This is a genomic window from Clostridium sp. KLE 1755, from assembly GCF_000466465.2.
In the GTDB taxonomy this organism is placed as follows: domain Bacteria; phylum Bacillota; class Clostridia; order Lachnospirales; family Lachnospiraceae; genus Eisenbergiella; species Eisenbergiella porci.
Map to the genome: position 1 here is coordinate 6,419 of NZ_KE992719.1, position 50,503 is coordinate 56,921.

Annotated in this window: 47 protein-coding genes and 1 pseudogene; 43 read left to right on the forward strand and 5 right to left on the reverse strand. The window is 49.7% G+C overall.

Annotated elements, in window-relative coordinates:
- Nucleotides 1-204: 204 nt before the first annotated feature.
- The gene (locus tag HMPREF1548_RS15400) at nt 205-1,467 is read right to left on the reverse strand and encodes a nucleotidyltransferase (protein ID WP_021637211.1); all 1,263 of its coding nucleotides are present in this window, start codon (nt 1,465-1,467) and stop codon (nt 205-207) included.
- 479 nt (nt 1,468-1,946) lie between these two features.
- Here HMPREF1548_RS15400 and pta point away from each other — a divergent pair, with 479 nt between their 5' ends.
- The 14 genes from pta to HMPREF1548_RS15465 all read left to right on the forward strand — a co-directional run bounded on the left by pta (nt 1,947) and on the right by HMPREF1548_RS15465 (nt 16,149).
- Nucleotides 1,947-2,948, forward strand: a complete 1,002-nt coding sequence (gene pta / locus HMPREF1548_RS15405) for a phosphate acetyltransferase (RefSeq protein WP_021637213.1) — start codon at nt 1,947-1,949, stop codon at nt 2,946-2,948.
- A 73-nt stretch (nt 2,949-3,021) separates the two neighbouring features.
- Nucleotides 3,022-4,221 carry an acetate/propionate family kinase gene (locus HMPREF1548_RS15410; RefSeq protein ID WP_021637214.1) on the forward strand — a complete coding sequence of 400 codons (1,200 nt, stop codon included), beginning with the start codon at nt 3,022-3,024 and terminating at the stop codon, nt 4,219-4,221.
- Between the two features lie 430 nt (nt 4,222-4,651).
- Nucleotides 4,652-6,127, forward strand: coding sequence for an anthranilate synthase component I (gene trpE, locus HMPREF1548_RS15415; RefSeq protein ID WP_021637215.1), 1,476 nt, complete (start codon nt 4,652-4,654; stop codon nt 6,125-6,127).
- Nucleotides 6,124-6,693 (forward strand): anthranilate synthase component II, encoded by a 570-nt coding sequence (locus tag HMPREF1548_RS15420; RefSeq protein ID WP_021637216.1) that lies wholly within the window; start codon nt 6,124-6,126, stop codon nt 6,691-6,693. Before trpE ends, HMPREF1548_RS15420 begins: the two co-directional genes overlap by 4 nt.
- Before the next feature lie 56 nt (nt 6,694-6,749).
- The gene (trpD, locus tag HMPREF1548_RS15425; RefSeq protein ID WP_021637217.1) at nt 6,750-7,757 is read left to right on the forward strand and encodes an anthranilate phosphoribosyltransferase; all 1,008 of its coding nucleotides are present in this window, start codon (nt 6,750-6,752) and stop codon (nt 7,755-7,757) included.
- A gap of 11 nt (nt 7,758-7,768) precedes the next feature.
- Nucleotides 7,769-8,551: an indole-3-glycerol phosphate synthase TrpC gene (gene trpC, locus HMPREF1548_RS15430; protein WP_021637218.1), complete on the forward strand. Its 783-nt coding sequence runs from the start codon at nt 7,769-7,771 to the stop codon at nt 8,549-8,551.
- Nucleotides 8,548-9,234 carry a phosphoribosylanthranilate isomerase gene (locus tag HMPREF1548_RS15435; protein WP_021637219.1) on the forward strand — a complete coding sequence of 229 codons (687 nt, stop codon included), beginning with the start codon at nt 8,548-8,550 and terminating at the stop codon, nt 9,232-9,234. The genes trpC and HMPREF1548_RS15435 overlap by 4 nt, the downstream gene beginning before the upstream one ends.
- Nucleotides 9,227-10,411 carry a tryptophan synthase subunit beta gene (gene trpB, locus HMPREF1548_RS15440; protein ID WP_021637220.1) on the forward strand — a complete coding sequence of 395 codons (1,185 nt, stop codon included), beginning with the start codon at nt 9,227-9,229 and terminating at the stop codon, nt 10,409-10,411. Before HMPREF1548_RS15435 ends, trpB begins: the two co-directional genes overlap by 8 nt.
- Nucleotides 10,404-11,201: a tryptophan synthase subunit alpha gene (trpA, locus tag HMPREF1548_RS15445; RefSeq protein ID WP_021637221.1), complete on the forward strand. Its 798-nt coding sequence runs from the start codon at nt 10,404-10,406 to the stop codon at nt 11,199-11,201. The genes trpB and trpA overlap by 8 nt, the downstream gene beginning before the upstream one ends.
- Nucleotides 11,202-11,470: 269 nt before the next feature.
- Nucleotides 11,471-12,862, forward strand: a complete 1,392-nt coding sequence (locus tag HMPREF1548_RS15450) for an MBOAT family O-acyltransferase (RefSeq protein ID WP_035322365.1) — start codon at nt 11,471-11,473, stop codon at nt 12,860-12,862.
- Nucleotides 12,863-12,874: 12 nt separating this feature from the next.
- On the forward strand, nt 12,875-14,173 hold the full coding sequence (locus HMPREF1548_RS15455; protein ID WP_021637223.1) for a GDSL-type esterase/lipase family protein: 1,299 nt from the start codon (nt 12,875-12,877) through the stop codon (nt 14,171-14,173).
- Nucleotides 14,174-14,269: 96 nt separating this feature from the next.
- On the forward strand, nt 14,270-14,794 hold the full coding sequence (locus HMPREF1548_RS15460; protein ID WP_021637224.1) for a YceD family protein: 525 nt from the start codon (nt 14,270-14,272) through the stop codon (nt 14,792-14,794).
- Between the two features lie 3 nt (nt 14,795-14,797).
- Nucleotides 14,798-14,980, forward strand: a complete 183-nt coding sequence (rpmF, locus tag HMPREF1548_RS29040; protein WP_081745460.1) for a 50S ribosomal protein L32 — start codon at nt 14,798-14,800, stop codon at nt 14,978-14,980.
- A 269-nt stretch (nt 14,981-15,249) separates the two neighbouring features.
- Nucleotides 15,250-16,149, forward strand: coding sequence for a hypothetical protein (locus HMPREF1548_RS15465; protein ID WP_021637226.1), 900 nt, complete (start codon nt 15,250-15,252; stop codon nt 16,147-16,149).
- A 136-nt stretch (nt 16,150-16,285) separates the two neighbouring features.
- Here the strand turns inward: HMPREF1548_RS15465 and HMPREF1548_RS15470 are convergent, their stop codons facing one another.
- Nucleotides 16,286-18,037 carry a sensor histidine kinase gene (locus HMPREF1548_RS15470; protein WP_021637227.1) on the reverse strand — a complete coding sequence of 584 codons (1,752 nt, stop codon included), beginning with the start codon at nt 18,035-18,037 and terminating at the stop codon, nt 16,286-16,288.
- Complete coding sequence (locus HMPREF1548_RS15475; protein ID WP_021637228.1) at nt 18,034-19,263, reverse strand: response regulator transcription factor; 1,230 nt, start codon at nt 19,261-19,263, stop codon at nt 18,034-18,036. Before HMPREF1548_RS15475 ends, HMPREF1548_RS15470 begins: the two co-directional genes overlap by 4 nt.
- Nucleotides 19,264-19,564: 301 nt before the next feature.
- Here HMPREF1548_RS15475 and HMPREF1548_RS15480 point away from each other — a divergent pair, with 301 nt between their 5' ends.
- The 29 genes and pseudogenes from HMPREF1548_RS15480 (at nt 19,565) to HMPREF1548_RS15615 (ending at nt 47,854) form a co-directional block, all read left to right on the forward strand.
- A complete protein-coding gene (locus HMPREF1548_RS15480) occupies nt 19,565-21,256 on the forward strand; it encodes an extracellular solute-binding protein (RefSeq protein WP_021637230.1) in 1,692 nt (563 codons plus the stop codon).
- 127 nt (nt 21,257-21,383) lie between these two features.
- On the forward strand, nt 21,384-22,304 hold the full coding sequence (locus tag HMPREF1548_RS15485) for an ABC transporter permease (protein ID WP_157065692.1): 921 nt from the start codon (nt 21,384-21,386) through the stop codon (nt 22,302-22,304).
- An 11-nt stretch (nt 22,305-22,315) separates the two neighbouring features.
- Nucleotides 22,316-23,197 (forward strand): carbohydrate ABC transporter permease, encoded by an 882-nt coding sequence (locus tag HMPREF1548_RS15490; protein WP_021637232.1) that lies wholly within the window; start codon nt 22,316-22,318, stop codon nt 23,195-23,197.
- 19 nt (nt 23,198-23,216) lie between these two features.
- Nucleotides 23,217-24,137 (forward strand): family 43 glycosylhydrolase, encoded by a 921-nt coding sequence (locus HMPREF1548_RS15495; protein ID WP_286138060.1) that lies wholly within the window; start codon nt 23,217-23,219, stop codon nt 24,135-24,137.
- Between the two features lie 397 nt (nt 24,138-24,534).
- The gene (gene plsX / locus HMPREF1548_RS15500; RefSeq protein WP_025490194.1) at nt 24,535-25,548 is read left to right on the forward strand and encodes a phosphate acyltransferase PlsX; all 1,014 of its coding nucleotides are present in this window, start codon (nt 24,535-24,537) and stop codon (nt 25,546-25,548) included.
- Between the two features lie 19 nt (nt 25,549-25,567).
- Entirely contained in the window at nt 25,568-25,795 is a 228-nt protein-coding gene (acpP, locus tag HMPREF1548_RS15505; protein WP_021637236.1) for an acyl carrier protein, read from the forward strand.
- Between the two features lie 132 nt (nt 25,796-25,927).
- A complete protein-coding gene (rnc, locus tag HMPREF1548_RS15510; protein ID WP_021637238.1) occupies nt 25,928-26,620 on the forward strand; it encodes a ribonuclease III in 693 nt (230 codons plus the stop codon).
- An 11-nt stretch (nt 26,621-26,631) separates the two neighbouring features.
- Complete coding sequence (gene smc / locus HMPREF1548_RS15515) at nt 26,632-30,192, forward strand: chromosome segregation protein SMC (protein WP_021637239.1); 3,561 nt, start codon at nt 26,632-26,634, stop codon at nt 30,190-30,192.
- Between the two features lie 52 nt (nt 30,193-30,244).
- Nucleotides 30,245-31,186, forward strand: coding sequence for a signal recognition particle-docking protein FtsY (gene ftsY, locus HMPREF1548_RS15520; protein WP_021637240.1), 942 nt, complete (start codon nt 30,245-30,247; stop codon nt 31,184-31,186).
- Between the two features lie 94 nt (nt 31,187-31,280).
- Entirely contained in the window at nt 31,281-32,492 is a 1,212-nt protein-coding gene (gene ilvA, locus HMPREF1548_RS15525; RefSeq protein ID WP_025490192.1) for a threonine ammonia-lyase, read from the forward strand.
- A 337-nt stretch (nt 32,493-32,829) separates the two neighbouring features.
- Nucleotides 32,830-33,711, forward strand: coding sequence for a YitT family protein (locus HMPREF1548_RS15530; RefSeq protein ID WP_276945865.1), 882 nt, complete (start codon nt 32,830-32,832; stop codon nt 33,709-33,711).
- 18 nt (nt 33,712-33,729) lie between these two features.
- Nucleotides 33,730-34,350 carry a M48 family metallopeptidase gene (locus HMPREF1548_RS15535; RefSeq protein ID WP_044915597.1) on the forward strand — a complete coding sequence of 207 codons (621 nt, stop codon included), beginning with the start codon at nt 33,730-33,732 and terminating at the stop codon, nt 34,348-34,350.
- Between the two features lie 214 nt (nt 34,351-34,564).
- The gene (gene ylxM, locus HMPREF1548_RS15540; protein WP_021637245.1) at nt 34,565-34,879 is read left to right on the forward strand and encodes a YlxM family DNA-binding protein; all 315 of its coding nucleotides are present in this window, start codon (nt 34,565-34,567) and stop codon (nt 34,877-34,879) included.
- A 59-nt stretch (nt 34,880-34,938) separates the two neighbouring features.
- The gene (gene ffh / locus HMPREF1548_RS15545) at nt 34,939-36,291 is read left to right on the forward strand and encodes a signal recognition particle protein (RefSeq protein ID WP_021637246.1); all 1,353 of its coding nucleotides are present in this window, start codon (nt 34,939-34,941) and stop codon (nt 36,289-36,291) included.
- 45 nt (nt 36,292-36,336) lie between these two features.
- Nucleotides 36,337-36,582, forward strand: coding sequence for a 30S ribosomal protein S16 (rpsP, locus tag HMPREF1548_RS15550; RefSeq protein ID WP_021637247.1), 246 nt, complete (start codon nt 36,337-36,339; stop codon nt 36,580-36,582).
- 80 nt (nt 36,583-36,662) lie between these two features.
- Nucleotides 36,663-36,890 (forward strand): KH domain-containing protein, encoded by a 228-nt coding sequence (locus HMPREF1548_RS15555; protein ID WP_021637248.1) that lies wholly within the window; start codon nt 36,663-36,665, stop codon nt 36,888-36,890.
- A 112-nt stretch (nt 36,891-37,002) separates the two neighbouring features.
- Complete coding sequence (rimM, locus tag HMPREF1548_RS15560) at nt 37,003-37,518, forward strand: ribosome maturation factor RimM (protein ID WP_021637249.1); 516 nt, start codon at nt 37,003-37,005, stop codon at nt 37,516-37,518.
- 35 nt (nt 37,519-37,553) lie between these two features.
- A pseudogene (gene trmD, locus HMPREF1548_RS30560) lies at nt 37,554-38,234 on the forward strand (tRNA (guanosine(37)-N1)-methyltransferase TrmD); the annotation flags it as partial.
- A gap of 183 nt (nt 38,235-38,417) precedes the next feature.
- Nucleotides 38,418-38,954: a GNAT family N-acetyltransferase gene (locus HMPREF1548_RS30565; protein ID WP_276945869.1), complete on the forward strand. Its 537-nt coding sequence runs from the start codon at nt 38,418-38,420 to the stop codon at nt 38,952-38,954.
- A gap of 115 nt (nt 38,955-39,069) precedes the next feature.
- A complete protein-coding gene (gene rplS, locus HMPREF1548_RS15570) occupies nt 39,070-39,417 on the forward strand; it encodes a 50S ribosomal protein L19 (RefSeq protein ID WP_021637252.1) in 348 nt (115 codons plus the stop codon).
- 266 nt (nt 39,418-39,683) lie between these two features.
- On the forward strand, nt 39,684-40,265 hold the full coding sequence (gene lepB, locus HMPREF1548_RS15575; protein WP_021637253.1) for a signal peptidase I: 582 nt from the start codon (nt 39,684-39,686) through the stop codon (nt 40,263-40,265).
- Between the two features lie 139 nt (nt 40,266-40,404).
- Nucleotides 40,405-41,259: a ribosome biogenesis GTPase YlqF gene (ylqF, locus tag HMPREF1548_RS15580; protein ID WP_021637254.1), complete on the forward strand. Its 855-nt coding sequence runs from the start codon at nt 40,405-40,407 to the stop codon at nt 41,257-41,259.
- A 49-nt stretch (nt 41,260-41,308) separates the two neighbouring features.
- Nucleotides 41,309-41,848 (forward strand): signal peptidase I, encoded by a 540-nt coding sequence (lepB, locus tag HMPREF1548_RS15585; protein ID WP_021637255.1) that lies wholly within the window; start codon nt 41,309-41,311, stop codon nt 41,846-41,848.
- Between the two features lie 28 nt (nt 41,849-41,876).
- Entirely contained in the window at nt 41,877-42,644 is a 768-nt protein-coding gene (gene rnhB, locus HMPREF1548_RS15590) for a ribonuclease HII (protein WP_021637256.1), read from the forward strand.
- On the forward strand, nt 42,637-42,996 hold the full coding sequence (locus tag HMPREF1548_RS15595) for a YraN family protein (RefSeq protein ID WP_021637257.1): 360 nt from the start codon (nt 42,637-42,639) through the stop codon (nt 42,994-42,996). Before rnhB ends, HMPREF1548_RS15595 begins: the two co-directional genes overlap by 8 nt.
- Entirely contained in the window at nt 42,968-43,942 is a 975-nt protein-coding gene (pgeF, locus tag HMPREF1548_RS15600) for a peptidoglycan editing factor PgeF (RefSeq protein ID WP_021637258.1), read from the forward strand. Before HMPREF1548_RS15595 ends, pgeF begins: the two co-directional genes overlap by 29 nt.
- 14 nt (nt 43,943-43,956) lie before the next feature.
- Complete coding sequence (locus HMPREF1548_RS15605; protein ID WP_021637259.1) at nt 43,957-46,119, forward strand: serine hydrolase domain-containing protein; 2,163 nt, start codon at nt 43,957-43,959, stop codon at nt 46,117-46,119.
- Nucleotides 46,094-46,510 (forward strand): VOC family protein, encoded by a 417-nt coding sequence (locus HMPREF1548_RS15610; protein WP_021637260.1) that lies wholly within the window; start codon nt 46,094-46,096, stop codon nt 46,508-46,510. Before HMPREF1548_RS15605 ends, HMPREF1548_RS15610 begins: the two co-directional genes overlap by 26 nt.
- 570 nt (nt 46,511-47,080) lie before the next feature.
- The gene (locus HMPREF1548_RS15615) at nt 47,081-47,854 is read left to right on the forward strand and encodes a DUF2087 domain-containing protein (RefSeq protein WP_021637263.1); all 774 of its coding nucleotides are present in this window, start codon (nt 47,081-47,083) and stop codon (nt 47,852-47,854) included.
- A 121-nt stretch (nt 47,855-47,975) separates the two neighbouring features.
- Here the strand turns inward: HMPREF1548_RS15615 and HMPREF1548_RS15620 are convergent, their stop codons facing one another.
- Together HMPREF1548_RS15620 and HMPREF1548_RS15625 are read right to left on the reverse strand one after the other, a co-directional pair.
- Complete coding sequence (locus HMPREF1548_RS15620; RefSeq protein ID WP_021637264.1) at nt 47,976-49,175, reverse strand: VWA domain-containing protein; 1,200 nt, start codon at nt 49,173-49,175, stop codon at nt 47,976-47,978.
- An 11-nt stretch (nt 49,176-49,186) separates the two neighbouring features.
- Nucleotides 49,187-50,008 carry an AAA family ATPase gene (locus HMPREF1548_RS15625; RefSeq protein WP_021637265.1) on the reverse strand — a complete coding sequence of 274 codons (822 nt, stop codon included), beginning with the start codon at nt 50,006-50,008 and terminating at the stop codon, nt 49,187-49,189.
- Between the last annotated feature and the right edge of the window lie 495 nt (nt 50,009-50,503).

Below are 50,503 nucleotides of genomic sequence, written 5' to 3' on the forward strand. Positions count from 1 at the left end.
GCCGGGAGGATAACTGCATCCGCCCCGGTTCCCGCCCCTGTCCGTCCGGAGTCCTGTTCCCTTCTCCGGGCTGTGGCAGGGGTATTTTTTGATCTAGTTTCAAAAACGGGGTGTTCCTGACTGTCCCGGACTGCCGGAATTCTGCCAACGCGGCCAAAACTCCTCACGCAGCAACTGCGTTGGCTGTGTTCGTCAGACAGGCCGTTAGGGAAGGGGGCAGGTTATGGGGAGTTGGCGTTGGTATTCGTTGGTGAAGGGAATGTGGTATTTTTGGCAGAGGACGGTTTGGTAAATGTGGGAGGCCTGGATGTCTTCCTGGAGCATTTGGGTGGTGAAGGGGGTGAGGAGGAATGAGGCGGCGGATAGTTTGGGCAGGTAGGGGATTTTGGCGTTGTTTTTTATGGCGTTCAGGAGAGGGGCGGCTTTTTTGGTGAAGGCCAGGGGGCGGGCGTAGGAGGGGAAGCGGGTGCTTTTTCCGGCGTCCTGGTTTTCCTGGGTGAGGTTCAGGAGTATGTGGGTGAGGCAGCGGCTGGCGCGGGCATAAGTGAGGTCTTTGGTGTTGAGGAGCTGGCAGAAGCTTTTCCAGTCGGTGTAGTTATTCAGGTTTTTCTTCAGCTTGTCGGAGAGGTCCGGGGTGATGTCTGCGTATTTCTGGTAGCCGTTTTGAGCCTCCATCAGAAGGCGGTAGTGGATGAGGAGGGAAAAATCCTGTTCTGAGAGAAGGCCTTGTTGGTTCAGGTGTGTTTCCCAGATTGGCCAGGTTTGTTCCGGGAGGGAGGCTTTGACGGTGTGGAAGCCGGTTCCTTCCAGAAGGGCTTTTCTGATGGCGGTGGCAGAGCTGAAGCTTTCCTGGCTGCAGTGGGCGGCCGAGAGGTTTTCTTCGTGGTAGGCGGAGCCCTGGCGGAGGATTGTGAGGGGGCGTATTTTGCTTTGGGAGAGGGTCAGGGCTTTGCAGTATTCAATTCCGAGGATATTGTTCGGGAGGGTCCAGTATTGGGTGTCGGTTTCGTCGCTTAAATTAAGGGCTTTGGCCCTGGCGGCGGGGTAGGAGAGGCCTTCTTTTTGGTTTTGTCTGATGCGTCGGCGGTATTCATCGTCTTTTTCGGCGGAGAGGAGGGCATGGGCGGATGCGGCGATTTTTTCAGTATCTCCGGATTCGCTTCCAAAGCACAGATAATCCACAACGCGCAGGCCGTCCAGGACGGAGACGGCTCCGCCTGCAAAAAATTCTGCGCTTGCACAGGCATATCGTACCGGAAGCTCCAGTACCAAATCCGCGCCGCAGGCCAGGGCCATTCTGGCTCTGGTGTATTTATCAAGTAAAGCCGGGGCGCCCCGTTGTGTGAAATCTCCGCTCATCACTACTATTACGTAATCGGCGTCTGTCAGTTCGCGGGCTTTTTTTATCTGGTATTCGTGTCCTTTGTGGAAGGGGTTATATTCGGCTATAATTCCTGTGACCTTCATATCGGTTATTTTTCCTCCATAGGTCTGATTGTTAATGCTGTTCGGGCTTTCCGCAGTTATTTTTTATTTCCCAAGCGTAACTGTGAGGGGCTGAACAGTTACTCCTAATCACAAAAAGCATATCATGTTTTGGCGGGCGGGACAATAGCGTGAGCTTCGGCTCTTGCTTTTGTACAAATTCATGGCTACTGTACACTCCGTGGCCAGTAACTGCATAAATCCATTTAAAATTGCCTGCGGCAATGGGATTTATGCACTCTTGAATCACTTTCTTACGTACTGTGCAGTAAAGGCACAGTACTGTGTGAACAGTAACAATTCACGAACAATTTATGCCCATTGGTGAAATGTGCAAGATTTTGTACAATAAAATCAGGAAAATAGCCTTGTATACAAAAAAAGAATTCTGTATAATTTAGCTAGACGAAAAGTGGACGACAAAAATTGGAAGAAGTGGAATAGAAAGGAGTTTTTTGGGTATGTCTTATATTGATACGATTAAAGAGAAGGCTAGGTCTGACAGAAAAACAATTGTAATGCCTGAAACAAATGACAAAAGAACGCTGATTGCAGCCGCGCATGTGCTGCAGGAGGGAATTGCCAACATTATTATGGTGGGCAATGAAGAGAAGATTATGGACGGCGCCGGCTGGCTGGAAGTGGATCTGACCGGGGTTACGGTGATTGATCCCAACAAGACAGACAAGCTGGATGAGTATGTGGAGATCCTTTACGAAACAAGAAAAGCAAAGGGAATGACCATGGAAAAGGCAAGGGAGATCCTTCTGAGCGATCCTCTGACCTTCGGTGTGGTTATGGTAAAGGCCAATGATGCGGATGGAATGGTTGCCGGTGCGTGCCATGCCACTGCGGACGTGCTCAGGCCCTCCCTGCAGATACTCCGTACAGCTCCCGGCGTGAAGCTGGTTTCCGCATTCTTTATCCTGGATGTGCCGGATTGTGAGTATGGCGAGCACGGCACCTTCCTTTTTGCAGACTGCGGTCTGAATCAGGATCCCACCTCGGAAGAACTGGCTGCCATCGCCGATACAAGCGCAAAGAGCTTTAAGCAGCTCATCGGCGCAAAGCCCATTATTGCCATGCTTTCTCATTCCACCAAGGGAAGCGCACACCATGCGCTGGTTGACAAGGTGGTTAAGGCAGTGGAAATTGCCCATGAGGAATATCCGAACCTGACGCTGGACGGAGAATTGCAGACAGATGCCGCGCTGGTTCCCAAGGTGGCCAAATCCAAGGCTCCCGACAGCGATGTGGCCGGCAAGGCAAATGTGCTTATTTTCCCCAACCTGGATGCGGGCAACATCGGCTATAAGCTGGTTCAGCGGCTGGGCAGGGCGGAAGCCTACGGCCCCATGCTTCAGGGAATTGCAAGACCCGTCAACGATCTGTCCAGAGGCTGTTCCTGGGAGGATATCGTAGGTGTTGTTGCGCTGACGGCGGTACAGGCACAGCTTGTTTAAAAAGGCATGGCAGCTGTAGAGCTCCTTATTAACCACGGCCTGTGATAAAAGAAAAGGGAAAAGGTGTTGTTCAATGAATATTTTAGTAATTAACTGCGGAAGTTCATCCCTGAAGTTCCAGCTGATAGATTCGGAAAGTGAAAAGCTGATTGCAAAGGGACTGTGTGAAAGAATTGCTATCGAAGGAAGCCGGCTGGTTTATACTCCTGCGGGAGGAGAAAAGCAGATTACGGAAGCTCCCATGAGGGATCATAAGGAAGCGGTCAGCCTTGTGCTGAAGGCCCTGACGGATGAAAAAACGGGCGTGGTAAAAAGCCTTGATGAAATTGGCGCCGTAGGACACCGCCTGGTACACGGCGGGGAGCATTTTTCAAAAGCTACCCTGATTACGGAGGAAGTAAAAAAAGCGATCCAGGACTGCTGTGAGCTTGCGCCGCTTCATAATCCGGCCAACTTAATCGGCATTGAGGCCTGTGAGGCGCTGATGCCGGGAACTCCCATGGTGGGCGTATTCGATACAGCCTTCCATCAGACGATGCCGGAAGAAGCCTATATGTATGCCATTCCTTACCGTTATTACCAGGATTACAAAATTAGGAGATATGGTTTCCACGGCACAAGCCACGCTTATGTTTCCAAAAGAGCGGCGGCTGTGCTGGGGCAGCCCGTTGAAAGCCTGAAAACCATCGTATGCCATCTGGGCAACGGCGCTTCCGTATCCGCAGTGAAATACGGAAAGTGCATCGATACCTCCATGGGCCTTACCCCTCTGGAAGGCCTGGTTATGGGCACCAGAAGCGGCGACATCGATCCCGCCATCATCGAATTCATCGCCCATAAAGAAGGCAAAAGCATCGATGAAATCATGAATATCCTGAACAAGGAATCGGGCGTGTACGGCCTTTCCAACGGCTTCTCCTCCGATTTCCGTGACCTGGAGGACGCTTACCTGGAAGGAAATGAAGACGCAGCCCGTGCTTTAAAAGCTTTTTCCCAGAGAGTTATCAAATACATCGGCGCGTATGTCGCGGAAATGGACGGCGCAGACGCCATCTGCTTTACCGCAGGGCTGGGAGAAAACAGCCCTATCATCCGGGATATGGTATGCGCAAGCCTGTCCTACCTGGGGATAACCCTAGACGAGGAAGCAAACCATAAACGAGGCGAGGAAATCATAATTTCCAGGCCCGGAAGCGGCACTAAGGTACTGGTAATCCCCACCAACGAAGAACTGGCGATTGCCAGGGAAACCGCTGAAATTGTAAAATCTTAAAATTTTTGCTTGCTTTTATGAAACTTTAGCGTTATAATGCAATAAAATAAAACATGAAACAACTTAATAATATTTTGAAAACCGATGATGTGGAGATAAAAACAGATCGTGCACTTACAGAGAGTCCGGAATGCTGAGAACGGACAGGACGCAGCCTGTTAAATGGACCACGGAGGGCATGGTGAAGGCAGCCGCAGAGGCTGGCCCAGTAGCCGTGACGTGAGGCATACGTCAGTTGCCGCGGATATGATAGTATCCGGCGAGAGCGCGCAGTTTATCTATTTGCGTGAATCAAGGTGGCACCGCGGGAGCAGTTTATTCACCCGTCCTTGACAGAAAACTTTTATGAGGATTCTGTCTTGGACGGGTTTTTTGTATTGCGAAGGCTTTGCCGGAGCGCACCGTCCGGGCAGGGAGCAGGAGGTATAAAATGGAACAGATGACCCTGGAACAGGCGAAAAGAATAGCGCAGGAGGGAGATTACGGGCTGGTGCCGCTGACCAGAGAGCTTTATGCGGATGCAATAACTCCCACAGAGGTGATGCGGATTCTGAAAAATATCAGCAGGCATTGCTACATGTTGGAAAGCGCAGAGGATAATAAGCGGTGGGGCAGATATACCTTCCTTGGATATGAACCGGCGCTGGAAATTACCTGCCGCAACGGTTCGGTACAGATAAAAAACGCACTCCACACCATCCGGGCGGAGGGAGGTCCCGGGGAGTGCATCCGTCAGCTGCTGTCGGAGAACGCAAGTCCGGCGGTGGAGGGGCTTCCTCCGTTTACAGGCGGCCTGGTGGGATATTTTTCCTACGATTACATTAAGTACAGTGAACCGGGCCTTGTGCTGGATGCCACGGATACGGAAGGATTCCAGGATGTGGATCTGATGCTTTTTGATAAAGTAATCGCTTTTGACAATTACCGGCAGAAAATCATTCTCATAGCCAATGCGAAAACAGATGATTTGGATCACACTTACAATAAAGCCATGGAGGAACTGAGGAACATGGAGGAGCTGATCCGAAGAGGACGGAAAGCACTGATCCCTCCGCTGAGGCTTCATTCCGGTTTCCGGCCGCTCTTTGAAAAGGAAGAATACTGCGGCATGGTGGAAAGGGCAAAGCATTATATCAGGGAGGGAGATATTTTCCAGGTGGTGCTCTCCAACCGGCTGGAGGCGGATATGGAAGGGAGCCTGTTTGATACCTACAGGATACTGCGTACTGTGAATCCTTCGCCGTATATGTTCTATTTTTCCGGAGACAGCATGGAAATAGCGGGCGCCTCCCCGGAGACTCTGGTAAAGCTGGAGGACGGGACGCTTTATACCTTCCCATTGGCCGGAACGAGGCCGAGAGGGGCGGACAGGGAAGAGGATGAACGGCTGGAAAGAGAGCTTCTGACAGATGAAAAGGAATGTGCGGAGCACAATATGCTGGTGGATTTGGGGAGAAATGATATCGGCAGGATCGCAGGCATAGGAACGGTTAAGGTAGAAAAATACATGAGCATCCAGCGTTATTCCCATGTGATGCACATCGGATCCACGGTTTCAGGAAGCCTTCGGGAGGATAAAGACGCGCTGGATGCAGTGGATGCCATCCTGCCTGCGGGAACGCTTTCCGGAGCGCCCAAGCTGCGGGCCTGTGAAATCATTAATGAACTGGAAGATAATAAGAGGGGGATCTACGGCGGCGCCATTGGTTATCTGGGCTTTACCGGGAATATGGATACCTGCATCGCCATCCGCCTGGCCTATGCAAAAAACGGAAAGGTATTCATCCGCTCTGGCGCCGGCATTGTGGCGGACAGCGAGCCGGAAAAGGAATATCAGGAATGCATTAACAAGGCAAAGGCAGTGATGACTGCGCTTGAGATGGCGGAAGGAGGGATTGACAGATGATACTGCTGATTGATAATTATGACAGCTTTTCCTATAACCTGTATCAGCTGATTGGCTCAGTAAATCCGGATATCCGGGTTATCCGCAATGATGAGAGGACCGTAGAGGAAATTGAGGCCATGGGGCCGGAACTGATTGTTCTCTCCCCCGGCCCTGGGAAGCCCTCCCGGGCCGGTGTGTGTGAAGAGGTGGTCAGAAAGCTTTCCGGCAGAATACCGCTGTTTGGGGTTTGCCTGGGCCATCAGGCCATCTGTGAGGCCTTTGGCGCGAAAATCGGATATGCAAAACAGCTGATGCACGGAAAGACCTCGGAAGCCTTTCTGGAAGAGGAAAGCCGCCTTTTCCGGGGGATGGGCGGCTCCATACAGGTTGCCAGGTATCATTCGCTGGGGGCGGAGCCGGAGAGCATACCGGAGGAGCTTCGGATAACTGCCAGAACGGCAGACGGGGAAGTGATGGCCGTGGAACACCGGGAATATCCTGTATATGGTGTCCAGTTTCATCCGGAATCGGTGCTGACGCCCGCCGGAATAACAATAATTAAAAATCTGCTGCAGGTCTTTTAAGGCCATCCGGGCGGAGGAAACCAGTAATATATAATATAACAGAAAGGAATACAGAAATGATTAGAGAAGCAATTGCCACACTGGCAAACGGAGAAGATATCGGATATGAAACAGCCAAAACGGTTATGAATGAGATCATGTGCGGAGAGGCCAGCGACATCCAGAAAAGCGCATATCTGACAGCGCTTTCCATGAAAGGGGAAACCATTGAGGAAATCACAGGCTCGGCGGAGGAGATGAGAAATCATTGTGTCCGGCTTCTGAATGATATGGATGTGCTGGAAATCGTGGGGACCGGAGGGGATCGTTCCAATTCCTTCAACATTTCCACCACCTCCGCCCTGGTGATCGCGGCCGGCGGCGTACCTGTGGCAAAGCATGGCAACCGGGCCGCTTCCAGCAAATGCGGCGCTGCGGATGTGCTGGAGGCGCTGGGCGTGGACATTACCATAGCCCCGGCCAAAAGCGCGGAGCTGCTGAAGGAAATCGGAATCTGTTTCCTGTTTGCCCAGAAATACCATACGGCCATGCGTTATGTGGGGCCGGTGCGTAAGGAGCTGGGAATCCGTACCGTATTCAATATCCTGGGTCCTCTGGCCAATCCGGCGGGAGCGAACATGGAGGTTATGGGCGTGTATGATAAGGAGCTGGTGGAACCGCTGGCAAGAGTGCTTGTAAATCTTGGCGTAAAGAGCGCGATGGTAGTGTATGGGATGGATAAGCTGGATGAAATATCCATGAGCGCGGAAACCTTTGTCTGTGAGGTAAAGGATGGCAGCTATAAAACCTACTACATCGAACCGGAACAGTTTGGCTTTCACAAATGTGATAAGAAGGAGCTGGAAGGCGGGACGCCGGAGGAAAACGCGGAGATTACCTTAAAGATCCTGGACGGGGAAAAAGGCCCCAGAAGAGATGCGGTGGTACTGAATTCAGGCGCCGCCCTGTATATTGCGGGCAGGGCGGAAAGCATGGAGGAGGGCGTGAGAATGGCGGAGGAAATCATCGACAGCGGAAAAGCGAAGCGGAAGCTGGAGGAGTTTGCCGCCTGCTCCAGAAGCTAGGAGGATTGGGTATGATATTGGAAACCATAGCGGATAAAACAAGAGAACGGGTAGCGGAGCGCAGGAAAAGGGTCCCTTTATACAGACTGCAGGAGGAAGCGGAGAAGCTTCCGGCTGTTACGGGCTTTCCTTTTGAAAAAGCCATTGCCGGGCAGGAGCTTTCTTTCATCTGTGAGGTGAAAAAAGCGTCTCCGTCAAAAGGGCTTATTGCGCCTGATTTCCCCTATCTTCAGATTGCAGGGGAATATGAAAAGGCGGGGGCTGCCGCTGTTTCCGTCCTGACGGAGCCTGATTTTTTCATGGGAAGCGACAGGTATCTGCAGGAGATTGCAACTAAGATCCATATTCCGGTACTGCGGAAGGATTTTACCTTAGATGAATACATGATATATGAGGCCAGGCTGCTGGGGGCGTCGGCAGTCCTGCTGATTTGCTCGCTTCTGCGGGAGGAGGAACTGAAGCGGTATCTCATGCTGGCGGACAGCCTGGGAATGTCGGCGCTGGTGGAGGCGCATGACAGGGATGAGGTAAAAAAGGGGCTGGAGTGCGGCGCGAGGATTATCGGAGTGAACAACCGGGATTTAAAAACCTTTCAGGTGGATATCAGCAATTCGGTGCGGCTGCGGGAGCTGGTTCCAAAAGAAATTCTGTTCGTTTCCGAAAGCGGAATGAAGACGGCGGAGGATATCCGGATACTGGAAGAAAACGGCACAAACGCAGTTTTAATTGGGGAGACGCTGATGCGCAGCCCTGACAAGCGCAGAGAACTGGAAAGACTGCGCGGCAGGCTGTGAGCCCACTGATACCGGCGGCTTTTCAAGAAGAAGAGAAGCCGGCGGAAAGAAGGACGAAGGTTAAAATCTGCGGACTGAGCCGGACAGAGGATATCTTCTATGTGAATGAGGCATGTCCCGATTATGTGGGCTTCGTCTTCGCAAAAAGCCGCAGACAGGTGGAGCCGTCCCAGGCGGCCGCCCTTCGGAGACTCCTTCGAAGGGAAATATGCCCGGTGGGTGTTTTTGTGAATCAAAAGCCGGAGGAGATACTCAGGCTCCTGCGTGATGGAACCATTGAAGCGGTTCAGCTTCACGGACAGGAAACGGAGGAGCAAATCCGGCTTATCAGGCAGGAGAGCGGGAAAAAGGTGATTAAGGCCGTCAGAATTACGGATGGCAGACAGCTGGATGCATGGAAGGAAAGCAGTGCCGATTATCTGCTGCTTGACGGCGGCTGCGGAGATGGGAAGGTTTTTGACTGGTCCGTAGCGGAAAAAGCAAAAAGCCTGGGAAAGCCCTTTTTCCTGGCAGGAGGGCTGAATGCCTGCAACGCGGCGGAGGCGGTGCGGCTGTTTGAACCATATGCGCTGGATTTAAGCAGCGGTGTGGAAAACGCCGGGGTAAAGGACCGGCAGAAAATACTGGATTTTATGAGAGCGGTCAGGCTGGCCGGGAAAGAAAGGGAGAATTGCGATGAGTAAGGGACGTTTTGGTATTTTTGGAGGACAGTATATTTCAGAAACCCTGATGAATGAACTGATCCGTCTGGAGGAATGCTATGAATTTTATAAAAAGGATCCGGATTTCCTGGAGGAGCTGGACCGTCTGCAAAAGGAATATGCCGGCAGGCCTTCCCTTCTGTACTATGCGGAAAAGATGACCAGGGATCTGGGCGGCGCGAAGATTTATCTGAAGCGGGAGGATTTGAACCACACCGGATCCCACAAAATAAATAATGTGCTGGGCCAGGTGCTCATGGCCAAAAAGATGGGAAAAACCAGGGTGATCGCGGAGACCGGAGCAGGGCAGCATGGGGTGGCGACCGCTACGGCCGCGGCGCTGCTGGGCATGGAGTGCGAGGTTTTTATGGGGAAGGAGGATACGGACAGACAGGCGCTGAACGTATACCGGATGGAGCTGCTTGGCGCGAAGGTGCATCCGGTAACCAGCGGAACGCAGACCTTGAAGGATGCGGTGAATGAAACCATGCGGGAATGGACCAACCGGGTATCCGATACCCATTATGTGCTGGGTTCCGTGATGGGGCCTCATCCTTTTCCTACTATAGTGCGTGATTTCCAGAGCGTGATCAGCAAAGAGGCGAGGGAGCAGATTCTGGAAAAGGAAGGAAGGCTTCCGGCAGCGGTTGTGGCGTGCGTGGGCGGCGGCAGCAATGCCATGGGAATGTTTTATCGTTTTATCGAGGATGAGGGCGTGAAGCTCATCGGCTGTGAGGCCGCGGGAAAAGGCGTGGACACACAGCTGCATGCGGCTACCATGGCTAAGGGGACGCTGGGAGTGTTCCACGGGATGAAATCCTATTTCTGCCAGGATGAATATGGACAGATAGCGCCGGTTTATTCCATTTCCGCAGGGCTGGATTATCCCGGGATCGGGCCGGAGCACGCATATCTGCACGATACGGGAAGAGCGCAGTATGTGCCGATAACCGATGAGGAGGCTGTGGAGGCCTTTGAATATCTGGCGCGCACGGAGGGGATTATCTGCGCGATAGAAAGCGCCCATGCGGTTGCCCATGTGATGAAAACCGCAAGGCAGTACGGGCCGGAGGAAAATATTATTATCTGTCTGTCAGGCAGAGGCGATAAGGATGTGGCGGCTATAGCGCGCTACAGAGGGAGGAAGCTTTATGAGTAACATAAAAAATGCATTTCAAAACGGAAAGGCTTTTATTGCCTTTCTTACTGCGGGGGATCCGAATGCGGATAAAACGGTGGAATATATTCTGGAAATGGAGAAGGCAGGGGCCGATCTGGTGGAAATCGGCATTCCCTTTTCCGATCCGACGGCGGAGGGCGTGGTGATACAGGAGGCCAATATCCGTGCCCTCGGCGCAGGGATGACCACGGACGGCGTGTTTGATATTGTACGCAGGGTCAGGGAAAAATCCCGGATTCCGCTGGTGTTCCTTACGTATCTGAACCCGGTATTCCACTATGGTTATGATCGGTTTTTTGAAAAATGCGGGGAGCTTTCCGTGGACGGAATCATCATTCCGGATCTTCCGTTTGAAGAAAAGGGGGAGCTGGCGCCTGCGGCAACAGCACATGGCGTGGATCTGATTTCCATGATTGCGCCTACCTCTAAGGAACGGATTCGGAAGATTGCTTCGCAGGCAGCAGGCTTTCTCTACATCGTCTCTTCCATGGGAGTAACCGGTGTAAGGAGTGAAATCACCACGGATTTAGGCGCCATTGTCAAAGAGATCCGGGAAGTTACGGATGTCCCCTGCGCGGTGGGCTTCGGCATCAGCACGCCGGATCAGGCCCGGCAGATGGCAGCATTATCCGACGGGGCTATTGTGGGCAGCGCTATTGTGAAAATTATCGCCGAAAAGGGAGGGCAGGCCGGGGAAGCTCTTGCGGAATACGTGAGTAAAATGAAGGCCGGCGTATGTGCCGCCAGGGAGGCGCAGAAGAGCCTTTAAAGCGCTTTGCGGCAGCAGATTGTAAATTATTACAGTAATATTAAGATTTCATTAAGTTAAAAAAATCGCGAAAATTCTCTTTTCATTCCTATTAAAATGTATTATGCTTAATAGGCCGTGGCAGGTCGTTTTATGTCGTAATCAATATGGCGGGCGGTATGCAAATGCATGGTCCAATGCCGGGACAGTGGGCCTGGGGCCGCGGTAATACTGAATTAGAAATGACGTTTGGAGTGGAGAATGTGGCAGGATTTGAAATAGGAAAGATAATGAGTGAGAATAGCCTTGTATTCAGCAGTCTGGAATTCCTTTTTCGGTTCCTGCCTGTTTTTCTGGTTATTTTTTATCTCACCCCTGTAAAATACAGAAAAATTGTACTTTTTATCGGCAGTATCCTGATGTATGCCTGCGGGGAGCCGCAGTTTGTCCTTTTGCTGCTGGCGTGTACGGCGCTTAATTTCCTTATCGGGCGGAATATGCGCACGGATACCGAATCGCCCTGCCCGCACAGCAGGTGGCGGCATAAGAAGCAGCGGAAATGGCTTCTGCTGGCGCTGGCAACGGATGTGGGAGTGCTTGCTTTTTTCAAAATTGGAAATGCTGCGGACAGCAATATCCTCCTTCCCCTGGGAATCAGTTTTTATACCTTTAAAATGATTTCCTATCAGATGGATGTTTACCGGGGAAAGGCGGAGGCTGCCGGTTCCTTCTGGATTTTCGGCTCTTACATATGCATGTTCCCGCAGCTGACAAGCGGCCCTATCATGCGGTATGGGGATGCGCAGGACAGCCTGGAGGCACCCCACTGTACGCCGCAGCAGTTTGAAGAGGGCCTGCGGCTGCTTGTAATCGGTCTGGGGGCCAAGGTGCTGCTTGCGGACAAGCTGGGACTTTTATGGAATGATATCCAGACCATCGGTTTTGAAAGTATTTCCACGCCCCTGGCCTGGCTGGGAGCGTTTACCTACTCCCTGCAGCTGTATTTTGACTTCGAAGGCTATTCCCTGATGGCGGTGGGAATCGGCATGATGATTGGGCTGCCTTATATTAAGAACTTCAATCAGCCTTACATGGCTGTTTCGGTCAGTGATTTCTGGCGAAGGTGGCATATGACGCTGGGAAGCTGGTTCAGGGACTATGTCTATATTCCCATGGGAGGCAACAGGAAAGGGCTGCCCAGGCTGGTTTTGAACCTGTGTGTTGTCTGGCTGCTGACGGGGCTGTGGCACGGCGGAAGTGTGAATTTCCTTGTCTGGGGCATTACGGTAGGCGTTTTTGTGATTCTCGAAAAGCTTATATATGGAAAGTGGCTGAGCCGGCACAGCGTGCTGTCCCATGTTTATGTGTGGATTATAATCCCTCTTACCTGGGTAATTTTTGCAGTGACCAGCCTGAAGGATCTGGGCATTTATTTCGGCAGGCTGTTCCCCTTCTTCGGCGTGGGAGAAACGCTGAATCCCGGGGATGTGTTCAAGTATCTTTCCATGTACTGGTGGCTGCTGCTGGGCGGTATTTTCTTCTGTATACCGGCGGTATCCGTATGGTTTAACAGGCATAAACGGAAATGGTATGGATATGCGCTTGTGCTGGTGATTTTCTGGGCGGCTGTTTACCAGCTTTCGAATGCGGCTAACAATCCTTTTATGTATTTCAGATTTTAAGGTGGCATAATAATGAAGAATTGGAAAAAATGTCCGCTCTTTCTGCTTTTGCTTGTGAGCGGGCTGGTAATAACAGGAGCCGGGTACGCAGGTGAGCACAGTATCTATGCAGCCTACAGTAAGCCGGACGGGTGGATGACGCCGGGGCTGTCTCTGGTTTTTCAGGGATGGAAGGACGGCGTGTATCCGTGGGAGCTGTTCGGCAATAGCGATGCCAGCCAGACGATGGCGGAGGCGGGAACAGATACTGAGAACAGTGTTTTGCAGGAAACGCAAGCCCTGGAAAATGTCCCGGACACGGCGGAAATGCCGGAACCTGAGGAAACACAGGCTACACAGGCTTCAGATAATGGTTCAGGTCAGGCTGAGGGAAACGGTCAGGGCAGTGTATCGCAGAATTCGGTCAGCGGCAATTTCCTGGCGGGGGACGGACTGGTATCAGGCAATTCCGTGCAGCCGATGTATGATAAGTTCGGAAAGCTGATCAATCAACCGGCTCCGGAGCAGATAAAGCAGGAAATTCCCATGCAGATACCGGACGGCGGAGGCGTATCCGAAAATCAGGTTCCGGCTGAAGGGGTAGGGACTTCCCAGGCTGAGAACCCGGAAAATGCGCCGGAGAACGGAGCACAGAGCCAGGAACAGCTGGCAGAGGGGCAGGAACAGCAGGGTGCTTCGGAAGAGGATACCAATAAAACATATGAATTCACTACGGTGAGCGAGGATTATTTTAATGACGCGCTGTTCATTGGGGATTCCAGAACGGTGGGATTGTGTGAATACGCAGGAATGCGGGATCGCGCTACCTTCTATGCGGCGACCTCGCTGACGATTTATAATGTATTTGAATCGCCCAAAAAGGTGGCCCAGCTGGACGATGGCACGAAGGTGACGATTGAAGAGGCGCTGTCACAGAAGCAGTTTAAGAAGATTTATATAATGCTGGGAATCAATGAGCTGGGAAGAGGAACAACGCAAAGCTTCTTTACCGTTTATGCCGACACCGTGAACCGGATACGCCAGCTGCAGCCGGAGGCCATTATTTTCGTACAGGGCATCATGCGCGTAAGCGGTGAAAAGAGCCGCACGGATAAGGTGTTTAACAATGCAGCTATCAACGAAAGGAACGAGGCGCTGGCAGCCATGGCCAACAATCAGGATATCTTCTATCTGGAAGTAAATGATGCGGTCTGCGATGCCAACGGCGACCTGGTGACGGAATATACCTTTGACCAGATACATTTGAAAGCGAAGTACTACCAGCTTTGGAAGAATTATCTGCTGGGACATGGTATTGTACGGGATGAATAGAAGGAAAATTTGGTGGTTGACAAAATGTGCATGGTTATGTATAATTGTTGAAGTGCGAATGGGATTCGGCTTGACCGGATTCGTTGGGAGTCTACTATGTTAATCAATTTGACAGATGTCTTTACAGAAGAAGAAAAGTCTGTTACAAAAGAGGTTCCTCTGGAGCTGACAAGCATACGATTTCAGGGTGAGGATTTCAGGATTCTTGAGAAAACACCCGTCATGCTTACTCTTGCCAACAATGGTCAGGGGAGAGCGTTGATTGAAGCGGATGCAGAGGTGACTGTGGAGTTGAAATGTGACAGGTGCCTTCGTGAAGTAACAAGAGAATTTGCGGTTCATGCTTCTGTGGCTGCCGTATCGCCCGATGTGGCTAATGCGGAGGAACAGGATGAGGAAAGCGGATTCCTGGAAGGATATCAGCTGAATGTAGACAGCCTGATAAGCAATGAAATCATTACATGCTGGCCGATGAAAATTCTCTGTAAAGAGGACTGCAAAGGACTTTGCAGTGTCTGCGGGAAAGATTTGAATGAAGGGACATGCGATTGCGACACCTTTGTTCCGGACCCCAGAATGGCGGCAATTATGGATATCTTTCGTGAGAACAAGGAGGTGTAAGTAATGTCTATCTGTCCTAAGAATAAATCTTCTAAATCCAGAAGAGATAAGAGAAGAGCAAACTGGAAAATGAGCGCTCCGACACTGGTTAAGTGCAGCAAATGCGGCGCACTGATGATGCCTCACAGAGTTTGCAAGGCTTGTGGCTCTTACAACAAGAGAGAGATCGTTTCCGTAGAAAACTAATTGTTTTTCCGCTTGATTAAGCGGCAGGGAACACAGAACAGTCTATCATGGAAATCCATCGTATTTCAGTTTTGAAATAGATGGATTTCTTTTTTTTACTATTTGCCGGTGAGAGAAAGAATGGTTGGTTAACAGGCAGGAATCGTGTATAATAAAGTACGGATGCGGATTCTCAGGAATGGGCAATTGATAATGAATCACAATGATGACTGCGGCGGAGGGATGTAAGGGCGGCTGCAGGGAATGCGGGAAATGGAGGCGTAATTAATATGCGGAAAAAGAAGTTAACAGTTCTTATTTTTGTCAGTCTGGCGTTTTTGCTGACCGCATGCGGCAGACAGGGAAGCGGGAAAGAGACTGCGGCGGAGGAACCGTTGAAAATAGAGACAGAAGCCGGAAATACCCGGAATGAAGAAACGCAAACACCGGCAGACGGAACAGAAAAAACGGCACCCGGAACGGATATGCAGGAGCAGGAGGGAAAAGTACCGGAAACGGATGCGGGTGACGATGAAGTGAAAGGCCGTTTTGAAATATTCGAGGTAACACAGGATGGACTTCTGGCCTGTGGAATGGACAATGCCTATCCGGGGCTTTGCCGCATCGGGCACGGAAATATCCTGGAAAACCAGGACGGTGAAACGATAGGGCTGTCTGAGCTGGTTCCGGGAATGATAGTGGAGCTGACCTGGAATGGAGCGGTGGAGGAAAGCTATCCGGCGCAGTTTACTTATTCCGCTTTGAAGCTCACCGGGGAGTCGGGAAATCCGGAATTTTTGCTTTATCTGCAGCTGCTTCAGGATTTGGCGAAGACAGATCCGGGACTGAATGAAGGTATTACGGAAAGCTATTTTGATTTTACGTCAGTTGCCTCTTTAAGCGAAGGGGAGAAAGAAGGGCTGGCTTATCTGGGAGGCACGTATTTCGGCGGATTCGGTTCTCAGTCCACACAGGAGGAACTGGCGGCGCAGGGGATCCTTGATCGGGAAAAGGGAATAGAAAACGGGATTCTTGTAACGATAGAGGAGCTTTCCAACCAAAATGGAAAAGTGACCTGCAATGCGGAAAAATACAGAAGCGGAACCGGCGCTTATTATTTTCATGATGTGACTGCGGAATATAAGAACGGGAAATGGAAATATGAGATTGGTGCGGAAATGATAAGCTGAATGATGGCGCCGGGCTTTTATGGTCTGTCCGCTGTGTTGACTGTAGGTATGGTGTAAGTGACATATGGTTTCATGAAAAGAGTGGCTGCCAGGCGAAATATAAAACCGGCAGCCACTCTTTTTCGTTTCGATAATTTCAGGGTTTAGGACTGTTTTTCTGCAGCGGTATTCTGATAATGACTTCAGTACCGTTGCCCGCCTCACTGTTTATTATCAGGCCCAGATTATCTCCGTAGGAAAGCTTCAGCCTTTCGTTTACGTTTTTTATCCCGATATGCGTTGTTTCACAGGCGAAAAGCCCCTGCATTTTATCGGGGGGAATGCCGCAGCCATTATCGCATACCCGGATAAAGCATATTCCTTTTTCCTCTGACAGGGCGATAATAAGCCTTCTGGGCTGTCTGCGGCTGCTGCGCAGGCCATGCTCGATGGCGTTTTCAACAATGGGCTGCAGTATCAGGCAGGGAATAGGCAGCTCCAGAAGAGTTTCCTCCAGCTGATATTCCACAAGGAAGGAATGGCTTGTAAGAATCAGCTGGATTGAAATATAAGCCTTTATGTTCTCCAGTTCATTCCGTATGGTGGTAGTATCCTGCCCTTTATTCAGGGAAGTCCGGTAAAAAAGTGTCAGAAGCTGCACTGTTTCACTGATTTCGGTTTGCTCCGCTATTATAGCCCGTGCGCTTATCAATGAAAGCGTATTGTAAAGAAAATGCGGGTTAATCTGAGCGCGCAGGGCGTTCAGCTGATATTCCTTTGCTTTCAGCTTCTGTACATAAGCTTCATCAATAAGAGAACGTATCCTTTTCAGCATGGAATTAAAGGTGTGAATCAGCTTTCCGATTTCATCATTCCGGTTGGGGATAATCAGCAGCTCATGCTTCTCGATGTCTGCCAGGGAAATTTTGCTTATCACCCCGGTCAGCTGTCTGAGGGGGGAAAGGATAGAGTTAACGGTAAAAAAGGTGAGCAGGAAAAGTATGGTGAAACAGAGGGCTATCAAAAAGAATGAGGTAAAGATTGTCCGTTCTACCGTCCCTTTCACATTGCTGATAGGACTGTAATAGTAAATAGTCCATCCGGCCGATTCTACAGGCGCTGAAAGAAAAATATAGCGGCTGCCGTATTCCTCTACGGTTTTTTCATAATCCGTCAGCAGCTCCTGTGCATTCACAGGAAAGTCATCCCCGGGGAAGGAATGGTACTGATAAATCAGGGAATTGTTTTTTCCGGCGATAACAAGACCATAGGCGTCCTGGCTGATGGAATTGGTGCAGGCGAAAAAATTCTTATAATCCATTTCCAGATACAGATAATTATCAAATGGATAGGAGGGTATCTTGGGAAGCATACGTATGGATGCCAGGCTGGGGCTCTCCTTTGTGCCGGTTACTATCCAGCTGGGAGTATGGATATCCTTTATTTCCGGAAACCAGGGTTCTGTTTCCAGATCTGACAGACTGTTTACCAGATTTTTGTGGGGGAAAATTCCACAGGAGGAATAAAGCAGGATATCGGTAACCTCCGGAATCAGGCATTTATAAATGTATAGCTCCGGTTTTATGATATTGCTGTAGGCAGTATACATTTTGAAATAATCTTTCCCGTAGTCCACATTGATTGCGCTTATAATATCGTCATTATTATAGATTACATTTGAAAGATTAATGGTGTCATTTATCTGGGCATCCAATTGGGAGATGCTTTGATTGAGCGCATTGCTCAGCATGGATTGTTCATGGGAAAAAAGCTGCTTCCCCAGGGCGGCCTTCAATACTATCAGAAGAAGGAAAAGCGCCGAAAAGGAAGCAATGATATAGATGCAGATGAGCTTTGTCTTAAGCTTCATATCACGTATATATCGGAAAAACAGGTCTAAAGTTCTCATAATGATTTCCCTCCGGAAAACTGGTTGTGCTGCTGACGGTATTTTTCAGGGCTGATTCCGAAATGCTCCGTAAAGGAACGGATAAAGTAGGCACAGTTCTGGTAACCGACAGAGGCGCTGATGGCTGTGATTTTCTGCTGTGTGGTTTCCAGCTGGCGGCAGGCCTGATTGAGGCGGAAGGTCTTTATGTAGCGGTTCAGGTTCATTCCCGTTTCTTTCTTGAAAATCCGCGACAGATAATCAGGATGGAGATAGGAAATTTCTGCCAGTGCCTCCAGGCTTAAATTCTCCTGATAATGAGTGGAGATATATTCGCAGACAAACCGTACCTTTCCGTTTGCAGAGTCCAGGTTTTTAATTTCCTGTTTATTTTCAGAAGGTTCCGGGGGCGTATCGGAGAGAGACAGTTTCATGGCCTGTACCGTCGGCAGAAGCTGTTCCGGGGCAGGCATGGAAGAAGAAGTTCCGCGAAACGGCAGATGGTACATATTCTTAAGCCGTTCCACAAATTTATCTGCCCTTTTCTTTGCATTGCCGCATTCTTCATCCGCCGGGATTGAAAAATCCACAGCAAGCAGAAGAAATTGGGAATCAATGGGAATACATCGGGCGGGATAATTAAAAAACTGGCTGGCAAGCTGACAGATTTCAGCCTTCAGGTTAAAGAGGGAGCTGAGGCTTCCGGACTCGGCTGTCAGTAACAGCAGTTCCCCTTTATCAGGCATCAGGCTGCGGATCTCCCTGGGCAGCATTCCGTCTTTTCCGCTCCGCAGGGCGCCGCGGAGCAGCTGCTGGGTAATTTGATCCCGGCTGTAAGCAAGCTGAAGGTTGTCAGCCTGCCTTTTTTGTTTCTCTTTTTCCAGTTTATCAGCAATCCTCAAAATAATCTGTGTAAATTCCTGGGGCTGAATCGGCTTGAGAAGATATTCCTCCACTCCGAGGGAAATAGCGGTTTTTGCATAGAAAAAATCCTGATACCCGCTGCTTATAATAATTTTTAAATAAGGATTGACAGCGAGCGCTTTTGCCGACAGGGCCAGCCCGTCCATAAAGGGCATGCGGATGTCCGTTATCAGAAGCTCCACGGGGGACTGCTGTATGTAATGAAGCGCTTCTTCGCCGTCTGAGGCAACGGCTGGCTCCAGGGGAAGGGCATATTTTTTAATCAGATATAAGATGACATCGAGTTCCGCAATGGAATCATCGGCGATTAGTGTGGGAATCATTTCTGGCCTCCTGCTGCATTGATTTAATGGGATTTTTGACAGGACCGGGCGGATATTGCATCCAGTCACTGGCATATATAAAAAATACACTACGAATAAGTGTATCATAAAAGAAAGTGATACACAATTCAACATTTGTGCGGCTGTAAAATGCCGGTGCTTGGGTGAAGTGTACAAGAAATTAAAATGAATGTCGGATTTTTATTATATACGCACAAACAGAAGATAAATATAATATTTATATAAGTTAATGAGTGTACACAAGTTAATTAAAGGTCATTGAAAAGGAGTATAACAGGTTATGAGAAGAAAGATTTCAAAGGGATTATCCATCGTTCTTGCGATGGCAATGGCAGGTTCCCTTATGGCGTGTGGGGAAGCAAAGGACAGTGCGGCTTCTTCTCCGGCAGCGGCCCAGCAGACGGAGACGACGGAAGCGGGGACGCAGGCAGCTGCTGTATCGGAGGAAGTGGATCCGTATGGACCGGTTTCGGAGGAGGTTACCCTGCATGTGGGAAGAAGCGAGGATACCGGTGCAACCTATCTGGACGGACAGGATTCCTCCAATAACTATCTTGTGAATTACATCAGTGAAAAACTGGGCGTAAAGTATGAATATGATTTTTCCGTTCCCAGCGATACTTATGAAACAAAGGTCAGCATGGCTATCACCTCCGGCGAGTTCCCTGATGTCATGGTGGTAAATGAATCACAGCTGCGCCAGCTTGTTGCAGCAGGAGCTGTGGAGGATATGACGGATGCTTATAACAAATATGCTTCCGATAACCTGAAGGCAGCCTACGATACCACAAAGGGAATCAGCTTTGCCAGCGCAACCTTTGACGGGAAATTGATGGGTATGCCCAACATCAGCCCTGGCGCTGATGGAGTCCCCATGCTTTTTGTACGCGGCGACTGGATGGAGGAATTAAATCTGGAGGCTCCCAAATCAATAGAGGATATTGTTAATATTGTGGAGAAATTCAAGGCCGAAAAGGGAACCACCAACGGTCTGGTAGTATCCTCAAAAATAGTGAATAAAGGCGGAAACAATACCTATGGCATAGATGCTTTGTTTGCCCGTTATAATTCCTATCCCAAGCATTTTATTACGGATGCGGACGGAAAAATTGTCTATGGATCCAACACTGTGGAAACGAAGAATGCGCTGCAGGAAATCCGTAAGCTGGTGGAATCCGGTGTCATTGACTCCTCCTTTGTTGTAAGGGACAGCAGCACCTGTGAAGAACTGATCACCAGCGGACAGGCAGGGGTTTTCTTCGGTGCATGGTGGAATATGAGCTGGCCGTTAAATAACATGATTGCCGATGATCCTTCTGTTTTCTGGAACTGCTATCTTGCGCCGCTTGCGGATGACGGAAAATATAATACGGCGATGATTTCCCCTTCCGGAAGCTATCTGGTAGTGAAGGCCGGTTCTTCCGAAGCAGTTAAGGAAGCTGCGATCAAGACGATGAATTATCAGTTTGATATTGACCAGGATCAGGGTGTAAGCCTGAAGGCTGAGCCTACCGATCCTTACAGCTGGACAACAATGCCTTTTTCCATACTGCTTTCCAGGTATGACGACAAGGAAGGAAAAGCGCTTGCGGCATTGGCCGTAGTGAACGGGGAAAAAGAAGAATCCGAGCTTTCCGGTGAAGCGCTGCAGTGGTATGAATCCTATCAGGCGGCAACAGAGGATGTAAAAGCGGCGGAGGAAGCAAATAATCTTGCCGGATGGGCTTATGTCCGCAGTGCAGGCCTTCTGGGACAGGAAGCCGGCAATATGAATCAGGTATTTGACGCTTCTTATTCCCGGACAGAAACAATGGACAGCAAGTGGGCGACACTGGAGAAGCTGGAGGATGAAACCTTTTTAAAGATACTGAACGGAGAAGCATCGATAGATGCCTTTGACGAATATGTGGAGCAGTGGAATGCTCTGGGCGGCAGTGATATTATTGCTGAGCTTGAAGCCCTGAAACAGTAAAAATAACGGTAAGGATACCTGAGAAAGAAGGGAGAATCCTATGGGGTTCTTCCTTCTTGCAGGATACCGCATTTTGTATCGTAATAGGAATCGCTCTGTGAAAAATATGACAGGAGTGTATGGTTACATGAAAAAAGTTGAAAAGAAAAGGAAAATAACCTTAAAAAATACATGGCCGCTGCATTTAATGCTTCTCCCCGGGGTATTTGTGCTGTTTACCTACACAATACTTCCTTTTTTCGGAAATATTATGGCCTTTGAAAATTTTCAGCCGGTCCTTGGCTTTTTTAAATCCAAATGGGTCGGCCTGGATAATTTTAAATATATGTTCATGCTTCCCGATACCTTTAAAATCTTCAGAAATACGCTGGTCATTGCCGTGGGAAAAATTGTTTTCAACCTGGTAATGTCCGTTTTTTTCGCGGTGCTGCTCTATGAAATGGCGGGAAAAAGATTTAAAAAGGCAGTGCAGACTGTCTGCTTCCTTCCGCATTTCCTTTCCTGGGTTATTCTTGCCATGATTTTCAGGGATATCCTGGACGGAAGCGGTATCATCAATATGGCGCTGATGAAACTGGGAATTATTGATGAAGCGATTGTATTTCTGGGAAGCAACAAGCTGTTTCAGGGAATTATCGTTGGAACGGATGTGTGGAAGGAATTCGGGTACGGCGCAATTATTTTTATTGCTGCACTGGCGGGAATCAATCAGGAGCTGTATGAAGCTGCTTCTATTGATGGAGCCAGCCGTCTGCAGAAGATATGGAATATAACGCTGCCCGGCATTAAAGTAACAGTTGTCCTTGTGGCAACGCTGAATATTGCCAATGTACTGAATGCGGGCTTTGATCAGGTGTATAACCTTTATTCCCCTATTGTTTACGATACGGGAGACATTATAGATACCTATGTTTACCGTATGAGCTTTGAAAGCGCGCAGTATTCGCTGGCAACGGCGGTCGGCCTTATGAAATCGGTAGTCAGCTTTCTGCTGATTGTAACATCCAATTTCCTGGCGCGCAAGTTTGCGAATTACCGCATTTTTTAGGAGGATAGGGTATGCTGAGATATAAAACGCTGGAAAACAGAATATTTGATTTTGTGGTAACTGTGCTTCTCGTTCTCCTTGGACTGCTGTGCCTTCTGCCTCTGCTTCATGTACTGGCGCTTTCATTCAGCAGTAAAAATGCGGCTGTTGCGGGAAGAGTGGGCTTTTGGCCGGTGGAATTTACTCTGGCTTCTTATGAATATCTGCTGAAGGATTCCCGATTTTTCCAGGCTTTTTTTGTTTCCGTGAAAAGGGTTATTCTAGGCGGCGGCCTGAACCTGCTCTGCACTGTGTTGATGGCTTATCCGTTGTCTTTGGAAAAGGATGAGTTCCCTTCCAGAGACCGCTACATGTGGTTCACCATTTTCTGTATGCTTTTTGGGGCGAGCCTGGTTCCCTGGTATTTTGTGATTAAAGGCACCGGACTGCTGAACAGTATCTGGGCGCTGGTAATTCCCTCCGCAGTGCCGGTTTATAATGTTATCCTGCTGATGAATTTTTTCAGGAACCAGCCGAAGGCCATCAAAGAATCTGCGAAAATCGATGGAATTAACCAGATACAGATGATGTCTTTAATCTGCGTCCCGCTGGCCAAGCCCGCTATCGCAACGGTTACTCTGTTCAGCATTGTGGGGCACTGGAACAATTTCTTTGACGGCATGCTGCTTATCAATACGCCGTCTAAGGTTCCGCTGCAGACATATATACAGTCCCTGGTAATTAATATGTCCGACACCTCAAAGCTGTCAACGGAGCAGCTCATAAATATGATGTCGCAAAGAACCTTCAATTCTGCTAAAATAGTGATAGCGACGGTGCCCATATTAATTATATATCCTTTTATGCAGAAGTATTTTGTGACGGGGATTACGTTGGGTTCCGTGAAAGAATGAGCATAAGGAGAATATGGCAGTGGAAAAAGATTTACTTAAGGCGGATTTTACAAATCCTGTACTAAAGGGCGAATATGCGGATCCGGATTTGGTGTGTTTTGATGGCGTATGGTATCTGTATCCCACAACGGACGGATTTGAAAACTGGTCGGGGACACAGTTTTATGTGTTTTCATCTGAGGATGGAACAAGCTTTCATAACGAGGGATTGATTCTTGATGTGGCATCAGAACAGGTGCCATGGGCATCAGGCAGTGCCTGGGCGCCCTGTATTGCGCGAAAGAACGGAAAATATTATTTTTATTTCTGTGCCAAGGATAAAAGCGGCAGTTCCTGCATCGGTGTAGCAGTTGCCGAACATCCTGCCGGGCCTTTTCTTGCACAGCATCAGCCGCTTCTGACAATGGAAATGATGAAAAAGTACGGAATTTCCATGGGGCAGACGATTGATCCATCCATTTATCAGGAGGACGGGGATACCTGGCTTTTGTTTGGAAACGGAAATCCGGCTATTGTGAAGCTGCAGGATAACATGACATCGATTTGTGTTGAGACACTGAGGAATCTGGAAGGCGCGTTTGATTTCAGAGAAGCCATTACTGTTCTGAAACGACAGGGTATTTATCATTTCACCTGGTCCTGCGACGATACGGGAAGTGAGAATTATCATGTAAACTATGGAACCTCCGAATCTCTTACGGGCCCGATAACTTACCGCTATGCAATTTTGGAAAAGGATCCGGAAAGAGACATACTGGGAACCGGACACCATAGCATTTCCGCCGTGCCCGGAGAGGACACTTATCGAATTGCCTATCATCGTTTTGCTACGCCGTTGGCTAAGTACGATAAGGGGAAAGGGTTTCACAGGGAAACCTGTATCGCTGATTTACGGTTTGGAGCTGACGGATTGATGGAGAAGGTGGAAATGAAAAATTAGTGCGGCCGGTATGCTGCGAAACAAAAACAAATAATATGGAATTTCACACAAGCCCCGGCCTGTTTTCAGGCCGGGGCTTGTGGCATTGAAATGCGGCGGGCTTGTGCCCCGTCTGCCCTCCGGTGGACAATTCGCTTGATTTTTACAGGCATGTCTAGTATATTTATATAGGATACTCAAATTCCGCAGGTGGGCTTTGCGGTTTGCCTTTTATACGGCGGCAGCGCCGTAGCAGCAGGAACGGACAGAGCCTGGCTGCGAGGTTTGAGCGGATTACGCAGTGCGGCATGGGAGAAAAATAAATTTATATTCCCATTCAGTGTGTGCTTTGATGCACAGGGAGAGTGGGGATGAAAGCTCCCATACTCAGAATCAGCGGCGACAGGGAGGAAGCAAGATGGCAGATTATGTAAAGGTGGCAGTGGATGCCATGGGCGGTGACAATGCGCCTGCAGAAATAGTCAAGGGCGCGGTGGAAGCGATCCAGGCGGAAAAGAAGATAAAAGTATTCCTGGTGGGGAAAGAGGAACAGGTGAAGGCGGAGCTTGCCAAATATACCTATCCCCAGGAGCAGGTGGAGGTCGTGAATGCGACGGAGGTAATTGCCATGGCGGAGCCTCCTGTGGCGGCCATCCGCAGCAAGAAGGATTCCTCGATTGTAAAGGGTCTCTATATGGTAAGGGAAGGAAAATGCGATGCCTTTGTGTCCGCGGGAAGTACGGGAGCCGTACTGGCAGGCGGACAGGTTATCGTGGGACGCAGCAAGGGTGTGGAACGCCCGCCGCTGGCGCCGCTCATTCCTACGGAAAAGGGAGCCTCCCTTCTCATTGACTGCGGGGCCAATGTGGATGCCAGGCCTTCCCAGCTGGTACAGTTTGCAAAAATGGGTTCCATTTATATGGAAAATGTCATGGGAATTAAGAAGCCCAGGGTGGGCATCGTCAATATCGGCGCGGAAGAGGAAAAGGGAAACGCGCTGGTAAAGGAAACCTTCCCGCTGCTGAAGGAATGCAGCGATATCAATTTTATCGGCAGCATAGAAGCGAGGGATATCCCTGCAGGTGCGGCTGACGTGGTAGTCTGCGAGGCATTTGTGGGAAACGTGGTCCTGAAGCTGTATGAAGGCGTGGGGGCTACATTAATCAGTAAAGTCAAGTCCGGCATGATGGTGAATCTGCGAAGCAAGATAGGGGCGCTGCTTGTAAAGCCCGCGCTGAAGCAGACGCTGAAGGCCTTTGACCTGGAGCAGTACGGCGGGGCACCGCTGCTTGGCCTGAAGGGATTGGTGGTTAAGACACACGGAAGCTCCAAAGCCGTGGAAATCAAAAACACAATTCTGCAGTGCTTAACCTTTAAGGAACAGGATATTAACGGTAAGATCCAGAAAGTGATTTCCGGAGCGGCTGAGTAAGTAAGAAAGGACGAAAGATATGGAACTTGACAAGCTGAGAACTATCATAGCGGAAGTGTTATGCGTGGATCCCAAGGAAATTACGGAAGAGACCACCTTTGTTGACGATCTGTGTGCGGATTCTCTGGATGTGTTCCAGATCGTGATGGGCATTGAGGAAGAATTCGGTATCGAAATCGCACCGGCCGATGCGGAAAAAATCAGCACGGTAGGCGAAGCGGTCGAGCTGATCAGAAATACAAGATAGAGGACGGCAGAGGGAAAACGACTCCCGTCAGGGCATGGAAACAGTTGCCGATGAATCTAATAATCGTATAAGAAAAGCCCGTGGCAGGGAAACCTGGAGGGCTTTTTGATATGCAGAAAGGACCGGATAAGTGTGAAATATACATTGGAAGAGCTTGAAAAAAGGATCGGGTACACCTTCCGTGACAAAAAGCTGCTGAGGCAGGCTTTGACCCACAGTTCCTTTGCCAATGAGCAGAAGATAAACAAACTGGAAGATTATGAACGGCTGGAATTTTTGGGGGATGCGGTGCTGGAGCTGGTATCCAGTGATTTCCTGTTCCATGAGAACCCCCAGATGCCTGAAGGCAAGCTGACGAAGCTGCGTTCTTCCATGGTCTGTGAACCGGCGCTGGCGTACTGCGCCCGTGATTTGGAGCTGGGGCAGTATATGCTGCTGGGTAAGGGAGAAGAAGCCACCGGAGGCAGAGGACGGGATTCCATTACCTCGGACGTTATGGAAGCGGTAATCGGAGCCATGTATCTGGACGGAGGTTTTCAGGCGGCGCATGATTTTATTCACCGGTTTGTGCTTTCTGATCTGGAGAATAAAATCCTTTTTTATGACAGTAAGACCGTGCTTCAGGAGATGATACAGACCATGCCGGAAGCCGTATTTGAATATGTGCTTACCGGGGAGGAAGGGCCGGATCATGACAAGGAATTTCTGGTAGACGCCGTGCTTGACGGAAAGCTTATCGGGAAGGGAAAGGGCCGCACCAAGAAAGCGGCGGAACAGCAGGCGGCCTATGAAGCGATCCTGGCGCTTCGGAAGAATAAGGAATAAGGATTAAACTAATGTACTTAAAAAGTATTGAGATACACGGATTCAAATCCTTTGCCAACAAAATAACCTTTCAGTTCCACAATGGAATCACCGGAATCGTAGGACCCAATGGAAGCGGGAAAAGCAATGTGGCCGATGCCGTCCGCTGGGTGCTGGGGGAGCAGCGGGTGAAGCAGCTGCGCGGCGCTTCCATGCAGGACGTCATTTTTTCCGGCACGGAGCAAAGAAAGCCCATGGGCTACGCCTATGTTGCCATCACCCTGGACAACAGGGATCACCAGCTGACAATCGATTATGATGAGGTGACGGTGGCTAGGCGCATTTACCGTTCGGGGGAAAGCGAATATCTGATGAACGGTTCGCCGGTCAGGTTGAAGGATGTGAATGAGCTTTTTTACGATACGGGTATCGGCAAGGAAGGCTACTCCATCATCGGCCAGGGCCAGATTGATAAAATCCTGAGCGGAAAGCCGGAGGAAAGAAGAGAACTTTTTGATGAAGCTGCAGGAATCGTTAAGTTCAAGCGCAGGAAAGCCGCCGCACAGAAGAAGCTGGAGGATGAAAAACAGAATCTGCTGCGCGTCAGCGATATTCTTTCAGAGCTGGAAAAGCAGGTGGAGCCGCTGGAAAAACAGGCGGAAAAAGCAAAGGTCTACCTGAAGAAAAAAGAAGATTTGAAGAATCTGGATGTCAATGTGTTTCTCCTGGAAAACGATCGTCTGCGTGAGCAGCTGGCCGGAGTTGGTGAAAAATACGAAATAGCCTCCCGGGATCTGCAGGAAACCACAGAGAAATATGAACATATCAAAGAGGAATACGATCAAATCCAGACGGAAATCGAAGAACTGGATAAGCGCATTGAACAGGCCCGTTCCCAGCTGAACGACACCGGCATGCTGAGGGGAAAGCTGGAAGGGGAAATCAACGTCCTGAAAGAGCAGATCAATTCCGCCAGAGGAAATGAAAAGCATCTGCAAAACCGTAAGGAAACCCTGCAGCGTGAAATTGATGCAAAGAGCGGGGACAAAGCGGCAATCCTTACAGAAAAGGGCAAGATAGACGCCCATTTGAAGGAGGTAGAGCTTGCAAGGCAGGAGGCTAAGGCCAGGCTGTCCGAAGTACAGGCCAGGATCGATGAGCTGAATACGGAAATAGAAAACGGTAAAAATACGATTATTACCGAGCTGAATGAACGCGCTACCATCAAATCCCGTATGGGACGTTTTGATACCATGCTGGAGCAGATTCAGATCCGCAGGGCAGAGCTGAATTCCCGGCTGCTGCGGGCAAAATCGGATGAAGCCTGGCAGGAGGAAAACATTAAAAGGCTGGAGGAGGAATTCCTTCAGATTAATGAAAATATATCGGCCCTCAACGATAAGCAGACATTGCTGGAGGAAGAGCTGAACCAGATACGGGATGAGCTGTCGGGGAAGGATCAGAAGCTGCGGGATACCCAGGTGCTTTACCATCAGGATAAATCCCGGCTGGACGCCCTGTCGAATCTCACGGAGCGTTATGAAGGCTATGGTGGCAGCGTAAAGCGTGTCATGGAGCAGAAGGAAAACAGCCCGGGGATTATAGGCGTTGTTGCCGATCTGATCAAGGTGGACAAAAAATATGAGGTGGCCATTGAAACGGCCCTGGGCGGCAGCATCCAGAACATTGTGACGGAAAATGAAGAAACCGCCAAGGAAATGATCGCCTTTCTGAAACAGAACAAAGCCGGCCGCGCCACGTTCCTGCCCCTGACCAGCATCAGTAACAGGCAGGAATTCCAGAGAAAAGAGGTATTGCAGGAAGCCGGTGTCCTGGGTCTTGCGGACTCCCTGGTGACGACGCAGGAGCGCTACCGCGATGTTGCGGCCTCCCTTCTGGGAAGAATCGTTGTAGTTGACAACGTGGACAATGCGGTCAGGATTGCAAGAAAATACAAATACAGCCTGCGGATGGTGACGCTGGAGGGCGAGCTTTTTAATCCCGGCGGTTCCATCAGCGGCGGTGCCTATAAGAACAGCAGCAATCTGCTGGGACGCCGCAGGGAAATGGAGGAGCTTGGGAAAAAGGTCAGAGAAACCCTGATGGCTATTGACAGGCTGCTGGATTCCATTGAACAAACAAAAAAGCGGAGAAACCAGCTGCGCATGGATCTGGAGCAGGTAAAGGCCTCCCTTCAGGAGGAATTTATCCATCAGAATACGGCCCGGATGAATGTGGCGGCCGCCAGAGAGAAAAAAGAACAGACGGAACAGGGATATGGAGATCTGCAGACCGAGCAGAAGGAAATTGCCGCCCAGATAGAAGAGATCAAAAACGGAAAAGATGAAATCCTCAGACAGCTGGAAGCCTCCGAAATGCTGGAAAAGGATGTGGATGCCAGAATCGGCGAGGCGCAGAAGCTGCTGGAGGGGCAAAGGGGCGAGGAAAGCCTTCACAGCTCCCGTGTGGCCGAATGGGATCTGGAAGTGGAAAAAATCAGGCAGAAGCAGGGTTTTGAACAGACCAACCTGGATCGTATTGAAGGCGAAATCAGCCGGTTTGCCGCTGAGCTGGAAGAAATCCTGGAGGGAATGGAAACAAACCTTGTGAATATCACCCGGAGGGAAGAGGATATCCGCCGGCTGCAGCAGACCATAGCGGATTCCCTGAGCACCCAGACCGACGGCGAAGAGAAGCTGAAGGCCGACATGGAAAGAAAAGAAGCCTTAAGCGGACGGCAGAAAAACTTTTTTGCGGACAGGGAAAGCCTGTCGGACAGACTGTCAGGGCTGGATAAGGAAGTATACCGGCTGAACGCCCAGCGTGAAAAGCTGGAGGAGGCTGTGGAAGCCCAGATCAACTACATGTGGGATGAGTATGAAATTACCTTGAGCAGCGCTGCAGCGCTTAAAAAGGAAGGCCTGCAGGATCTGGCAGGCATGAAAAAGGAAATCGCTTCCCTGAAGGAGCAGATAAGAAAGCTGGGGGATGTAAACGTAAACGCCATCGAGGATTATAAAAACCTGATGGAACGTTATAACTTCCTGAAAACCCAGCATGATGATCTGGTGCAGGCGGAGGAAGCCCTGAAAAAGATTATCCTGGAGCTGGATGAAGCGATGCGCAGGCAGTTTAAGGAAAAATTCGCCCAGATCGGCCAGGAATTCGACAAAGTGTTCAAAGAGCTTTTCGGCGGCGGAAAGGGAACCCTGGAGCTGATGGAGGATGAGGATATTCTGGAAGCGGGAATCAGAATCATCGCCCAGCCGCCGGGAAAGAAGCTGCAGAATATGATGCAGCTTTCCGGCGGTGAAAAAGCGCTGACTGCGATTTCCCTCCTGTTTGCCATTCAGAACCTGAAGCCTTCGCCGTTCTGCCTGCTGGATGAAATCGAGGCGGCGCTGGACGACAGCAACGTAGGCCGGTTCGCCAATTATTTACATAAGCTGACGAAGTCCACGCAGTTTATTGTTATTACACACCGAAGAGGAACCATGGAAAAGGCCGACAGGCTCTATGGTATCACCATGCAGGAAAAGGGTGTTTCCACGCTGGTAAGCGTAAGCCTGATAGACAGGGATTTGGAAAACTAATCGTAACAGCAGGATGGTTTGAGATGCTGCGGCTAATCAGTAGGAGGTAGCTATGAGCGAAGAAAAGAAGGGCTTTTTTGCCCGGCTGAAAGAGGGCCTGAATAAAACAAGAAATAATATTGTGCATGGAATCGACTCCGTATTCAGCGGCTTTTCGGCGATTGACGATGAATTTTATGAAGAACTGGAAGAAATCCTGATTATGGGGGATATCGGCGTAAATGCCACCTCCAATATTCTGGATCGCCTGAAGCAGCAGGTGAAGGAACAGCATATCAAGGAGCCCTCCGCCTGCAAGCAGCTGCTCATCGACAGCATAAAGGAGCAGATGCAGGTGGGGGAAACCGCCTATGACTTTGAAAAGAAGCAGTCGGTGATTCTGGTAATCGGCGTAAACGGCGTGGGAAAGACCACCTCTGTGGGCAAGCTGGCGGGCATGCTCAAGGAAGAGGGCAGGAAGGTACTGATTGCCGCAGCGGATACTTTCCGCGCTGCCGCAGGGGAACAGCTTGCGGGCTGGGCCAACCGGGCGGGCGTTGATATGATCGGCGGGGCGGAAGGCTCGGATCCCGCCAGCGTGGTCTTTGATGCGGTGAATGCAGCAAAGGCCAGGCATGTGGATGTGCTTCTGTGCGATACCGCCGGAAGGCTTCATAATAAAAAGAACCTGATGGAAGAGCTGAAGAAAATGAACCGGATCATAGACCGGGAATTTCCGGATGCCCATCGGGAAAACCTGGTGGTCCTGGATGGAACCACAGGGCAGAACGCCCTTGCACAGGCAAGGGAATTCGGCGAGGTAGCCGACCTGACCGGTATTATCCTTACAAAGATGGACGGTACGGCGAAAGGCGGGATTGCGGTGGCAATCCAGTCGGAGCTGAATGTGCCGGTGAAATATATCGGCGTGGGAGAGGATATGGAAGACCTGCAGAAATTCGATCCGGAGCAGTTCGTCAATGCTCTGTTTGATGTAAAGACGGAAGAAGAATAAAAAGGCAGGGCATGTCTGGAAGAAAACCAATGCTTCCGGACTGAATTGTACGCGCCAAAGTGCGCAGATGGGAGTAAACATGGAAGAAAACAAAATGCTCACCCTGGAGAAGTTTGAAGAGGCTTCCGAGGTGGTAAAAAAAGTAACACAGGAGACTAAGCTGGTATTCAGTGAATATTTCAGCAACCAGTCGGGAAACAAGGTCTATTTTAAGCCGGAGAACATGCAGCTGACCGGCGCGTACAAGCTTCGCGGCGCTTATTATAAAATAAGCACCCTGACGGAGGAGGAACGAAGCAAAGGACTGATTACAGCCTCCGCCGGCAATCATGCGCAGGGAGTGGCCTATGCGGCGAAGGCCTATGGCTGCAAGGCGGTGATTGTAATGCCGACCACGACTCCTTTGATGAAGGTAAACCGCACCAAGGGCTATGGCGCGGAGGTTGTTCTTTACGGGGACGTATATGATGAAGCCTGCGCAAAGGCCTACGAACTGGCGGAGGAATACGGATATACCTTTATCCATCCCTTTGATGATCCGGTAGTTGCCACCGGCCAGGGAACCATAATGATGGAAATTTTCAAGGAGCTGCCCCTGGTTGACTATATTCTCGTGCCCATCGGCGGCGGTGGACTTGCCACAGGCGTTTCCACGCTGGCAAAGCTTCTCAACCCCAAGATTCATGTGGTTGGCGTGGAACCTGCAGGGGCCAACTGTATGCAGGCGTCCCTGGAGCAGGGAAAAGTAGTGACGCTTGACAAGGTCAATACCATTGCCGACGGTACGGCCGTAAAAACGCCCGGAAGCATCATCTTCCCTTACATACAGCAGAATATTGATGAAATCATAACCGTGGGCGATGAGGAACTGGTAACAGCATTCCTTGATATGGTGGAAAACCACAAGATGGTGGTGGAAAATTCCGGACTGCTTACCGTTGCGGCGCTCAAGCACCTGAACGTAAAGAATAAAAAAGTGGTTTCCATTTTAAGCGGCGGCAACATGGATGTAATTACCATGTCCTCCGTGGTGCAGCACGGACTGATTTTCAGGGATCGTATTTTTACCGTTTCCGTTCTGCTTCCTGACAAACCGGGCGAGCTTTCCCGCGTGGCGGCTGTGATTGCAGAGGAAAACGGAAATGTTATCAAGCTGGAGCATAACCAGTTTGTATCCATCAACCGCAGCGCGGCTGTGGAGCTGCGAATTACTCTGGAAGCCTTTGGGACGGATCATAAAAATCAGATTCTGGCCGCTTTGGAGAAAGAAGGTTATCAGCCGAAACTGGTCAGAACGAATATTTAAGCGCCATATTGCAGAAAATGGACAATGGCGGTTCATTTCCGAAGGAAGCAGGCCGGGGATAAATCCATCCGGTGACTGCTGCGGGAAATATATCGCAGTAAACCAGGTTTACTGCGCCTGCCGGCGGAGGTTTGGCTTCCGCCGGCTCTGGAGAGAATGTTGATATGAAAGATGTGTCGAAAGCAGCCGTAGGCTTTTAGATGCTGATTAAACCGCGTAAGTTAATTATGCGGTTTTTTTAATAGGGATTTACCGTGGCAGGCACGGCGTTTTAGAGTTGATGCCCGTTGCCTGCGGCGGGGTGCTGACTGTGGGATTATGGAAAGGGAGGTTTTTTATGACAGAAAAGTTTGTGGAAAAGAAATCGGTGAAAAGGTGGATTTATGATTACGTCATGATTACGGCGGCGGCCTGTATTTATGGCGTGAGCATCAGTCTGTTTCTGGATCCCAACAACCTGGCGCCCGGAGGCGTCACAGGTATTGCGGTGATCATAAACCGTCTGTCCGGACTTCCCACCGGTACCGGCATGCTGCTGATAAATATCCCGATACTGATAGCGGGATTGTGGAAGTTCGGCTTAAGGTTTATCATTTCCACCATTTACGCTACTTTGATGTGTGCCGTGTTTACCAATTTTTTTGCCCGGTTCGGGGCACTCACCTCACAGCCGCTGCTGGCCGCCCTGGCAGGGGGGATTCTCATGGCCATCGGGCTGGGGATCGTTTTCAAAGCCGGAGCGACTACAGGAGGGACGGATATTATTGTTAAATTCCTTCGGCTTAAGTATAAACATCTTAAAACAGGAAGGCTGTTCTTCCTGACGGATATCCTGATTGTATCCGCCTCCCTCCTGGTATTCGGGGATTTTGATACCATTATGTATGCTATCCTGGCCGTTGTGGTGTGCAGCATTATGTTTGACGCGGTACTTTATGGCAGGGATGAGGCGAAGCTTATCTATATTATCAGTGACAGTTCGGAAAAAATCACCGCAAGGATTCTGGAGGAGCTGGATATCGGCGTAACCTATCTGGAAGGTAAGGGCGCCTACAGCAACAGTCCAAAAAAGGTGATTATGTGCGTTATGCGTAATACCATGTCCCCCAAAGCTGAGGAGATCGTGAAGGAGGAGGATCCTCTCGCTTTCATGATTGTTTCCAGCGCCACGGAGATTTACGGGGAAGGGTATAAGAATATTTTCAGCGAGAAAATTTAAAGGATGTTAAAGAAGAAAATGGATTATTGTTTACAGAGAGGATATGAAAAAGCAGCAGCGGAACAGGAAGAATTGAAAATAAGGGTAGTCAGAAGCGGCCGCAGAACGGTCTGTCTGCAGATAGATGAGAAGCTCGATATTACGGTCCGCGCGCCATACAGGATGCCTGATTCGGAAATCCGCAGATTTGTGGAAGAAAAATCTTCCTGGATCACAAAACATATAAAGCAGATAAAGGAAAGACAGAGGAACGAAGCACTGCAGCCTGAGGAACGCCTCACAACAGAAGAAATCAGAAAGCTTGCCGGGGAGGCGCTTAAGTATATTCCGCAGAGAACCGCTTATTATGCGCCTTTGGTAAAAGTAAGCTATGGAAGGATAACGATACGCAACCAGAAGTCCCGTTGGGGAAGCTGCAGCAGCAAGGGAAACCTGAATTTTAACTGTCTTCTCATGCTTATGCCGCCGGAGGTGATTGATTACGTAGTGGTCCACGAGCTTTGCCACCGCCTGGAAATGAACCATTCGGAACGGTTCTGGAAGGAAGTGGAAAGAGTGCTGCCGGATTATAAGCTTCGGAAAAAATGGCTTCGTGAGAACGGGGACAGGATAATGAGGCGGATGGCGCTGCCTGACTGACAGCTGGCGGGATTGGTACTGCAGAAAAATGCAGATATTCAGGAAAAATAAGATGTTAAGGAAAAAAAGAAGGTGTCAAGAAAAAATACTTGACACCTTCTTCCTTTTATAGTAAGATTACAACTGCGGTTATCCGGGCGCAGCAGCTGATGAGAACCTTCATAGCTTCCGGAGAGAGCCGGGCAGCAGATAACAGGCACAGGGTGATAAGGCAATGGAAAAGATAGTGGAACAGGGTCTGTTATATGATTTTTACGGCGAGCTGCTCAATGAGCACCAGCGCCGGATATATGAAGATGCGGTAATGAATGACATGTCCTTAAGCGAGATTGCCCAGGAAGCGGGAATCAGCAGACAGGGTGTTCACGATTTGATAAAGAGGTGCGACAAGACGCTGGAGGATTACGAAAGCAGGCTGCACCTGATGGAAAAGTTCAGGATTATCACAGAAAAGCTGGAAGAGATCAAACAGCTGACGCCGGATGAAAAGATCAGGAAGCTGGCGGATGAGATTCTGGCAGAAATGTAATTTATTCTGTGACTGTGATGTAACCAGACAGTTACACATCAGCAAAGGAAACAGTGTTTATGGCATTTGAAAGCTTAACAGATAAACTCCAGAATGTATTCAAGAACCTGAGAGGAAAAGGCCGTCTGACGGAAGAGGATGTGAAAACAGCCTTGAAGGAGGTCAAGATGGCGCTGCTGGAAGCGGACGTTAATTTCCGCGTGGTAAAGCAGTTTGTGAAATCCGTGGAGGCACGCGCCATCGGCGCCGATGTTATGAACGGCCTGAACCCAGGTCAGATGGTCATCAAAATCGTAAATGAGGAAATGACCGCCCTGATGGGTTCGGAAACTACGGAAATCGCCATGCAGCCCGGCAAGTCAACCACCGTCATCATGATGTGCGGCCTTCAGGGTGCCGGCAAGACGACGACCGCGGCAAAGCTGGCCGGTAAATTCAAGCTGAAGGGAAAGAAACCGCTGCTGGTTGCCTGTGATATTTACAGGCCGGCCGCGATTGAGCAGTTGGAAATCAACGCTAAGAAGCAGAATGTGGATGCTTTTTCCATGGGAACCAAAAACAAGCCTCTGGACATTGCAAAGGCTGGCATGGAGCATGCACAGAAAAATGGAAATAATGTAGTCATCATCGATACGGCGGGCCGTCTTCACATTGATGAAGAGATGATGCAGGAGCTTCAGGAGATCAAAGAAAACATCACCGTGCACCAGACGCTTCTGGTGGTGGATGCCATGACCGGACAGGATGCCGTGAATGTGGCGAAGGAGTTTGATGAGAAGGTAGGCGTGGACGGCGTAATCCTTTCCAAAATGGATGGCGATACCCGTGGCGGCGCAGCGCTTTCCATCAAGGCGGTGACCGGAAAGCCCATCCTTTATGTGGGTATGGGTGAGAAGCTTTCCGATTTGGAGCAGTTTTATCCGGACAGAATGGCCGGCCGGATCCTTGGCATGGGCGATGTCCTTTCCTTAATAGATAAGGCCCAGGCCAATATGAATATCGACGCCGATAAGGAAAAAGAAATGGCGTCGCGCATGAAGAAGGGAAAATTCGATTTTGAAGATTACCTGGAAAGCATGAAGCAGATGCGCAACATGGGCGGCCTGTCCAGCATTCTCAGCATGATGCCCGGCATCGGCGGCAAGAGTGCGGAGATCGAATCCATGGTGGATGAAAAGCAGCTGGCCCATATGGAGGCCATTGTCCTTTCCATGACACCGGCCGAACGCCGGAACCCCAAGCTCTTAAATCCCAGCAGGAAGCACAGGATTGCAAGAGGCGCGGGTGTGGATATCAGTATTGTAAACCGCTTCATCAAGCAGTTTGAGCAGAGCCAGAAAATGATGAAGCAGCTTCCCGGCATGATGGGAGGCTTCGGAGGCAAAAAGGGTAAGTTTAAACTTCCTTTTTAATAAATTAAAGCAAACAAAGCAAAAGATTCTTGGAGGTAAGAAAAAATGGCAGTAAAAATCAGATTAAGAAGAATGGGACAGAAGAAGGCTCCTTTTTACAGAATTATCGTGGCAGATTCCAGATCTCCCAGAGACGGAAGATTCATCGAGGAAATCGGAATCTATGATCCTAACAAAAATCCCAGTGAGTTCAAGGTAAATGAAGAACTGGCAAAGAAATGGCTGAACAATGGTGCACAGCCCACTGAAGTAGTAAGCAAAATCTTCAAAGCAGCAGGAATTGAGAAATAAGACCTCTTGGCAAAGAAGAGGGTATCGGCGCCATTTACCGGTACCCGGGTTGACGCCTGCGGCGGAATGGAGGAAAAGTAATGAAAGAACTGGTTGAAGTGATTGCAAAAGCACTTGTTGACAACCCGGAGGAAGTAGTCGTTACGGAAAAGGAAAGCGGAAAAATAACGACGATTGAGCTTCACGTTGCACCGTCCGACATGGGCAAGGTAATCGGCAAGCAGGGCCGTATCGCCAAAGCAATCCGTGCGGTTGTGAAAGCGGCAGCACTGGGAGATAAAAAACATGTGGATGTAGAAATCATCTGAAACGAAAAGGCTGCTCCCTTTACGGAAGCAGCTTTTTGCTGAGCAAAACCTGGTTTGCGCAGGAACGGTTATTGTGCCGGAGGCGTAAATCCTGTTCGTTTGGAGGAGAAGAATGGAACAGAAACTGCAGGTAGGAATCATTACGGCAACTCATGGCCTGAAGGGTGAGGTAAAGGTTTACCCTACGACGGATGACCCGGGACGGTTCCGGAGGCTGAAGAAAGTGATTCTGGATAACGGTAAAGTGTCCGTGGATCTGGAAATCGAAAGTGTTAAATATTTCAAACAGTTTGTAATACTGAAATTCAAAGGGCTGGACGATATTGAACAGGTGGAAAAATACCGGAAGGCCAGCCTGTATGTGACCAGGGACAATGCGGTCCGGCTGAAAAAGGACGAGTTTTTTATTGCAGACCTTATCGATATGAAGGTGGTAAACGAGGATGGTTCCCCTTTGGGAACGCTTCGGGATGTTATAACCACAGGGGCGAATGATGTTTATGAGGTGGCACTGGATGAGGGAGGCACTGTTCTGATTCCGGCCATTAAGGAATGCATTCTGGATGTGGATGTGGAAAATGCCGTAATGAGGGTCCATCTTCTGGAAGGGCTTCTGGATTTACAGTAAAACAGGCTGCATGCAGGCGGCGGATGGGAGCAGGTATGAATTTCCATATACTCACGCTTTTCCCGGAGATGGTTACAGGCGGGCTGAATACCAGCATTCTGGGGCGTGCCGCACAGAACGGGCATATTGGCCTGGAAGCGGTAAATATCCGGGATTTCACCAAAAATAAGCATAAAAAAGTGGACGATTATCCCTATGGAGGAGGGGCCGGCATGCTGATGCAGGCCCAGCCTGTTTTTGATGCGTTTAAATCGGTGGAAGAAAAAATAATTTCCCGCGGCGGAAAGTCCCCACGTGTGATTTACGTTACGCCCCAGGGAAAGGTATTTAACCAGCAGATGGCGCAGGAACTGGCGCAGGAGCAGGATCTTGTCTTCCTTTGCGGCCATTATGAAGGGATTGATGAACGGGTGCTGCAGGCTGTTGTGACGGACTATGTGTCCATCGGCGACTATGTGCTGACAGGAGGAGAGCTGCCGGCCATGGTCATGATTGACGCCGTTTCCCGTCTGGTCCCAGGTGTGCTTAAGAATGAAGAATCAGCGGAATTTGAATCCTTCCATGATAATCTTCTGGAATATCCCCAGTATACAAGACCGGAGGTCTGGCAGGGCGCAGAGGTTCCTGAGGTGCTTCTTTGTGGGGACCATGCAAAAGTGGAACGCTGGCGGCTGGAGCAGTCGGAAGCGCGGACCAGGGAGCGCAGGCCTGATTTGTATGAGCTTTATGCGGGAAAAGGCCGGGCTCTCGGCTATCTGCAGAAAAGGAAGCTCTCCCATATGGATATGCTTGAGGTTATCCGCAGAGGACAGGGCGAGCTGCTTTACGGCGCAGAGGACGGCGTCCTTGTCAGGAATATTCCCAGCGGTGCCTATATGCTGTCCGCAGCGGATGAGGATATGGGGGAAAGGCTGATTTCCCTGATCCCGCGCGGCCTGAAAAACGGCCTGTATGTGGCGCATCAGGATTTCCTTAAGGACAGCCTTTGCAGAAGATTTGGCTGCAGCGTGATCAATTCCTGCGTACAGGCGGTTTATACCAGGAAAACGCCATGGGAAGAAGCTGCGGCGTATGATATCAGGCCGTTGGATCTTTCCTGGCTGGAAAGCGTTTACGGACAGTACCATACGGTTCATGACAGGGCTTATCTGGAGGAGAGGATCAGCACCGGAATGATGTATGGGGTCTTTCTTGAAGGAAGGCTGGCCGGATTTGCCGGAATTCATGCGGAAGGAAGCATGGGAATGTTAGAGGTAGCGGAAGAATTCCGCAGGCGGGGAATCGGCGAGGCGCTGGAAAAACATCTGATAAACAGGATGCTGGAGCGCGGCTGGGTCCCCTTCTGCCAGGTATTTACCGACAACGAGGCGTCCGTGCGCCTCCAGGAAAAGCTGAAGCTGCGCATCGGCAGGGAAAAGGTCTACTGGATATCATAATTTTTACTTGCGTTTACAGGAATGATATGGTATATTATAAACGTTGCGATAATGAGATGGTCCTCTGTTACAGGTAAATGTATTAAGAACATCCAGGAAATCAGGAGGAAGAGCAATGAACGACATTATTAAGGCAATTGAAGAGGAACAGCTGAAGCAGGAGGTTCCGGAATTTTCCGTTGGTGATACCGTAAGAGTTTATGGTAAAATCAAAGAAGGTAACCGTGAAAGAGTCCAGGTATTTGAAGGTGTTGTCCTGAAAAAGCAGGGCGGCAGCAACAGAGCTACCTTTACCGTAAGAAAGAGCTCCAACGGCATCGGCGTTGAGAAGACATGGCCGCTGCACTCTCCCAATGTAGAGAAGGTTGAGCTGGTAAGAAAAGGTAAAGTAAGAAGAGCCAAACTGAACTACCTGAGAGACAGGGTAGGTAAGAAGGCCAAAGTTAAAGAACTGGTTAAATAATCGGATACGGTATGAGGGGCAGCCGCTGTGGTGGCTGTCTCTTTTTATATTGTTGATGCAGCGGTTCTGCTTCCTGGACATTAACACCGTTTCTTTTGTGACCAGCAGGCAAGACGGAGATGCTTGCAAGGTTCGCCCCTTTCGTGATAGAATGTAAGCGTCGTTTAGCAAATGATAGGAAAAAGCAGGCGTAACCGGGAAGGCATTATATTGCTGCCAACCGGAGTGAAAACGGCTTTTTACAGCATTCTATATAGGAAGAACAAATGAGAAGAACCAAAGGATTAAGCTTCTACAGAAGAAGGAAAAAAATAAGCACGACCATTGTCCACGAGATATTGAGCTATGTGGCAGGAATTTTAATTGCCGCTTTTCTTGCCTTTGTCATCGTTTATTTTGTGGGAATCAGAACCAGTGTGATCGGGGTATCCATGGAACCGGCGCTTTATAACGGGCAGGGAATCCTGATAAACAGGTTTGCTTACAAGCTTGCCAATCCCAGGCCCGGAGACGTGGTGGTTTTTCTTCCCAACGGCAATCAGAACACCCACTATTATGTAAAGCGCGTTGTGGCCGGGCCGGGTGAAACCGTACAGATCAGGGAGGGAATCCTCTATGTAAATGGAAAGGCGGTGGAGGATGACACCTATGACCTGATAGCGGACGCGGGAATTGCGGAGCATGAGATCAAGCTGGGAAATGATGAATATTTTGTTATGGGGGATAACTGCAACAGCAGTGAAGACAGCCGCTCCGGCAATATCGGCCCGGTTTCCAGAGATGATATCGTGGGAAAAGCCTGGTTTAAGATGGCGGGTGGAGGCAGCAATATGGGGCTTGTGAAATAGGACGTACTGCCGGGCGGAAAAGCAGGATATTGAAAAGAATCCGTAACAGTTAAGGCATGATAACTTAAAAAAAATTCAGGAACGGATTTGGAGATGCCGCCACCTGGCTTCCAAATCGGAAAGGTATGGGAAAGTATATATGAATTATCAATGGTATCCCGGGCATATGACAAAAGCCAGGCGCGCCATGCAGGAAGATATTAAGCTGATAGACCTGATTATTGAGCTGGTGGATGCCAGAATACCGCAGAGCAGCCGCAATCCGGATATTGATGAGCTGGGACGGAACAAGGCCAGGCTGGTGCTTCTTAATAAATCGGATTTGGCGGATCCGGCATGTAACAGGGCCTGGACGGCCTGGTTTCAGGAAAAAGGGATTAAGGCCCTGGAAATCAACGCGCAGACCGGACAGGGGCTGAAGGCCATTCAGGGAGCCGTACAGGAGGTGTGTAAGGAGAAGATAGAGAGGGACAGAAGGCGGGGAATCCTGAACCGCCCGGTGAGAGCCATGGTAGCGGGAATCCCCAATGTGGGGAAATCCACCTTTATCAATTCCTTTGCCGGAAAGGCGTGTACCAAAACGGGCAACAAGCCCGGCGTAACCAAAGGAAAGCAGTGGATCAGGCTGAATAAGGGGCTGGAGCTTCTGGATACACCCGGAATTCTCTGGCCGAAGTTTGAAGACCAGAGCGTTGGCATGAAACTTGCATTTATAGGCTCCATGAACGATGAAATCATCATTATGGACGAACTGGCCATAGACCTGATTGCCTATCTTCAGGAATGGTATCCATCCCTTCTTCAGGAGAGGTATTCGCTTGCCGGAGGGGAAACTCCGGTCCAGGTGCTGGAAGCGGCGGCCGAAAAGCGCAAATGCTACAAAAAGGGCGGCGAGCCGGATTTAAGCAGGGCGGCCCAGCTTGTAACGGATGATTTCAGAAGCGGGAGACTGGGAAGAATTTCTCTGGAAAGACCCGGAACAGGGAATGTCTGAGAAGTGATTTTCAAATATTCCCGAGAATAAATGATTGGAGCACAATAAAATGAAAAATGTGGTAAAGGAAATTATCAGTACAATACTTTATATTCTGGCGGTTCTTCTTGGAACCTATCTGCTGATAACCTTTGTGGGACAGAGAACCTCGGTGAGCGGAAGCTCCATGGAGCCGACCTTGAGCAATAACGATCAGCTGATACTGGATAAGATATCCTACCGTTTTTCAGAACCGAAACGTTTTGATATCATCGTTTTCCCCTTTCAATACAAAGAGAATACTTACTATGTAAAGAGAGTCATCGGCCTTCCCGGGGAAACGGTGCAGATTGATTTGGAGGGCAACATTTACATTAACGGCGAGATACTGGAAGAGGATTACGGCAAAGAGAAGATCAACTTCCCGGGACTTGCGGTGGAACCCATTACATTGGGGGATGATGAATATTTTGTCATGGGTGATAACCGGAACAACAGCTCGGACAGCCGGGATCCAAGCGTGGGGAACATCCGGCGCAGCAACATTATCGGTAAGGCCTGGGTGAGGATATGGCCGTTAAACAAGTTCGGCGTGCTGAAGCATCAATAGGCGCAGGCCGTAAAAAAGGTGACTGACGATGAAAATACAGGAGATAAAGGATCAGTTTAACAGCTGCTCCCCGGAAGACCTTCCGCGGCTGATGGAAGCCTATAGCGCGGATGAAAGAAGCGGTGTCCAGGCGGAAATTGCCAGGGCAAAGAAGCGGCTGGAAGCCCTGGAAAAAGAGAAAGAACGCACCAGGGCGCTGCAGCAGTATGAAAGAAAATATGAAAGCGCCGGCTTTGTCTGCGGTATCGACGAAGTGGGAAGAGGCCCGCTGGCAGGCCCGGTTGTGGCAGGCGCCGTGATTCTGCCCCGGGATTGCGGGATATTGTATCTGAATGATTCCAAACAGCTGAGTGCCAGGAAGCGGGAAGAGCTTTATGAGGTTATTATGAGGGAGGCGGTTGCCACGGGAATCGGTTATGCCTCGCCTGCGAGGATTGATGAAATCAATATTCTTCAGGCGACTTATGAGGCCATGCGTGAGGCGATAGGAAAGCTGGCCGTAAAGCCGGATATCCTGTTGAATGATGCGGTGACGATTCCCGGCGTGAATATCAGGCAGGTGCCCATCATCAAAGGGGATGCCAAAAGCGTATCCATCGCGGCTGCCAGCATCATTGCCAAGGTGACAAGAGACAGGCTGATGGTGCAGTATGACAGCGTTTTTCCGGGGTACGGCTTTGCAGCCAACAAGGGCTACGGCGCGGCGGCCCATATTGAAGCACTGAAGCAGCTTGGCCCCACGCCGATTCACAGAAGAAGCTTTATTAAAAATTTTATGGAAGGCTCCAATGAATAGAAGAAAAATCGGGGAATCCTATGAAGAGGCCGCCGGCGTATATCTGCAGAAAAAAGGGATACGGCTGGCGGAAAAGAATTTCCGATGCCGCCAGGGAGAAGTGGATCTGATCGGCTGGGACGGGGAATATCTTGTTTTTTTTGAAGTGAAATACAGAAGGACTTGCGACGCCGGTTATCCGGCGGAGGCAGTGGGAATTGGAAAACAAAAGAAAATATGCCGTGTGGCGGATTATTACCTCTATTATAAGAGGCTGGGAGAAAGCATTCCGGTACGGTTTGACGTGGTTGCAATATGTGGTGAGAGCGTGAACTGGTATCAGAATGCTTTTGATTATATCAGGCCATATTAAAGGCGGCTTTAATATCCGGGAATGGACCGGAGCGCTGCCGGCGGCGGAAAGGAAGGTGACCGGTTTGGAAAATGTGACGGCAATTAGGAGAAAGAACAGGCCTGTGCCGGTGATGGCGCAGACAGTAAAAGGCGGCGCAGAGTTTTTGTTCTTTCCTGAAATAGAAAAAACAGGTGTGGTAAGGCATCTGATGAGTACAAGGCTGGGCGGCGTGAGCGAAGGGGAGCTGTGGTCCATGAACGTAAGCTATTCCAGAGGGGACAGGAAGGAAAATGTGGATGAAAATTACCGCAGGATCGCGGAGGCGCTGGGCTGTGGTATGGAAGATTTTGTTTTTTCCGATCAGACGCATACCACCAATATCCGCCATGTAACCGGGGCGGACAGGGGAAAAGGAATTCTGCGTCCCAGGGATTATGCGGATGTGGACGGCATGATAACGGATGAGCCGGGGATTGTGCTTTCCACCTTTTATGCGGATTGCGTTCCCCTCTTGTTTGTGGACCCGGTAAAGAAGGCGGTGGGGCTTTCCCATTCGGGCTGGAAGGGAACTGCCGGCTGTATGGGAAGGAAAACGGTGGAGGCCATGCAGGAGGCCTTCGGAAGCCGTCCGGAGGACATCCTGGCAGGGATTGGCCCGTCTATCTGCCGGGACTGCTATGAGGTCAGCAAAGATGTGGCAGAGGTCTTTCAGGCGCTTTTTGCAGAAGATATTATGCGGAAAACGGGAGTGGGCATCAGGGAGATTCTTGAAGAAAAGGGAAATAAAAAATATCAGCTGGATTTGTGGAAGGCCAATGAGGCGATCTGCCTGTCTGCGGGAATCAGCCCGGAGCATATCAGTGTGACGGATGTCTGTACCTGCTGCAATCCAACCTATCTTTTTTCCCACAGGGCCAGCAATGGCAGAAGAGGAAATCTGGGGATGTTTGTTGTGTTGAATTAAGAGGAGTATCGCATATGGCAAAAACGGAATTGGCAGTAGCGGAACTGATTTGGAACATGATAGCGAGGAAAACCGGGAATGTGGGAAAGGTGGATTTTTTCCCGCAGAAGCCGGCATTTCCCTTTGGAGAGGGCTTTCCGGGGCGGGAAGAAGCGGAACAGCCCCTGGAAAGGGCGATTCCCGAAACGCAGGGGATATCCTCCGCCCGTATTGCAGCCTTTTTAAAGGATCTGGCGCTTCATGAGAGCATTGATATTCACCAGATTATGCTGGTGCGCAATGGGAAAGTCATCTGTGAATGCGGATTTGCCCCTTATCCTGCGGGGATGTGGCATGCAAGCTATTCCATGTGCAAAAGCATTACAGGCATGGCCATTGGCATGCTGATTGCGGAGGGAAAGCTGAAGCTTGGCGATAAGGTGATTGATGTATTCCATACCAGGAAAAATCTGTTCAATATTTTCCGGCTGAAGGATGTCACCGTGGAAAACCTGCTGGATATGACCAGCTGCGTCAGCTTTAATGAAACGGGAATTGTGTCCGGGAACGACTGGGTGAGAGGCTATCTGGAATCAGGGCTGGCAGGCGTGCCGGGACGCGATTTTGAATATAACAGCATGAACACTTATATGCTTTCCGCAATGATTACGGAAATTACCGGGGAAAGCCTGATGGAGTACCTGCGGCCCAGATTATGGGAACCGATGGGCATACGCAGGATTTTCTGGGAAACCTGTCCCAAGGGCATTACCAAGGGCGGCTGGGGGCTTTTTATCTGCCCGGAGGATGCAGCCAAGCTGGGAATGCTGTACCTGCAGAACGGAAACTGGAAGGGTGAGCAGCTCGTCCCGGAGGAATGGGTAAGGACCTCCAGCACCCTGCATATGGAAACGCCTTCGGAAATGAGCAGCTACGGTTATGGCTATCAGATGTGGATGGGCGGCAGGGAAGGCTCTTTTAACTATAACGGCATGCTGGGGCAGGATGTGCTCGCTTACCGTGATCTGAACATGGTGGTAGTGACCAATGCGGGAAGCAAGGAGCTGTTCCAGAACTGCGTGCTGCTGGGCATTGTCAAAAAATATTTTGAAGGTGACTATAATCCGCCTTCCAGGCTTCCTGACGATCTGCGCAGCCAGATCATGCTGCAGCATGTAATTGAAGAAATGGAGGGGAGGCGGACCGGCCTTCCGGTCATTGAAAAGGGCGGCTGGGAAAAGCGGAAGGCTGTTTACATCCGTAGCACGCTGCGGCAGAACAGAATCCATTATCTGGACGGCAAAACCTATGAAATGGAAGAAAAGCATGTGGGCCTTATGCCGTTGATGATGCAGGTGTTTCATAATAATTTTACCGACGGAATTGGGAAAATCGGTTTTACCGCCGCAGGAAACAGGCTGTTTATCCACCTGTTTGAGGGCGAAGAGGAAATTTCGCTGGAAATCGGCTTTGTGAAGGCGGCGGCCGCCAACGTATCCTTCCATGGGGACATTTACCGCCTTGGCGTCAAGGGGGAATTTTCCACGGATGAGGACGGCAGGATGGTGCTGAAAATAGATTTTGCATTCCTGGAGGAGGCCTGCAGACGGAAGGTAAAGCTGTATTTTGATGGGGATACGCTGGAGGCCCACTGGGATGAGACACCAGGAAAAGAAGTGATTATGGAAGGCCTGGACTCTCTGACGGATATCGGCGGGAAAATGGGCTTCCTGCTGAATACCATAAAAGAAAGCGGCGGAATAGATGTTTTTCATATTCTGGTGGAACGAACCGTGCAGCCGGTTTGCACAGGCAGGCTGATCGATCCGAATGCGGAAGTGGAAAAGGAAAAGGGAACGGAAACGGAAATGCAGGAGGCCCAGGATGCCGTGCAGGATACGCTGCAGAATACGGCCCAGGATGCTGTACAGGATACACCGCAGAAAGCCGTGCATAAATTCGTGGGAGATGCCGCACAGAAAATAGTCCAGAACATTGTGGGAGGCGCTGTACAAAAAACTGTGCAGAACATTGTAGAGGATATTGTGCAGAATACAGAGGACACAGAACAGAATACCGTGGAGAATACCCCGGAGGAAAATACACAGGTTAGTTCGCTGTCAGCGGCACAGAATGTGTTGGCGGATAATACGCACAATAAGGAAGGGGAGCATGTCAGTGGATGGAAGTCATGTTAGGATAGGGTCGTGTATACTCGCGGGCGACATGGATATTATGGTTCGATTTTACAGGGATACGCTGGGCCTTCAAACGCAGTGGGATGGAGGGGATTTTGCTGAATTTGAAACAGCTGGGGGTGAATTATCCTTTTGGCTGTACAGCAGGAAGGAATTTGTTAAGGCAATCGGGGAGAACTATATCCCGCCTAAGGGGATCAATCAGACATTTGAAATCGCCCTTTGGTTACCAAGTTTTGCTGATGTGGATGCGGAATATGAGCGGCTGTCAAAGTTGAATGTACAGTTTCCGACAGGAGAACCTATCACCTATCCTTTTGGTATTCGCAACTTTTATGTTGCCGACCCGGAGGGCAATCTACTTGAAATCGGCAGTACAAGAGAATTGTAATGCCGCACAGTATTAGAATATTACAGGCAGGGGCCGCAAAATCATCTGAAATGTTGATTTTGCGGCCCTTGTAGTTTTTGGCAGGTTTAGGAGAGGAGGCTCATGCCAGGTTTAGGAGAGGAGGCTCATGCCAGGTAATCAGGTTTTTAATTTCCGCTGTACAGGCCAGCGTGAAGGGCTGGTTGTAAGAAAGTGACTCAGGAATGTCAGAATCTATCGCTGAAGGCGGCTTGGGATGGATTTTGGCAGTAACTGTGAAGGTGCTGAACAGTTTCAGTATACTATAATTGAAAATTATTGCAAACAAATATAACAAATATCTATTTATATATAGACATAATTAATTTATGATAGTATAATTCATGCATGGGCAATCATAATAATAAATAGCAGGTTAGTAGTAGGCCGGGATAAATGACAGTGCGGAAATGCCAGTGAAAGGACGAAAAAATTTATGTTGATTCACGCAGTATATGCAGTATATGTATAAAGCCCCGCAGTTTACAGAATGCCGGAACAACCAGCTGGGACACAAACAAAATATAGTATCACCAAGGGAGGAAGAAAAATATGGCTTACGACAATATGGAAAGCAGAAACGAACTTTTTTTCAGCGCCGATACGGAAGAACTGAAAAAAGGCTGCCGGGAAAACGATAAAGAAATGAAATGTCTCATTTGCGGTGAAACCTATGAGAAGGGGGAAATTTTCCCTTTTGAGGGAAGATATTTTGATGCGGGAAAAAGGATGAAGCTGCATCTTGAAAAAGAACATGGATCCATGCTCCATTTCCTCTTAAATTCCGGCCTTGCAGGCGTTTCGGAAATACAAAGCGCCATCCTGGCAGCGATGGCAGAGGGCTTAAGCGATAAGGAGATAGCCGCCAGACAGAAGATTGCCCAGTCAACGGTGAGGAACCACCGCTTCAAGCTGCGGGAAAAGGAACGGCAGGCCAGAGTATTCCTTGCGATAATGGAGCTTATGAAAGAATCCGTGCCCACAGAGGAAAACGATCCCGGTGAGAAGCTTTGCGAACCGCACCGGACAGCCTCCATGGTGGATGACAGGTACGTGATTACTGAGGAAGAAAGAACGCAGATTCTGGGGACTTTTTTTGATGAAAACGGACATTTAAAGGAAATCCCGGCCAGAGAGAAGCGAAAAGTAGTGATACTTCGTAAAATAGCAGAAAATTTCAAACCGGGTACAAAATACACGGAAACAGAAGTAAACCGCATTCTGAAAAGAATCAACGACGATTTCCCTTACATCCGCAGACTTATGATTGAATACGGTTTCCTGGATCGCACCAGCGACTGTTCCAGTTATTGGATAAAGGAATAGAATCAGTAATACTCGGTCAGGCCTGCCCATTTACTGTGCCGACCGAAGGAAAGTAACAAAAAGGCCATGAAGCGAACCAACTGTAACAGCTCGGATCTCCGGGCTGCTGCAGCATTGCAGGCTATCCCTGCATCAGTTCCTCCATGGCCTCTTTCAATCCTTTTACAGTCATGGGAAACATGGGAAATATTCCCTTAACCGCAGTTTCGGATTCCCTCCAGGGCGCGTTCCCCTGCGCCATTTTAGGATTCAGCCACACGCTTTTCCGGAAATGCTCCTTCATAAGCTCCAGCCAGCCGATACCGGGAAGCCCGTCATTGGGACCGCGGTAGTTGCCCGAAGGCGAATAAAGCTCCTCCGGAGCCATGGCGGCATCACCCACAATCACCACACGGGTATCGCTTTTCAGGTTCCGAACCAGCCATTCCGTATCAATCCAGTCGCCATAATCACAAACAGGGGACTGGTAAACCTTCCCATATATACAATTATGGAAATAGTAAAAATGCGTTTCCTTAAAATGATTGGACCTGCTCACCGCCTGAAACAGCTCATTCATCAGCTGCGAATAAGGCAGCATCGTACCGCCGGAATCCATGAGAAGCAGCAGCTTTATTGCATTTTTACGCGGTTTTTCCATAACAACCTGAAGAAAACCGCCATTCTGGCAGGTTTTATCTATCGTTCCCTCCACATCCAGATCGGTTCGGGGAAGATCCTGCCTCGAGGAATACTGCCGCAGCCGCCGCAGCGCCTGCTGGAACTGACGATTGTCAATGATCCTGTCATCCCGGAAATCTTTATATTTACGCTCGCCCATGACGGCAAAAGCCGACTGATGCCCCGATTTGCCACCCACCCGGATACCGCCCACGCTGGCGCCGGTATTCCCGAAAGAAGAACGGCCCATAGTTCCCACCCAGTAACTTCCGCCATTGTGCTCGCTGGTCTGCTCCTTCAGCCTCTTTTCCAGAAGGGCCTCCGTTTCCTCCGCGCTTTCCTCCCTGCGTTCCAAAGAAAACGCGCCCTCGCTTCTTTTTTCCTGAAGCAGATCATTAATTTCAGGCTTGTCCAGCCATTCCAGAAGCCGGGAAGAAAGCGCCGTCCCCTTTTCAATCCCCTGGAAAAATTCCCCGAAAGCCAGGTCAAACCTATCATAATCCGTCTCCCTTTTTACAAGAAGCATCCGGGAAAGCATATAAAAATCAGAAAGGCTGCAGCCGCACAGCCCCTTATCAAGCGCCTCCTGTAAAGAAAGCCACTCCCCGGGAGTAACCGCGATTCCCTTCCCCTTCAAAACCACAAAAAAGGCCTCAAACATAACCCCGCTCCTTACAGAAAACGATGCTTTTTCAAAGCATCCAAATCCTCATCCTTTTTCAACAACACCCCTGGAAACGGCAGCTCTTTCTCAAGGACTTCCCCGGAAATCCCGCCAAGCTGCAGTGCATTCACCCAATCCAGCAGCTCCGAGGTACCGGGCTTTTTACGCAAATTCCGTATGGAACGGATTTCTTCAAACGCCGAAACCGCCGCACCCAGCAGTTTATCCTCCACCTCAGGGAAATGCGTCCTTACGATTTCCTCAAGAAGCTCCCTGTCCGGAAAATCAATATAATGAAAAATACACCGCCGCAAAAAAGCATCCGGCAGCTCCTTCTCCGCATTAGAAGTAATAATAACAACCGGCCTATGCTTCGCCCGCACGGTCACTCCGGTTTCCGGAATATAAAACTCCATCCGATCCAGCTCCCAAAGCAGATCATTAGGAAACTCCAAATCGGCCTTATCGATCTCATCAATCAGCAAAACCACCTGATTTTCATGCGAAAACGCCTCCCCCAGCTTACCCAGCCGGATATACCTTGAAATATCGCTTACCCCGGCCTCCCCGAACTGACTGTCATACAACCTTTTAACCGTATCATAGCTATAAAGCCCATCCTGAGCCCTGGTAGTAGACTTAATATTCCAGACAATCAAATCCATCCCCAAAGCCTCAGCCACCGCCTGCGCCAACACCGTCTTCCCTGTCCCCGGTTCCCCCTTAATCAATAAAGGCTTCTCCAAAGCCACCGCCACATTCACACTCTCAATCAACCCCGTCCCCGCAATATACGAGCCCGTAGACCGAAACAATTTCTCCTGATTCATACCAACATCCCTCCTGAAAAAAGAATCCCCCAACAAACACCACCCTCCATAATAATTGACATTCCCCCCAAAATCAACCCACAACCCACCAACTGATAAATATTATCCGCCCTGATAAAAGCCAAAATCGCAAACAATTAACCACTTACAACTCATCAAATTGTTTTTTATATTCATCTCTATCTCTTAATCCCTTCCTAAAGCCCTTCATAGCCTGAATGGGAAGCGAATGGAGAGGGGCGGCCGTACGCACCGGGGCGGAAGTTTTCGGGGCTGGGGCGGGGGGCTGTTTCCCAAGGGAGTCACACAAAAATGGTGATATTTCTTACCGTAGCGATTTTCCTGTTGCTGTCTGTTTAGACGACGCTGTCTGACGAACGCAGTGAGGAGTTCTGCGCCGTCTGACAGCAACAGGAAAATCGCTGCGGTTAGAAATACCCCATTTTTGCGTCCGACCATGGGAAACAGCCCCCCGCCCCAGCCCCGAAAACTTCC

Coding starts and splice junctions, on each gene's coding strand:
- ilvA (WP_025490192.1), top strand. CDS start 31,281: ATGCTCACCCTGGAGAAGTTTGAAGAGGCTTCCGAGGTGGTAAAAAAA.
- trpB (WP_021637220.1), top strand. CDS start 9,227: ATGAGTAAGGGACGTTTTGGTATTTTTGGAGGACAGTATATTTCAGAA.
- lepB (WP_021637253.1), top strand. CDS start 39,684: ATGAGAAGAACCAAAGGATTAAGCTTCTACAGAAGAAGGAAAAAAATA.
- rpsP (WP_021637247.1), top strand. CDS start 36,337: ATGGCAGTAAAAATCAGATTAAGAAGAATGGGACAGAAGAAGGCTCCT.
- rplS (WP_021637252.1), top strand. CDS start 39,070: ATGAACGACATTATTAAGGCAATTGAAGAGGAACAGCTGAAGCAGGAG.
- HMPREF1548_RS15400 (WP_021637211.1), bottom strand. CDS start 1,467: ATGAAGGTCACAGGAATTATAGCCGAATATAACCCCTTCCACAAAGGA.
- ylxM (WP_021637245.1), top strand. CDS start 34,565: ATGGAAAAGATAGTGGAACAGGGTCTGTTATATGATTTTTACGGCGAG.
- HMPREF1548_RS15605 (WP_021637259.1), top strand. CDS start 43,957: ATGGCAAAAACGGAATTGGCAGTAGCGGAACTGATTTGGAACATGATA.
- HMPREF1548_RS15595 (WP_021637257.1), top strand. CDS start 42,637: ATGAATAGAAGAAAAATCGGGGAATCCTATGAAGAGGCCGCCGGCGTA.
- trpE (WP_021637215.1), top strand. CDS start 4,652: ATGGAACAGATGACCCTGGAACAGGCGAAAAGAATAGCGCAGGAGGGA.
- HMPREF1548_RS15420 (WP_021637216.1), top strand. CDS start 6,124: ATGATACTGCTGATTGATAATTATGACAGCTTTTCCTATAACCTGTAT.
- HMPREF1548_RS15610 (WP_021637260.1), top strand. CDS start 46,094: ATGTCAGTGGATGGAAGTCATGTTAGGATAGGGTCGTGTATACTCGCG.
- trpD (WP_021637217.1), top strand. CDS start 6,750: ATGATTAGAGAAGCAATTGCCACACTGGCAAACGGAGAAGATATCGGA.
- smc (WP_021637239.1), top strand. CDS start 26,632: ATGTACTTAAAAAGTATTGAGATACACGGATTCAAATCCTTTGCCAAC.
- HMPREF1548_RS15615 (WP_021637263.1), top strand. CDS start 47,081: ATGGCTTACGACAATATGGAAAGCAGAAACGAACTTTTTTTCAGCGCC.
- rpmF (WP_081745460.1), top strand. CDS start 14,798: ATGTCTATCTGTCCTAAGAATAAATCTTCTAAATCCAGAAGAGATAAG.
- HMPREF1548_RS15485 (WP_157065692.1), top strand. CDS start 21,384: ATGAAAAAAGTTGAAAAGAAAAGGAAAATAACCTTAAAAAATACATGG.
- HMPREF1548_RS15480 (WP_021637230.1), top strand. CDS start 19,565: ATGAGAAGAAAGATTTCAAAGGGATTATCCATCGTTCTTGCGATGGCA.
- HMPREF1548_RS30565 (WP_276945869.1), top strand. CDS start 38,418: ATGGGGGAAAGGCTGATTTCCCTGATCCCGCGCGGCCTGAAAAACGGC.
- ffh (WP_021637246.1), top strand. CDS start 34,939: ATGGCATTTGAAAGCTTAACAGATAAACTCCAGAATGTATTCAAGAAC.
- ylqF (WP_021637254.1), top strand. CDS start 40,405: ATGAATTATCAATGGTATCCCGGGCATATGACAAAAGCCAGGCGCGCC.
- HMPREF1548_RS15410 (WP_021637214.1), top strand. CDS start 3,022: ATGAATATTTTAGTAATTAACTGCGGAAGTTCATCCCTGAAGTTCCAG.
- HMPREF1548_RS15625 (WP_021637265.1), bottom strand. CDS start 50,008: ATGAATCAGGAGAAATTGTTTCGGTCTACGGGCTCGTATATTGCGGGG.
- HMPREF1548_RS15465 (WP_021637226.1), top strand. CDS start 15,250: ATGCGGAAAAAGAAGTTAACAGTTCTTATTTTTGTCAGTCTGGCGTTT.
- ftsY (WP_021637240.1), top strand. CDS start 30,245: ATGAGCGAAGAAAAGAAGGGCTTTTTTGCCCGGCTGAAAGAGGGCCTG.
- HMPREF1548_RS15475 (WP_021637228.1), bottom strand. CDS start 19,263: ATGATTCCCACACTAATCGCCGATGATTCCATTGCGGAACTCGATGTC.
- HMPREF1548_RS15450 (WP_035322365.1), top strand. CDS start 11,471: ATGAGTGAGAATAGCCTTGTATTCAGCAGTCTGGAATTCCTTTTTCGG.
- HMPREF1548_RS15620 (WP_021637264.1), bottom strand. CDS start 49,175: ATGTTTGAGGCCTTTTTTGTGGTTTTGAAGGGGAAGGGAATCGCGGTT.
- rimM (WP_021637249.1), top strand. CDS start 37,003: ATGGAACAGAAACTGCAGGTAGGAATCATTACGGCAACTCATGGCCTG.
- pgeF (WP_021637258.1), top strand. CDS start 42,968: ATGCTTTTGATTATATCAGGCCATATTAAAGGCGGCTTTAATATCCGG.
- HMPREF1548_RS15455 (WP_021637223.1), top strand. CDS start 12,875: ATGAAGAATTGGAAAAAATGTCCGCTCTTTCTGCTTTTGCTTGTGAGC.
- acpP (WP_021637236.1), top strand. CDS start 25,568: ATGGAACTTGACAAGCTGAGAACTATCATAGCGGAAGTGTTATGCGTG.
- HMPREF1548_RS15460 (WP_021637224.1), top strand. CDS start 14,270: ATGTTAATCAATTTGACAGATGTCTTTACAGAAGAAGAAAAGTCTGTT.
- lepB (WP_021637255.1), top strand. CDS start 41,309: ATGAAAAATGTGGTAAAGGAAATTATCAGTACAATACTTTATATTCTG.
- trpA (WP_021637221.1), top strand. CDS start 10,404: ATGAGTAACATAAAAAATGCATTTCAAAACGGAAAGGCTTTTATTGCC.
- HMPREF1548_RS15470 (WP_021637227.1), bottom strand. CDS start 18,037: ATGAGAACTTTAGACCTGTTTTTCCGATATATACGTGATATGAAGCTT.
- rnhB (WP_021637256.1), top strand. CDS start 41,877: ATGAAAATACAGGAGATAAAGGATCAGTTTAACAGCTGCTCCCCGGAA.
- HMPREF1548_RS15490 (WP_021637232.1), top strand. CDS start 22,316: ATGCTGAGATATAAAACGCTGGAAAACAGAATATTTGATTTTGTGGTA.
- pta (WP_021637213.1), top strand. CDS start 1,947: ATGTCTTATATTGATACGATTAAAGAGAAGGCTAGGTCTGACAGAAAA.
- plsX (WP_025490194.1), top strand. CDS start 24,535: ATGGCAGATTATGTAAAGGTGGCAGTGGATGCCATGGGCGGTGACAAT.
- HMPREF1548_RS15535 (WP_044915597.1), top strand. CDS start 33,730: ATGGATTATTGTTTACAGAGAGGATATGAAAAAGCAGCAGCGGAACAG.
- trpC (WP_021637218.1), top strand. CDS start 7,769: ATGATATTGGAAACCATAGCGGATAAAACAAGAGAACGGGTAGCGGAG.
- HMPREF1548_RS15530 (WP_276945865.1), top strand. CDS start 32,830: ATGACAGAAAAGTTTGTGGAAAAGAAATCGGTGAAAAGGTGGATTTAT.
- HMPREF1548_RS15555 (WP_021637248.1), top strand. CDS start 36,663: ATGAAAGAACTGGTTGAAGTGATTGCAAAAGCACTTGTTGACAACCCG.